At 63.4% G+C, this 56,303-nt stretch carries 54 protein-coding genes and 1 other RNA gene (1 of these 55 running past the window's edge); 26 read left to right on the forward strand and 29 right to left on the reverse strand.

The genetic code is table 11. The features are described 5' to 3' along the window. Positions 1–274, forward strand: a 274-nt coding sequence (locus tag FFY45_RS21945; RefSeq protein ID WP_217902518.1) for a hypothetical protein, incomplete at its 5' end; no start/stop codon positions are given. Between the two features lie 301 nt (positions 275–575). Here FFY45_RS21945 and FFY45_RS09555 read toward each other — a convergent pair. Then, positions 576–1,682, reverse strand: coding sequence for a zinc-dependent alcohol dehydrogenase family protein (locus FFY45_RS09555; protein WP_343204095.1), 1,107 nt, complete (start codon positions 1,680–1,682; stop codon positions 576–578). 113 nt (positions 1,683–1,795) lie between these two features. Here FFY45_RS09555 and FFY45_RS09560 point away from each other — a divergent pair, with 113 nt between their 5' ends. The 3 genes from FFY45_RS09560 (at position 1,796) to map (ending at position 3,892) form a co-directional block, all read left to right on the forward strand. Then, the gene (locus FFY45_RS09560; RefSeq protein ID WP_176340259.1) at positions 1,796–2,773 is read left to right on the forward strand and encodes a LysR family transcriptional regulator; all 978 of its coding nucleotides are present in this window, start codon (positions 1,796–1,798) and stop codon (positions 2,771–2,773) included. 133 nt (positions 2,774–2,906) lie between these two features. Then, on the forward strand, positions 2,907–3,119 hold the full coding sequence (locus tag FFY45_RS09565) for a ParD-like family protein (RefSeq protein ID WP_023905360.1): 213 nt from the start codon (positions 2,907–2,909) through the stop codon (positions 3,117–3,119). Beyond that, positions 3,116–3,892, forward strand: coding sequence for a type I methionyl aminopeptidase (gene map / locus FFY45_RS09570; RefSeq protein WP_176340260.1), 777 nt, complete (start codon positions 3,116–3,118; stop codon positions 3,890–3,892). Before FFY45_RS09565 ends, map begins: the two co-directional genes overlap by 4 nt. A 57-nt stretch (positions 3,893–3,949) precedes the next feature. Here map and FFY45_RS09575 read toward each other — a convergent pair whose 3' ends face one another. Continuing rightward, on the reverse strand, positions 3,950–4,483 hold the full coding sequence (locus tag FFY45_RS09575; RefSeq protein ID WP_176340261.1) for a hypothetical protein: 534 nt from the start codon (positions 4,481–4,483) through the stop codon (positions 3,950–3,952). Positions 4,484–4,722: 239 nt separating this feature from the next. Between FFY45_RS09575 and FFY45_RS09580 the strand changes: the two genes are divergently transcribed. Then, on the forward strand, positions 4,723–6,201 hold the full coding sequence (locus tag FFY45_RS09580; RefSeq protein WP_217902519.1) for a SulP family inorganic anion transporter: 1,479 nt from the start codon (positions 4,723–4,725) through the stop codon (positions 6,199–6,201). Here FFY45_RS09580 and FFY45_RS09585 read toward each other — a convergent pair. Next, on the reverse strand, positions 6,154–6,399 hold the full coding sequence (locus FFY45_RS09585) for a hypothetical protein (RefSeq protein ID WP_176340262.1): 246 nt from the start codon (positions 6,397–6,399) through the stop codon (positions 6,154–6,156). The genes FFY45_RS09580 and FFY45_RS09585 overlap by 48 nt on opposite strands. 192 nt (positions 6,400–6,591) lie before the next feature. Between FFY45_RS09585 and FFY45_RS09590 the strand changes: the two genes are divergently transcribed. Then, positions 6,592–6,801: a hypothetical protein gene (locus tag FFY45_RS09590; RefSeq protein ID WP_168957273.1), complete on the forward strand. Its 210-nt coding sequence runs from the start codon at positions 6,592–6,594 to the stop codon at positions 6,799–6,801. A gap of 128 nt (positions 6,802–6,929) precedes the next feature. After that, positions 6,930–7,160, forward strand: a complete 231-nt coding sequence (locus FFY45_RS09595) for a DUF1653 domain-containing protein (RefSeq protein WP_176340263.1) — start codon at positions 6,930–6,932, stop codon at positions 7,158–7,160. Between the two features lie 120 nt (positions 7,161–7,280). On the opposite strand, the gene FFY45_RS09600 is transcribed toward FFY45_RS09595, so the two are convergent. The 5 genes from FFY45_RS09600 to FFY45_RS09620 all read right to left on the reverse strand — a co-directional run bounded on the left by FFY45_RS09600 (position 7,281) and on the right by FFY45_RS09620 (position 13,262). Continuing rightward, positions 7,281–8,018: a DNA/RNA non-specific endonuclease gene (locus tag FFY45_RS09600; protein ID WP_176340264.1), complete on the reverse strand. Its 738-nt coding sequence runs from the start codon at positions 8,016–8,018 to the stop codon at positions 7,281–7,283. A 582-nt stretch (positions 8,019–8,600) separates the two neighbouring features. Beyond that, a complete protein-coding gene (locus tag FFY45_RS09605; RefSeq protein ID WP_176340265.1) occupies positions 8,601–10,733 on the reverse strand; it encodes a methyl-accepting chemotaxis protein in 2,133 nt (710 codons plus the stop codon). Continuing rightward, positions 10,730–11,158: a type 2 periplasmic-binding domain-containing protein gene (locus FFY45_RS09610; RefSeq protein WP_176340266.1), complete on the reverse strand. Its 429-nt coding sequence runs from the start codon at positions 11,156–11,158 to the stop codon at positions 10,730–10,732. Before FFY45_RS09610 ends, FFY45_RS09605 begins: the two co-directional genes overlap by 4 nt. A gap of 10 nt (positions 11,159–11,168) precedes the next feature. Continuing rightward, positions 11,169–12,338, reverse strand: coding sequence for a hypothetical protein (locus FFY45_RS09615; RefSeq protein ID WP_176340267.1), 1,170 nt, complete (start codon positions 12,336–12,338; stop codon positions 11,169–11,171). 531 nt (positions 12,339–12,869) lie between these two features. After that, on the reverse strand, positions 12,870–13,262 hold the full coding sequence (locus FFY45_RS09620; RefSeq protein ID WP_176340268.1) for a Rid family hydrolase: 393 nt from the start codon (positions 13,260–13,262) through the stop codon (positions 12,870–12,872). Between the two features lie 127 nt (positions 13,263–13,389). On the opposite strand from FFY45_RS09620, the gene FFY45_RS09625 reads away from it, so the two are divergent. Beyond that, positions 13,390–14,316: a LysR family transcriptional regulator gene (locus FFY45_RS09625; protein WP_176340269.1), complete on the forward strand. Its 927-nt coding sequence runs from the start codon at positions 13,390–13,392 to the stop codon at positions 14,314–14,316. 69 nt (positions 14,317–14,385) lie between these two features. Here FFY45_RS09625 and FFY45_RS09630 read toward each other — a convergent pair whose 3' ends face one another. After that, positions 14,386–16,122, reverse strand: coding sequence for a M14 family metallopeptidase (locus FFY45_RS09630; protein WP_439333523.1), 1,737 nt, complete (start codon positions 16,120–16,122; stop codon positions 14,386–14,388). A gap of 225 nt (positions 16,123–16,347) precedes the next feature. Here FFY45_RS09630 and FFY45_RS09635 point away from each other — a divergent pair, with 225 nt between their 5' ends. The 4 genes from FFY45_RS09635 (at position 16,348) to FFY45_RS09650 (ending at position 22,058) form a co-directional block, all read left to right on the forward strand. Beyond that, positions 16,348–17,088, forward strand: a complete 741-nt coding sequence (locus tag FFY45_RS09635) for an ABC transporter ATP-binding protein (protein WP_176340271.1) — start codon at positions 16,348–16,350, stop codon at positions 17,086–17,088. A 10-nt stretch (positions 17,089–17,098) separates the two neighbouring features. Beyond that, complete coding sequence (locus tag FFY45_RS09640) at positions 17,099–18,535, forward strand: ABC transporter permease (protein ID WP_176340272.1); 1,437 nt, start codon at positions 17,099–17,101, stop codon at positions 18,533–18,535. Then, positions 18,535–19,803, forward strand: a complete 1,269-nt coding sequence (locus tag FFY45_RS09645) for a DUF3526 domain-containing protein (RefSeq protein WP_176340273.1) — start codon at positions 18,535–18,537, stop codon at positions 19,801–19,803. Before FFY45_RS09640 ends, FFY45_RS09645 begins: the two co-directional genes overlap by 1 nt. 86 nt (positions 19,804–19,889) lie before the next feature. Continuing rightward, the gene (locus FFY45_RS09650; protein ID WP_176340274.1) at positions 19,890–22,058 is read left to right on the forward strand and encodes a TonB-dependent siderophore receptor; all 2,169 of its coding nucleotides are present in this window, start codon (positions 19,890–19,892) and stop codon (positions 22,056–22,058) included. Positions 22,059–22,141: 83 nt separating this feature from the next. Here the strand turns inward: FFY45_RS09650 and FFY45_RS09655 are convergent, their stop codons facing one another. From FFY45_RS09655 to FFY45_RS09675, 5 genes are all read right to left on the reverse strand, one after another. Next, positions 22,142–22,792, reverse strand: coding sequence for a DUF2894 domain-containing protein (locus FFY45_RS09655; RefSeq protein ID WP_176340275.1), 651 nt, complete (start codon positions 22,790–22,792; stop codon positions 22,142–22,144). After that, on the reverse strand, positions 22,789–23,463 hold the full coding sequence (locus tag FFY45_RS09660; RefSeq protein ID WP_115039627.1) for an OmpA family protein: 675 nt from the start codon (positions 23,461–23,463) through the stop codon (positions 22,789–22,791). The genes FFY45_RS09655 and FFY45_RS09660 overlap by 4 nt, the downstream gene beginning before the upstream one ends. Beyond that, a complete protein-coding gene (locus FFY45_RS09665; RefSeq protein WP_176340276.1) occupies positions 23,460–26,141 on the reverse strand; it encodes a DUF802 domain-containing protein in 2,682 nt (893 codons plus the stop codon). The genes FFY45_RS09660 and FFY45_RS09665 overlap by 4 nt, the downstream gene beginning before the upstream one ends. Positions 26,142–26,151: 10 nt before the next feature. After that, positions 26,152–26,889, reverse strand: coding sequence for a DUF3348 domain-containing protein (locus tag FFY45_RS09670; RefSeq protein ID WP_176340277.1), 738 nt, complete (start codon positions 26,887–26,889; stop codon positions 26,152–26,154). A gap of 346 nt (positions 26,890–27,235) precedes the next feature. Beyond that, a complete protein-coding gene (locus FFY45_RS09675; protein ID WP_176340278.1) occupies positions 27,236–28,435 on the reverse strand; it encodes an MFS transporter in 1,200 nt (399 codons plus the stop codon). A 103-nt stretch (positions 28,436–28,538) separates the two neighbouring features. Between FFY45_RS09675 and FFY45_RS09680 the strand changes: the two genes are divergently transcribed. After that, positions 28,539–29,450: a LysR family transcriptional regulator gene (locus FFY45_RS09680; RefSeq protein ID WP_176340279.1), complete on the forward strand. Its 912-nt coding sequence runs from the start codon at positions 28,539–28,541 to the stop codon at positions 29,448–29,450. Positions 29,451–29,728: 278 nt separating this feature from the next. After that, complete coding sequence (locus tag FFY45_RS09685) at positions 29,729–29,941, forward strand: hypothetical protein (protein WP_006449499.1); 213 nt, start codon at positions 29,729–29,731, stop codon at positions 29,939–29,941. Positions 29,942–30,117: 176 nt separating this feature from the next. Here FFY45_RS09685 and FFY45_RS09690 read toward each other — a convergent pair whose 3' ends face one another. Then, positions 30,118–30,387, reverse strand: a complete 270-nt coding sequence (locus FFY45_RS09690) for a hypothetical protein (RefSeq protein ID WP_176340280.1) — start codon at positions 30,385–30,387, stop codon at positions 30,118–30,120. Positions 30,388–30,396: 9 nt separating this feature from the next. Then, a complete protein-coding gene (locus tag FFY45_RS09695) occupies positions 30,397–30,648 on the reverse strand; it encodes a YkgJ family cysteine cluster protein (RefSeq protein ID WP_006449501.1) in 252 nt (83 codons plus the stop codon). A gap of 323 nt (positions 30,649–30,971) precedes the next feature. Between FFY45_RS09695 and FFY45_RS09700 the strand changes: the two genes are divergently transcribed. Next, the gene (locus FFY45_RS09700; RefSeq protein ID WP_176340281.1) at positions 30,972–31,139 is read left to right on the forward strand and encodes a hypothetical protein; all 168 of its coding nucleotides are present in this window, start codon (positions 30,972–30,974) and stop codon (positions 31,137–31,139) included. A gap of 78 nt (positions 31,140–31,217) precedes the next feature. On the opposite strand, the gene FFY45_RS09705 is transcribed toward FFY45_RS09700, so the two are convergent. Further along, the gene (locus FFY45_RS09705) at positions 31,218–32,381 is read right to left on the reverse strand and encodes a zinc-dependent alcohol dehydrogenase (protein ID WP_176340282.1); all 1,164 of its coding nucleotides are present in this window, start codon (positions 32,379–32,381) and stop codon (positions 31,218–31,220) included. A 260-nt stretch (positions 32,382–32,641) separates the two neighbouring features. Between FFY45_RS09705 and FFY45_RS09710 the strand changes: the two genes are divergently transcribed. After that, positions 32,642–33,286 carry a DUF4142 domain-containing protein gene (locus FFY45_RS09710; RefSeq protein WP_176340283.1) on the forward strand — a complete coding sequence of 215 codons (645 nt, stop codon included), beginning with the start codon at positions 32,642–32,644 and terminating at the stop codon, positions 33,284–33,286. Positions 33,287–34,126: 840 nt separating this feature from the next. On the opposite strand, the gene FFY45_RS09715 is transcribed toward FFY45_RS09710, so the two are convergent. From FFY45_RS09715 to FFY45_RS09740, 6 genes are all read right to left on the reverse strand, one after another. Beyond that, complete coding sequence (locus FFY45_RS09715; RefSeq protein ID WP_176340316.1) at positions 34,127–35,878, reverse strand: ABC transporter ATP-binding protein; 1,752 nt, start codon at positions 35,876–35,878, stop codon at positions 34,127–34,129. Between the two features lie 26 nt (positions 35,879–35,904). Continuing rightward, the gene (locus FFY45_RS09720) at positions 35,905–37,056 is read right to left on the reverse strand and encodes a glycoside hydrolase family 1 protein (protein WP_176340284.1); all 1,152 of its coding nucleotides are present in this window, start codon (positions 37,054–37,056) and stop codon (positions 35,905–35,907) included. A gap of 92 nt (positions 37,057–37,148) precedes the next feature. Continuing rightward, a complete protein-coding gene (gene glf, locus FFY45_RS09725) occupies positions 37,149–38,336 on the reverse strand; it encodes a UDP-galactopyranose mutase (protein ID WP_176340317.1) in 1,188 nt (395 codons plus the stop codon). Further along, positions 38,333–39,517 carry a glycosyltransferase family 1 protein gene (locus FFY45_RS09730; RefSeq protein WP_176340285.1) on the reverse strand — a complete coding sequence of 395 codons (1,185 nt, stop codon included), beginning with the start codon at positions 39,515–39,517 and terminating at the stop codon, positions 38,333–38,335. The genes glf and FFY45_RS09730 overlap by 4 nt, the downstream gene beginning before the upstream one ends. A gap of 39 nt (positions 39,518–39,556) precedes the next feature. Then, positions 39,557–40,726 carry a UDP-glucose 4-epimerase GalE gene (gene galE, locus FFY45_RS09735; protein WP_176340286.1) on the reverse strand — a complete coding sequence of 390 codons (1,170 nt, stop codon included), beginning with the start codon at positions 40,724–40,726 and terminating at the stop codon, positions 39,557–39,559. Between the two features lie 867 nt (positions 40,727–41,593). Next, complete coding sequence (locus FFY45_RS09740; RefSeq protein WP_046933190.1) at positions 41,594–42,460, reverse strand: glucose 1-dehydrogenase; 867 nt, start codon at positions 42,458–42,460, stop codon at positions 41,594–41,596. 221 nt (positions 42,461–42,681) lie between these two features. Between FFY45_RS09740 and FFY45_RS09745 the strand changes: the two genes are divergently transcribed. From FFY45_RS09745 to FFY45_RS09760, 4 genes are all read left to right on the forward strand, one after another. Then, positions 42,682–43,323, forward strand: a complete 642-nt coding sequence (locus tag FFY45_RS09745) for a DUF6766 family protein (RefSeq protein ID WP_176340287.1) — start codon at positions 42,682–42,684, stop codon at positions 43,321–43,323. 150 nt (positions 43,324–43,473) lie between these two features. After that, entirely contained in the window at positions 43,474–43,659 is a 186-nt protein-coding gene (locus tag FFY45_RS09750) for a hypothetical protein (RefSeq protein WP_074058564.1), read from the forward strand. 564 nt (positions 43,660–44,223) lie between these two features. Then, on the forward strand, positions 44,224–45,504 hold the full coding sequence (locus FFY45_RS09755) for a sigma-54-dependent transcriptional regulator (protein WP_176340288.1): 1,281 nt from the start codon (positions 44,224–44,226) through the stop codon (positions 45,502–45,504). Next, positions 45,504–45,731 carry a hypothetical protein gene (locus tag FFY45_RS09760; protein WP_176340289.1) on the forward strand — a complete coding sequence of 76 codons (228 nt, stop codon included), beginning with the start codon at positions 45,504–45,506 and terminating at the stop codon, positions 45,729–45,731. Before FFY45_RS09755 ends, FFY45_RS09760 begins: the two co-directional genes overlap by 1 nt. A 32-nt stretch (positions 45,732–45,763) precedes the next feature. Here FFY45_RS09760 and FFY45_RS09765 read toward each other — a convergent pair whose 3' ends face one another. Continuing rightward, on the reverse strand, positions 45,764–46,147 hold the full coding sequence (locus FFY45_RS09765; protein ID WP_168957247.1) for a response regulator: 384 nt from the start codon (positions 46,145–46,147) through the stop codon (positions 45,764–45,766). A gap of 344 nt (positions 46,148–46,491) precedes the next feature. Between FFY45_RS09765 and FFY45_RS09770 the strand changes: the two genes are divergently transcribed. Then, positions 46,492–47,064 (forward strand): hypothetical protein, encoded by a 573-nt coding sequence (locus tag FFY45_RS09770; protein WP_176340290.1) that lies wholly within the window; start codon positions 46,492–46,494, stop codon positions 47,062–47,064. A 528-nt stretch (positions 47,065–47,592) separates the two neighbouring features. Here FFY45_RS09770 and FFY45_RS09775 read toward each other — a convergent pair. From FFY45_RS09775 to FFY45_RS09785, 3 genes are all read right to left on the reverse strand, one after another. Next, a complete protein-coding gene (locus tag FFY45_RS09775) occupies positions 47,593–48,492 on the reverse strand; it encodes a manganese catalase family protein (protein WP_168957244.1) in 900 nt (299 codons plus the stop codon). 136 nt (positions 48,493–48,628) lie between these two features. Then, complete coding sequence (locus FFY45_RS09780) at positions 48,629–49,135, reverse strand: YciE/YciF ferroxidase family protein (protein ID WP_074058568.1); 507 nt, start codon at positions 49,133–49,135, stop codon at positions 48,629–48,631. Between the two features lie 358 nt (positions 49,136–49,493). After that, a non-coding RNA gene (locus FFY45_RS09785) (sX9 sRNA) lies at positions 49,494–49,569 on the reverse strand. Between the two features lie 35 nt (positions 49,570–49,604). Between FFY45_RS09785 and FFY45_RS09790 the strand changes: the two genes are divergently transcribed. After that, positions 49,605–49,811 carry a hypothetical protein gene (locus tag FFY45_RS09790; protein ID WP_043907125.1) on the forward strand — a complete coding sequence of 69 codons (207 nt, stop codon included), beginning with the start codon at positions 49,605–49,607 and terminating at the stop codon, positions 49,809–49,811. 22 nt (positions 49,812–49,833) lie between these two features. Here FFY45_RS09790 and FFY45_RS09795 read toward each other — a convergent pair whose 3' ends face one another. Next, positions 49,834–51,048, reverse strand: coding sequence for an FAD-dependent oxidoreductase (locus tag FFY45_RS09795; RefSeq protein WP_176340291.1), 1,215 nt, complete (start codon positions 51,046–51,048; stop codon positions 49,834–49,836). A 318-nt stretch (positions 51,049–51,366) separates the two neighbouring features. On the opposite strand from FFY45_RS09795, the gene FFY45_RS09800 reads away from it, so the two are divergent. From FFY45_RS09800 to FFY45_RS09815, 4 genes are all read left to right on the forward strand, one after another. After that, positions 51,367–52,623: a histidine kinase gene (locus FFY45_RS09800; protein WP_176340292.1), complete on the forward strand. Its 1,257-nt coding sequence runs from the start codon at positions 51,367–51,369 to the stop codon at positions 52,621–52,623. Further along, positions 52,620–53,396: a LytR/AlgR family response regulator transcription factor gene (locus FFY45_RS09805; protein WP_176340293.1), complete on the forward strand. Its 777-nt coding sequence runs from the start codon at positions 52,620–52,622 to the stop codon at positions 53,394–53,396. The genes FFY45_RS09800 and FFY45_RS09805 overlap by 4 nt, the downstream gene beginning before the upstream one ends. Positions 53,397–53,498: 102 nt before the next feature. Further along, positions 53,499–53,870 carry a hypothetical protein gene (locus FFY45_RS09810; RefSeq protein ID WP_115039650.1) on the forward strand — a complete coding sequence of 124 codons (372 nt, stop codon included), beginning with the start codon at positions 53,499–53,501 and terminating at the stop codon, positions 53,868–53,870. Positions 53,871–53,976: 106 nt separating this feature from the next. Next, complete coding sequence (locus FFY45_RS09815; protein ID WP_104552020.1) at positions 53,977–55,572, forward strand: APC family permease; 1,596 nt, start codon at positions 53,977–53,979, stop codon at positions 55,570–55,572. Between the two features lie 299 nt (positions 55,573–55,871). On the opposite strand, the gene FFY45_RS09820 is transcribed toward FFY45_RS09815, so the two are convergent. Further along, positions 55,872–56,303 carry the 3' portion of a hypothetical protein gene (locus tag FFY45_RS09820; RefSeq protein ID WP_176340294.1) on the reverse strand. 261 nt of this gene lie beyond the right edge of the window, so only the last 432 of its 693 coding nucleotides appear in the window; its start codon lies off the right edge, out of view — the gene reads right to left on this strand; the stop codon is at positions 55,872–55,874.

Genomic DNA, 56,303 nt, shown 5'->3' on the forward strand with positions numbered 1-56,303 from the left:
GTTGTTCAGAGGTTCCTTAGGTGCCTGTGCGCTGGAGATGCCGGCCTGGCGAGTGGATAAAAAAACAAGATCAACTCCATCGGTCTTCAATGGCGCCAAGATCCAGGCGGTCGTGGCAACGCAAGACGGAGAGGTCGTCATCGGCAAGCACCTATCAACGCATTTCGCGACACCAAATTGTGCGTGGGGCTGCGACGAAAAAAAACAGTTGGTCCGAATTTTTTTCATTAAAATTTATCGGTTCACTCACCCCATACGCCCGTTTTCAGACTGATGCAGCACTTGGCCTCCCTGGCAGTGCTGCTATTGGTGCTTGCGCCATCGATCAGCCGCACTGGGCAACACGCACAGTTTTTTGACGTTCTGCTTTGTCAGAGCAGCACTGCGCAGGCTGATGCTGCGCCTGGATGTGCGCTTCGACATCCGCTCGATGGGTCCCTCGGAGCCTGATCACCACGGCCATGGCGACCACATGCGGTGATCGGTTCGAAGACCAAGGTTTCGACGGTGGGTGAATTCATTCCGTTGAGCGTGTATGCGCCCAGGATGCGGTCTGCGCCGATGCGCAGATCACGTCAACCGATCTTGATCACGACCTTGCCGAGCGCGCCGCGCGCGAGATGCTCGTAGGCTTCGCGTGCTTGCTCGAAGGGATAGATGTGATCGATCACCGGGCGTAGCTTGTGTTCGTTGAGAAAGACATTCATGCGATCGAATGAGGAGCGTGGTGCCACTGCAATACCGCGCAGGGTCGTCTGGCGGAAGATGAGTGGCATCAGGTCCAACGCGCTTTGCTGGCCGCTCATGAAGCCGATCTGGGCGATCTTGCCGCCGGCCTTGGTGGCCAGCACCGACTTGTTGATGCCATCGCCACCGGCCACGTCCAGTGTGATGTCCACGCCTTTGCCGTCTGTGAGTGTGAGCACTTCTGCTTCCCACTCCGGCGTTGTTCGATAATTGATACCTGCGATGGCACCGAGTGCTTTTGCTGTTTGCAGATTCGCATCTTTGCTCGATGTTGCGATGACTTTGGCGCCCAAGGCAGTGGCGATCTGCACTGCAAAAATCGAGACGCCGCCGGTTCCCTGCACCAGCACCGTCTGGCCCGGTTGCAGCTCGCCGAAATCGACCAGTGCATACCACGCAGTGAGCGCGGCGATGGGCAGGGTGGCGGCCTCTTCGTCGGACATGGTGTCGGGCGCACGGACAGCGCTTTGCTCGTGGATGATCATGTATTCGGCCAGGCCGCCTGGCAACGGCGAGCCGAAGCAGTAGGCCGGCTCATCCGGACCCGGCGGGCCATCGATCCAGCGCGAGTAGAGGTGCGAGTTGACCCGGTCGCCGACCGCAAAGCGCGTGACGCCCTCACCGACAGCGACGACTTCACCGGCAGCATCGCTCACCGGGATCAGCGGCTTTGGCACCAGGTGCGGCTCGTAGATGCCATCGACGATAGCCTTATCGCGAAAGTTGAGCGAGACCGCACCGACCTTGACCAACAATTCGCCAGCTTTGGGCGATGGCGTCGGCAAGTCGCTCATGTGCAGATTGTGCAGCCCGAAATCCTGAAGAAGCCATGCTTTCATGATGTATCTCCGTCTTGAGGATGCATCCGCTATGACCAGGGGTCGGCGGAATAGGCGGCCATTGTTCGCGATCCCGGTCGTTGGATAAATCCGCACTAGCGATCAGGATTGTTTGCTTGTAGCGAAACAATTAGACCGAATTGCGGTACTGTGCCTGGCAGGCCGAGCGAGCCGATCCGCTCGAAAGGCCGCATAGCCGGGAGACGCTGATGGAATTGCTTCAATCGATGCGGGTCTTTGCCAAGTTGGCAGAGCTCGGCAGCTTCACCAAAACGGCCGATGCGCTGCAGATGCGCCGGCCGCAGGTCACCGTGGTGATTGGGCAGCTCGAAGCCTCGATGGGCGTGCGCTTGTTTCAGCGCACCACACGTCGGGTCAGCCTGACGCCGGAGGGCGATGCGTTTCTTGCCAAGGTGCACGACATTCTCGACCGCGTCGCGAACGCCAGCGCGATGTTCAGCCGGCCCGGCACGGTGTTGCGAGGGCGACTGCGTTTGGATATCCCGTCGGCTTTCGCCGTGCAGTCGTTTATTGCAGCACTGCACGCGTTTACTCAGGCCCACAGCGGAATCGAGCTGACGTTGGGAGTGACCGACCGCGCTGTCGATCTTGTTGCAGAAAGCGCCGATTGTGCGATCCGTTTGGGCGATCTTGCCGATTCGAGTCTTGTGGCGAAACAACTCGGGTTTGCCACGATGGTGACCTGTGCGGCACCGGGATACGTTGCCAAATTTGGAGCGCCAGAGAGTCCGGATGTATTGTCCGGGCATGCACTGGTGGGATTCATTTCCGGCGTGAGCAAGCGCGTGCTGCCATGGAACTTCACCATGCATGGTAAGGATGTCTCACACACCAGCAAGGGTGGGATGCTGGTGAACGACTCGACCGCCTATGTGGAGTGCGGCGTTGCCGGTTTCGGAATCATCCAGGCACCCGGTTTACTGCTGGATCAGCAACTGGCGAGCGGCCGCCTGGTGGAAGTGCTGGCGCACTGCCGGCCCAAGGCGAAACAGGTATCGATGTTGCTGCCGACACGTTCGTATGTGGCGCCGCACGTGCGTGCATTTGTCGAGTGGATGACACGCCATTTCGAAACGATCGATGCCAGGTGGCTGACCGGACCGGAGCAGCTGAACAAGCCCAAATCGGCGCCGCTTTCTCGTGCAAAACGTCTTGCCACGTCGTAGCGCATCGATGGGCATTTCCGCAGTCGCGTCCGTTTGTTGATCCGTGATGTGCATTGTCCCTCGGCAAATACGCACGTTGTGGATTTATATATGTTTCATATACGATTCGTATATCGACACGTTTGGAGTAGTCATGGGCATCGTCAACATCGACGACGAGCTTCACGATCAGTTGCGCCGCGCGTGCACGGTGACCAGCCGCTCGATCAATGCGCAGGCCAATTTCTGGATCAAGGTCGGCATGTTGTGCGAGATGAATCCGGAGGCGTCGTTTCAGCAGATCGTGGCGCAGGAGCTGCGTGCGGCGGGGGTGCGGCCGCAGGCCTTGAAGCCAGCACGGGCATGATCAAGTCGCCGGACGAAGTTGCCTTGATGGCTGCCTCCGGTCAGCTGCTGGCGCAGGTGTTTCATGCGCTGGATCAGCTGCCGCTCGAAGGCCGCAGCACACTGGAACTCAACGACTTTGTCGAGCGGATGATTGTCGATGAGTTGGATGCGCGACCGGCCAGCAAGGGCCAGTACGATTTTCCATTCGTGCTCAACGCCTCGATCGACGATGTGGTCTGCCATGGTGTGCCATCGGCCGATGATGTGCTGCGCAGCGGGCAGATCGTCAATCTGGATATCACGCTGGAGAAAAACGGGTTCATTGCCGATTCCAGCACCACGTACCTTGTTGGCGAGGTGGCGTACCCGGCGCGGCGGTTGGTGCAAACCACGTATCAGGCGATGTGGAAAGGGATCGCGGCGGTGCGCCCCGGGGCGCGTCTGGGCGACATCGGTCATGCGATTGCGCGGCATACGCGCGAGCACGGCTATAGCGTGGTGAAGGAATATTGCGGGCACGGCATCGGCCGGCAGATGCATGAAGACCCGCAGATTCTGCATTACGGTCACGCCGGCACCGGGATACAGCTGCAGGAAGGCATGGTGTTCACCATCGAGCCGATGATCAATCAGGGCAGGGCGGCGATTCGCGCCGAGCCGGATCAATGGCCGGTGCATACGCGCGACGGCAAGTTGTCGGCGCAGTTCGAGCACACCGTGGCGGTGACGCGTACCGGTGTGCGTGTGCTGACGTTGCGGCCTGGAGAAAAGCCGCTATGTATAGTCGATTGATGTCTGGCCTGGCGACCGCAGGGGCAGCAGGCGGGTCTGTGTCTTACGCGAGACCCATTAGTTCCGTGGAGTGCGCGGTCGCACAATGAGTGGGGTCGTGTTGGTGCTCAGCAGCATCTGTACCGCCGCTTCCACATTGCCGAACCTGCTACGTTGTAAAAGATAGACCAGTGCGAGAAGTCCCAGGAACATCAATGCAGCGCCCGGTCTGATCGCCAGCGCTGGAACAAGAATGACGGCGATCATGTACAGCACGGCCCAGTTGCAGAAGCCGGTAATGACGATTTCACGTCGCCGGCGGTCGATAGCGATGTGCCCTCGCATCACCAACGGATAGACGGGACCGACGAACACCAGAAACGTTTCGCGAAATGCGTAGGCGTGTTCGGAGAGCGGATGGAACCTGAGGTCTGGCCAGCGCGTTTGCTCAACCGCGTTTTCGACCTGCGCTAATGAAAAACAGGTCAGCTGGGTGCTGGTCACCGGAATCCGCCGTTTGAACACGGGCAGTCCCCATCTGAAATACGGCCGATTCCAGGCGATCTGCAGAATGCCCTCGATCACTAACAGCACAAGCAACAGCTTGAACATCGGGCATCCATTGTCGAGTGTTGAATCGACTGTAGCAACTCGGCATGCGGGCTGCGCAGCCTGTCTTGTTCTGCAGTGCTTCAACGCGTTAGCATCGACATTCGTCCAGAGCGATCTCCTCCGACACCATGACGCCACCCTGACCTGACGCATCACGCGCTCGCAGTCTCTGCGAAGGTCCAGGTGTTCGACGTTCATGTATTCGCGCCGTGTGTTTGCCGGTGCGCGGAGTCGTTTCAATGTCCAGATTTTTTTCGTTGCGCCAGCAATGGTTCGGCAATGTGCGTGGCGATGTGCTCGCTGGCATCGTGGTCGCGCTTGCGCTGATTCCCGAAGCCATCGCGTTTTCGATCATTGCCGGTGTCGACCCCAAGGTGGGGCTCTACGCTGCGTTCTGTATTGCGGTGGTGACCTCCATCGCCGGTGGCCGCCCTGGCATGATTTCCGCAGCGACCGGCGCGATGGCGCTGTTGATGGTGGAGTTGGTCAAGGATCACGGGGTGCAGTATCTGTTGGCGGCTACCGTCCTGGCGGGTGCGCTGCAGCTGATCGCAGCGGCGTTTCGGCTTGGCGCATTGATGCGCTTTGTGTCGCGATCGGTGATCACCGGCTTCGTCAATGCGTTGGCAATCCTGATCTTTCTTGCGCAGTTGCCGGAGCTGATCGGCATGCCATGGCCGGTCTATGCGGTGTGTGCAGCGGCCTTGGCCATCATCTATCTGCTTCCGCGCCTCACCACGGCGATTCCCTCGCCGCTGGTTGCCATCGTGGTGCTCACCGTGGCATGTGCGTACTGGCAGATCGATATCCGCAGCGTGGGTGATATGGGCCGTCTGCCAGACAGTTTGCCGGTGTTTCTGTTGCCGGATGTGCCGCTGACGTGGGACAGCTTGCGCATCCTGCTGCCGGTGTCGGCGACGCTGGCAGTGGTGGGCTTGCTGGAGTCGTTGATGACCGCGCAGATCGTCGAAGACATGACCGATACGCCGTCGCAACGCAATCGCGAATGCGCAGGCCAGGGGCTGGCGAACATGCTTGCCGGCTGCTTCGGTGGCATGGCCGGTTGCGCGATGATCGGGCAATCGGTGATCAACGTGCGCTCCGGTGGGCGTGGGCGCCTGTCATGCATGGTGGCCGGCGTGGTGGTGTTGCTGATGGTGGTGTATGGCGCGCCCTGGGTGCGTCGGATCCCGATGGCGGCGTTGGTGGCGGTGATGATCATGGTCAGCATCGGCACTTTCAGCTGGGGGTCGCTACGCGATCTGCGCACGCACCCCAAGAGTTCTTCGGTGGTGATGCTCGGCACCGTCGTGGTCACGGTGTGGACGCACGATCTGGCCAAAGGCGTGTTTGCGGGGGTGTTGCTGTCGGCGCTGTTCTTCGCGCGCAAGGTCGGGCGCATGCTGCAGGTGCAGGAGATCGATCGCGACGACGGTGTGCGGGTCTATGCCGTGCGCGGGCAGGTGTTCTTTGCCTCGGCCGGGCAGTTCGCCGCCAGCTTCGATGTGCTGAGCACACCGTCCAAGGTGTTGATCGATCTCACCCACGCGCACTTCTGGGATATCAGCGCGGTGGCAGCGCTGGATCGGGTGGTGCTCAAGCTGCGCGCGCACGGCGCGGCCGTCGAGGTCGTCGGCTTGAATCAGGCCAGCGACACGCTGATCGAACGCTTAGGAACCCACCGGCGCGCTGGCGCGCGCTTGCGGGTGGGTCACTGATATCTGTCGCTCATGCGCGGCGGTGGCGGCGCCCAGCGCAGTTGTAGCAGACGCATGCTCACCGAGCAGCGCGCTGAGGCGGCGGTGGCACTCCCGGAAGGCGAGCGCAGAGGCCGGCATGTCGCAGGCTTCGAACGTTTGCGCCTCGGCCTTCCAGGATGCGAGCAGGTCGTGCAGATCGTGGATCAGGCTCGGCATGGTGTTTCCTCGGTGGGCGTCTTGTTAGCTACGGACGCAGGCGCGTGCCGGATGCAGTGCCGGTGAGACGGCCTCATGCGTCACCGGATGACGCGGCTGCGACACGCGCTCCTGCCGATGCGGCGGACACACGTGCGCATCACATGGCCCGGAGGAGGGTGGCTTTGCGGTCCTTTGCCGCTGGAGCTGATCATGAGCAGTTACGAAAACGGCGTAGACGACCCGACCACACCGCCTAACGGCGTCAAGGCACCCGGCAAGGATCATGCAGCGATCCAGGACGGGCCTGCGCAGGACAGCGAGATCGACGACGACGATGCCATCGAAGACGAAGTGGATGCCGACGTGGATCTGGACGATGACGAAGAAGACGATGAGGTCGACGAAGAGGATGAGCAGTAGCCGCTCTGAATCAACGCGTGCACTGGTGCGTTGCTGAGTTCAAGAACATGCCGCATGTGTTGCGGCATGTTCTGGCTGTGGCCGCGCTGGCTGATTAAACTGGCTGGCCCTCGATCACGTTGACGTCCATGGATCATTTGCCGCCACTGCCTTCCATCGCGCTCGGGCAGTACCGCCACTTCAAGGGTGGCCGTTACGAGGTGCTGGGTGTCGTGCGCAGTAGCGAGACGCTTGAGCCGCTGGTGCTCTACCGCCCGTTGGACAGCGACATCGGCATGTGGGTGCGGCCCTATGCGATGTTTGTCGAGCAGGTCGAAGTGGAGGGAATTGAACGCCCGCGCTTTGAGTTTGTGGAGTAACGGTTGCCTGCAGCTCACAGGGCCAATAGCCGTTTTTTTTGTCGTGCATGGCGATGGTGTGAAGCCAATCAAAAGCCCGGGCATGCCCGGGCTTTTTTACATCGCGTACCTAATCGGTAATCAGCTCAGGTCGCAATTGCTCGGCTGCGGCCAGGTGGTGGCGGGCAGCATGGCCTTGACGGCGGCCGGTGCGGTGATGCCGATGGCGCTGGCGCCGTACAGGTCTTCCAATTCGTCGATGCTGACGATGTAGCTATCGAGCGAACCGAGCGTGGCGCTGTTGGGAATCAGCCAGCTGATCGCGCGCGTGCCGCCGCTCGGGTTGGCGGTGATGATCGTCTTCCAGAAGAAATCCGGGGTGCGGATGCCGTGGCTGGTCAGGAAGTAATCGTTGGTGGTGTCGCTGTAGATCACCCCGCCGTAGACCTGCACGCTGGCGATGTCGCGGTAACACTCGGCCACGTTTTCGGCACGCACCCAGATGCCCTGGTTGAAGCTGGCCACCTGCGGCACGATGTTGGACATCAGGTTGGCGCGACGGATGTAGGTCGCGTTGTAGTCCATGTGGTTGGAGGTCACCAGGTGGCCGCGATCGTAGCCGGTGCGCACGCTGGCGTAGGAGGCAGTGGAGGTCTGGCCGGCGCAGCCGCTGGGCAGTTCGGTATCCAGATTGAAGCTGGACGGACGCGCCGCCGAGCCGGTATCGGCCTGCAGGACGTATTCGTAGCGCAGCGCGGTGTGGTTGGTGCAGTCGTAGCGCAGCGTGTAGCCACCCTTGTTGAGGGTGACGACCTGTGCATTTGCGGCGGCACTGAAGGCGGTGAGAAGAACAACGGCAAAGAAAGTCCTGAAGCGCATGGGAGTGAATCTCCTTGGAATCATTCGGACGCACGAAGCCACCGCCGGCTGCCGGTGAGCAGATCGACGTTCAGCGAACGTGCGCTGGAAGGGGGGACAGGTTGGCTCGGTTGTTAGCGAGCGCAACAGCTATCGCACGCAAATGTTGCTTGTTGGTGACGTACACGTGAGGAATGTGCAGTCACACCACTTTTTTCGATAAAAGTGTGATGTTTATCTGGCTTTTCCGAGCATATGGCTCGCAGGCGATAAGCGATTGGTTATGCCTGGAGCGGGCAGATGCGCGTCTCAACCACGCTTTTGCAGCGGCGCGCAATCAGCGATGCACTGTGGGTAAAGTCGGATGACCACTGACGTGAAGGTCAGGAAGTACGCCAACCTAGGCTTGCCCCGTCGGCAACGCAGCGGCACTCCTCGATGGGAAGGGGGACGGCTCGCCGGGCAACACTGCCGGATCACCGCATCGCCTCAGCTTCGCATTCGCATGAGCCCAAAACGAAAAGACCCCCTCGTCTGCAGTGCGTGCAGAGAGGGGTGTCGAGCGTGTGGCGAGGCGTTCGGGTCGATCGATCGAGCGACCCGCTATGCGACGTGTCGTACCAGCTGCTGTTCGGTGGCAGGCGCCAGCTGGAACTGCGAGACCAATTGCGTGAGCGTGCTGGATTGCTTCTCCATCGCCCGTGCCGCAGCCATGGCTTCTTCCACCAATGCCGCATTCTGCTGCGTGGTCTCGTCCATCTGGATGACGGTCTGGTTGACCTGCTCGATGCCGGCCGATTGCTCGCTGGAAGCGGCGGTGATCTCGCCCATGATGTCGGTGACGCGGTTCACGCTGGCAACGATCTCGGTCATGGTGGTGCCGGCCTTGCGCACCAGTGCCGAGCCTTCGGCCACCTTGCCCACCGATGCATCGATGAGTCCCTTGATCTCCTTGGCCGCACCGGACGAGCGCTGTGCCAAGGTGCGCACCTCGCTTGCCACCACGGCAAAACCGCGACCCTGCTCGCCGGCACGTGCGGCTTCCACCGCCGCGTTCAAGGCCAGGATATTGGTCTGGAACGCGATGCCGTCGATGACGCTGATGATCTCGGCGATCTTCTTGGACGAGGTTTCGATACCCGACATGGTGCCGACCACCAGGCTGACCACCTCGCCACCTTGCGAGGCCACACCGGCAGCGCTGCGTGCAAGCGCGTTGGCTTGACGGGCGTGTTCGGCGTTCTGCTTGACGGTGGCGGTGAGTTCTTCCATCGAGGCAGCGGTTTCTTCCAGGTTGGCGGCCTGCAACTCGGTGCGCCGCGACAGATCCTGATTGCCGGCGGCAATTTCGCCGGCAGCGGTATCGATCTCCGAGGACGAATGCTGGATGCGCCCGACGATATCGGTCAGGCGATCCACCGTGGTGTTGGCATCGTCGCGCATGCGCGCAAAGACACCGGAAGAAGTGCCGTGCATGCGTGTGGTCAGATCGCCGCTGGCAATGGCCTGCAATACCTGCGACACCTCGCCAAGACTCTTGTCCGAGGTGCTCATCAAATGATTGAGATCCACAACGATCTGGCGGAAATCATGTTCGAACGCGGTCTCGTCGCCACGCGCGCTGAAGTCGCCCGCCGCCGCGGCCGAGGCCAGCCGCTTGATCTCGCCGTTGATGGACAACAGGCTGGCCCGCACATCGTTGATCGATTGGCTGATCACCGCTTTTTCGCCGGGCAACGGCGCCAGCTGCTGCGACAGATCGCCTGCGGCATAGCGTTCGGTCAGCGCGACGATCTGCATGGTCACTGCGAGATGGCTGGATACCAGCGTGTTGCTGGCGCGCACCATGCTGCCGAATTCGCCGGGAAATTCCTGCTCGGCAATACGGTGACTGACCATGCCGGCCTCGTGCTTGTCGCCCATTTCCGTCTGCGCCTGGATCACGCGACGCAGCTGACGCTGCATGCTGTCCATCGCCTGCAGCAGTTGGCCGACTTCGTCGTTGCGGTCGATCGAGATGGTGTTTTCCAACTTGCCCGACGACACCGCATGTGCAATGCCGATGGCACGATTGAGCGGCTGGGTGATGGCACGTGCCACGATCCAGCCAAAACCAATGCACACCACCGCGCCGACCAGGCCCAGGATCAGGCCGCCCATGCTTGCGGTGACCGAGCTGTCCAGCGCTTCCTGCACGGTGCCGCGGAAGCGTGCATCGGCGCGCTTCTGCATGGCGGTCAGGGTGGTGCGATAGGTCTCCAGTGCCGGCGCCATCGCGCTCATCTGCTGCGCATCGGGTTCGCGCTGCTCCACGAACGCCGCAGCCACGCCATGTGCCAGGCTGTAGTACTGATCGAACTCCTTGCCCAGGCGTGCCAGCTCTTTTGCATTGGCCGGGTCGGCCTTTTGCAATTTTACGTACGAGCTGTGGATCTCGTCGGCCACCGGCTTGGTGGCCGCCAACATATCGGCATCGCCCGCAGCGGCGGCGCCATTGAGCCCGTTGATGAGCTTGTCCAGCGCCGCCACGTTGCGCGTCATCGCATCGAGCATGGGGAAATGCACGTCGCGCACCGCTTCCAGGCGGTCGTTGTTGCGGTGAAACACCAGCGTGCTGAAAGCCACATAGCTCGATAGGCAGAGGATCGCCACCGCTGCCGGCATCAGGATTTTCCAGAACAACGGTAGCGACAGAATACGTCTCATGACTTGAGTCTCGAGCAGGTGGCGGGTCACGGCTTCAGGACAACCTTGACGCTGGCGTCCACTGCACTGGCACTGATGTAACCGATGGCGCCGGGTGTGGCCGCAACCGCCTTCTTGACCGCGTCATCGCCGCTGACACGCTTGGGACGCTGCGCCTTGCCGGTGAACATCAGCTGCGACCAATACGACTTCAGCTGCGCCGAATCGCGCGCGGCCACTTTCTTGTAGAACTCATCGCGGGTGGCGACGCCTTCTTCCTGGTCGATCGGCACGGCCGCGCCGCCGCCGGGCAGGCTGTTGGACTTGGCCAGGAAGATCTGCGACACCTGCGCAGCGCTCAGGCTGTCCGGGCCGCCCTTGGCCGACATCACCACCACCACATCGGCATTGGCACAGAACGCGGTCAGCGACAACGCAGCAAGCAGGGAGACTGCAAAACACTTGGAAATGGTCATGGGGGCTCTCTTAGAACACGAAGTCGACAGACGCCGACAGCAGGTTGTAGCTGCCGCCCGGACGGAAGCCCGGCTGGATGTTGTTCAACGACCCGAACGAGCCCGCGTTGTTGTTGATGTGGCTGGCCTGCAACTTGAACGCGACGCTCTCACGCGCGTCCCAACGCAGCGCAGCGGTGAAGCTGTGGCGGCCGCTTTCGGCCTGCGCCAGGGCGCGTGTCATCACACCGACCGGATCCTGGCCGGGGGCGATGGTCGGACCCTTGCGATCGACATTGGCATAGGTGATCGACGGCGTCAGCGTGCCGAAGCGACCGCCGACACTGAGATAGCCGGAGGTGGTCTTGCCGTTGAGCGAAGGCGAGTAATCGGCGCGAATCACTTCGCTGCGCAGGAACCAGCTGCCCGGATCGTAGGCATAGCCAACGCTGGCAAAGCTGCCGTCCACGCCGTAGGTGGTCAGGCGATCGGCCAGCGCCGGATTGATGCGCTGATAAGCCGAGAACAGGCGGTCCAGCTGCGGGGTGTCGAAATCGGTGGTGCCCACGATGTAGGCGGCGCGGAACGTCGACGCACCCGATTCCAGGCCCAGCGCCAGGCCGCGCATGGCGTACACATCGGCCTTCTTCGAATTGATGCGGCCGTAAAAGCCCTGCACGCTGACCACGCTCTCGCCCGCATTGATGGTGTACACGCCTTCGACGCCGTCCATCGGCAGCAGGTAGTTGTAGACCTCGTATGGCGGACGCACCCAAGGCGTGGCGTAGCCGACGCGCTGGTACTCCGAGAGCATGTACAGCGGCGCAGTGATGCGGCCCAGGCGGGCGGCGAACTGCGGGCCGAACTGATACTTCACATGCGCCAGCGTGACCTTGGGATCGTAATCGCCGCGTTCGGCGTACTCGCTGGTCACCTGCAATACGCCGGTGAACTTCTCGGTGAAGTTGGCATTGACCTGGCCGGCGATGCGCGAGTCCGGACGGGCCGAGGTGGAGTGACTGGCGCCTGCGCCTTCTTCGGTCTGGATGTCGGGCGTGAAGTCGGCCTGGTCCTCGGTCGAATGCACCACGCCCAGCGTGCCGAAGCCGCTGAAGGAAAACATCGCGTCCTGCTGCGCATAGGCGCAGGTCGACGAAACCAGGGCAATGGCGCCACTGAGAAGCTTGACGGTCAATTTCATTGAAATCTCGGCTGTGTGTGATGGACGCAGCGCCATGGCGACGCGCGGGCAGAACGGTGATGGGCGTCGCAACACCCTGGATTGCGGTAGCGGCCGTCTGCATCGTTGCTTTAGCGAGATTTTTACAATTCAAATTGACTGGTTAAGATTTCGAAGGGCTGTAGAAATTGACGATAGTGATGCCCTATCGAGACGCCTGATTCACGGGTTTGAAACAGCTTGCGTCAGTATCCGCGGACATAATCGTCCGCAGTTGTGGCCTGTCGGTTGTCGGCGCGATAAATGATGGCGTGAGAACGCCAAGGCCGTCTTTCTATGCAGGCGAATTGGACAGTGCTGCTGTTGCCCTGAGCGCGCGCGATAACAAAATCGCCACGCACTGGCAAGCCAGGCGTGGCGATCTTTTGAGTTACTTCGATCGACCGTGCTAGTGACTGATCGCTAGTGGGAATTTCGCCATCAAAGACTTTTCAGCAGCACGCAGGAGCAACGAAGTAACCACCGACGAGTTACTGAAACCGGTTACTGCTGCTATGCCGGCAGTTTGACCACCACCTTGATCTCGAACCGAAAACCAGCCAGCCAGGTCACGCCCACTGCGGTGACGGTGGGGTAGGGCGCCGGGCCCCAGTAGCTGACCCACTTTTCCCACATGGCCTCGAAGACCACTTCCGGGTTGACCATGAACAAGGTGACGTCGACGACGTCCTGCGTGGTGCAACCGGCCGCTGCGAGGATGGCGTCCAGATTGTCGAAAGCGCGGGCGATCTCTGCGGGCAGCTCCGGTTCCGGCGAGCCGTCTTCGCGGCTGCCGACCTGGCCGGCGACGAACAACAAGCCCTCGGCGCGCACCGCCGGGGAATAGCGATGGCGCTCATACAGGGCGTGGCGCCCTTGAGGAAAAACAACGTCACGGGTTGCCATGGGGATCTCCATCAAGCGTCTAGTCGGAACAGACGGCCACGGTAGGCGCTTGCGCCGCTGCGATAAATCGGCAACCCAGGCCAATACTATTTGTAAAATCCAAACAATCTTTTGGTGGGGAGCGGCGATGGATCGGTTCGACGGGATGCAGGCGTTTGCGCGTGTGGTTGAGACCGGCAGCTTTACCAAGGCAGCCGAGACCTTGCACATGAGCCGGGCCAGCGTGACCCAGTTGGTGCAGCAGCTGGAGGCACGCCTGCGCGTGACCTTGCTCAACCGCACCACGCGCCGGGTGCATGTGACCGCCGATGGCGCGGCGTACTACGAGCGTGTGCTGCGGCTGCTGGCAGACATGGACGATGCGGAGACCAGCCTGTCCGATGCATCGGCGCTGCCGCGCGGGCGCTTGCGCGTGGATGTGCCCAGCCCATTGGCGCGCCTGATCCTGATGCCGGCGCTGCCGACATTTCATGCGCGCTATCCGGATATCCAGCTGGATATGGGCGTGAGCGACCGCCGCGTGGATCTGATTGGCGAGAACGTGGATTGCGTGGTGCGCGGCGGCATCATCACCGATCAATCGTTGATTGCGCGCCGTGTGGGCGACCTGCAGGCGGGTGTGTATGCAGCGCCTTCGTATCTGCAGCGGCTGGGCATGCCGGCGCACCCGCAGGAGTTGGAAAACACCCAGCATCGCTGTGTCGGTTTCATGCGTTGGAGCAACAACAAGACCGTGCCCTATGTCATGCAGCGCGGCAATGAAGCGGTGAATCTGCAGGGGCGTTACGTGGTGGCGTCCGACGATGGCAACGCCTATCTGGCCGCAGGCCTGGCCGGCATGGGCGTGCTGTGGTTGCCGGTGTACATGGCCAAGGCGCATGTCGCCAGTGGCGAGCTGGTGCAACTGTTCGACGACTGGTCACTGGAGCCGATGCCACTGTCGATCGCGTTCCCGCCCAACCGGCATGTCAGCGCCAAGCTGCGGGTGTTTATCGATTGGGTGATTGCGTTGATGGCCGAGCATGCACCGGTGGGGGCGCCTGCACTCCGGTGACCGGGTGATGCGACAGAAACACGCACTGCATTGCCGATCCCACACGAGGGAATCGGCAATGCCGATGAATCATTCTGCCAGCTGACGCCGCACCGGATAACGCCAGCCGTTGATCGCTGCATACGGCGAGCGTGCATAGATCCATTGCAAGCGTGCATCGCCATCGGCGCGGAATGCCGCATCGTCGGCGAGCTTGCGTTCGAACGCGGCGCGCAGGGCCGCATCGCTGCGCAACATGCGCTCGGTGAAATCCACCAGCTCGGTGCCGTACAGGCCGCTGTCGGGGCTGCCGGCATTGCGAAAACGTCCGCTGGCCAGCAGCGAATCGCTGCTCTGCGGCTCCAGCAACGCGGCCGCCAACATGCGCATCGGTTGATCGGCAGGCACGCGGATGCTGCCGGCGACGAAGGTTTCGTGCATGTGGTCGGCGTGCGGTGTCTGGGTGCCGGCTTCCTTTAACACGCGAATTTGCTGCACCTTCACCTGGCGCGGTTGCTGCAAGCGTTCGAATGTAATGCCGTGTGCCTTGAGCAGTTCGACCACATCGTCGTTGCCGGGCGGAATCCACCAAGCGAGCGGGTAGCGCACCGCCTGGGCCTGGCGATAGCCGATCACCGGCATGGTCCAGGTTTCGTCGCGGCCTTCCCAACGCAGCTCCTGCCGGCCGGACACCGGCGAAAGCGCGCGGGTGTAGGTCACCCCCTTGAAAGGCACCTGGGCGATCGGCTGTTGCAGGCGTTCCCAGGCAACCATCAGTTCCTGCGGGCGTGCGGCGCGATCGGCGCGCTTGGCTGCATCGATTTTCCTGGCATCGCGGCCGACCACGCGCAGCGCTTCTTCCAGCAACACGTAGTCGCCGAGCACGCGCTGGCGATACGACTTCAAACGATGGTTCTCCACCAGCACGGTGGGGATGCCGGCAAAATCGCCATACCCGGTGGAATAGCGCGGGCCTTCGGGTGCGTAACGCAGGCCCGAGCGCGGCTCGTCTTCGTCGATCAGGCTCGGGTAGATGGCCGGCTCGTGACCCTGGCTGCGCAGCGCGGTGTTCATTGCCGGCGTGAAGCGCTGCTGCAACCAATCGGCGGTCGCGCGCGAGCGTGCATAGGTGCCCCACCCGGCGAAGGTAAAGGTGATGTCGTACTGATGATCCAGCCCGCCGCTGACATGCAGATCAATGTAGAGCGCCGGATCCAAGCGATGCAGCAACGCGACCATCGCGCGCGTTTCCGGCGCTTCCAGGTTGAGGTAATCGCGGTTGAGGTTGATGCCGCGTATGGTGGTGTTCCAGCCCATCTGTTGCGGGCCGCGCAGGGCGGCGCCAATCAACGGGCCGCGTTGCTCGTGACCATCGGCATTGAGGATCGGCACGAATACGAAATCGACCTGGTCGAGCAGGTGGTCCTTGCCACGTTGGGCGATATCGCGCAGCAACATCAAGCCTGCGTCCTTGCCATCGATCTCGCCGGCATGGATGGCCGCCTGCGCCAGCACCACCGGCTTGCCGGGCGAGCCCTTGTGCGCGCGTACCAGGAACAGATCGCGGCCCTCGCTGCTCTTGCCGAATACTTCCAACGACAGCAGCGGCGAGGCGGCGACCAGGCGTTCCAGCCACGCGCGCGTTTCGTCATAGCTGGGCGTGCTGGCGAAATCGTTGCGCTCCACCGGCGTGATCCACGGATCGCCCGGCTTGACGATCAATGCCTCGCTGGCCCCATGCCAGGCGCGCACCGGCGGCAGCGGCGCGCTGGTGTCGATGGTCTGCGCGTTGACCTGTGCGACGGTGAACAACGTTACTGCGAGCAAGCTGGCGCAGGCGTGCCGGGAGGTACGGGCTGCGTGGGCGGTTGCAGCGTTGGCGGACGCGTATTGATTGCGTGGAGGGGCAGGTGAGCCGTGCAGGCAGGAGTGGCGCGTATCGGAGGTCATGTGCGGCGTAGGGGTCTCGATCGAAGGGGAAGAGCGCGGCGCTGCGCAGGCACCTGCATCTAATGTGATAACATATCATTTCAGCAGGCGAGCTTCCTTATCATGCCCTTCAGCGCTACACCGACCTCCGCGATTTCCGTCAGTAACCTCCACGTGGCCTACCGCGGCCGCGCCGTGTTGCAGGGGCTGAATCTGCAGGTCGCGCCGGGTAGTGTCTACGCCTTATTGGGTGGCAACGGCGCCGGTAAATCCTCCACGCTTTCCACCCTGCTCGGTTTCGTCAAACCCACCTCCGGCAGCCTGCGGATCGATGGCATCGACCCGGTCGCCGACCCCGGCGCCGCACGTGCGCGGCTGGCCTATCTGCCGGAAAACGTCGCGCTCTACGAGCATCTGAGCGCAATCGAAAATGCCGACTATCTGCTTGCGCTGGCCGGCCAACGCCGCAGCCAAACCGAGATCGGCCAGGCGTTCGCCGCTGCCGGTCTGCAACGCGAAGCCTGGAGCCAGCGGCTGGCGGGATTTTCCAAAGGCATGCGCCAGAAAGTGGCGATCGCGGTCGCCACCTTGCGCCAGGTGCCGGTGCTGCTGCTGGACGAGCCCACCTCCGGTCTGGATCCGCGCGCCATCGCCGATTTCAACCGCCTAGTCAGCAGTGTGCGTGAGCGCGGCGGTGCGGTGCTGATGGTCACCCACGACCTGCTTGGTGCGGTGGATGTGGCCGACCGGATCGGGTTTCTGGAAAACGGACGTATTGCCGAAGAAATCGGCGCCGGCGACAGCGGCTTTGATGTGCGCACCTTGCATGCACGCTTCGCGCGCCCGCAGGATCAGGCTGCATGAGCGTTGCCGTATGAGTCCTGTGCTGTTGGTCGCGCGCGAAGAACTGCGCTTCATGGCGCGCAACCGTTCCGCCGCCATCGGTGTGGCGTTGCTGATGCTGCTCACGCTGGTGGCGGCGTTGACCGCCGCGCATCATCAGCGCGAGGTCGCCGAATTCCGCGCGCGCCAGCAACTGGCCGCGCAACAGGCCTTCGAGGCGCAGCCGGACCGCCATCCGCATCGGGTGGTGCATTACGGTCACTTCATCTATCGCCCGCTGCCGGCTTTGGCCGCGTTCGATGCCGGCGTGGATGCGTTTACCGGCAACAGCATGTTTCTGGAAGGCCATCGCCAGAACACCGCCAACTTCGGCGACGTGCGTCAGAGTTCGCTGCTGGTGCGTTTCGGTCAATTGACGCCTGCCTTTGTGCTGCAGGTCTTGGCGCCGCTGATGCTGGTGTTTCTGGGCTACGGCGCGGTGGCACGCGAGCAGGAAACCGGCACGCTGCGTGCGTTGTTGTTGCAGGGCGCGACGCGCCGACAATTGTTTGGCGGCAAATATCTCGCGCTCGCCGCGGTGGCCGCTGCGTGCCTGTTGCCGGCCTTGGTCGGGTTGGTGCCCATCGCGTTGTTGCCGGGCCAGGCGCTGCGGGTCGTACTGCTGGTGCTGGCGTATGCGGTCTATCTGCTGGTGTGGTGCGCGCTGGTGCTGGCGGTGTCGATGCTGTGCCGGCGCGGCCGCGATGCGTTGCTGGTATCGCTGGCGGTGTGGGTGTGGCTGGCCTTGCTGGTGCCGCGCGTGGCACCGGATGTAGCCAGTGCCGCGTATCGGTTGCCCACGCGCCTCGAAACCGATGTGGCAATCCAGCGCGATCTGCGCACGCTCGGCGACAGCCACAATCCCGACGACCCGCACTTTGCGCAGTTCAAGCAGCAGACCCTGACACGCTACGGTGTACAGCGCGTGGAAGACCTGCCGGTGAACTACAAGGGCCTGCTCGCGCTGGAAGGCGAGCGGCTCACCTCCAGCCTGTTCGAACGGTATGCCGCACGCGATTCGGCCATCCAGCAGGAACAGAATCTGCTGGTGCGCACGTTCGCCCTGTTGAGCCCGACGGTTGCCCTGCGCGACCTCTCGATGACGTTGGCGGAAACCGATCTGCGCGCACATGAGCGCTTTCTTATCCAGGCCGAGCGTTACCGTTACAGGCTGGTGCAGCAGCTCAATCAACTGCAGGCCGACGCCGTGAGCATGGCCGACGACACCGCCCAGGATGCCGGCGCCGACCAACGCAAGCGCATCTCCTCCGCGCATTGGCATGAGATTCCGGTGTTCGCCTTCCAGCCGCCGGCCACCACAGAGGTGCTGAGGGCTGCAGGCGCTGCGCTCGGCCTGGTCGGCGCCTGGCTGCTGGCTGCGCTGTGCATGCTGATCGCAGCGAGCCGGCGTATGGGAGTGGCGCGCTGATGGTGCTGTGGAAGTACGAACTTCTGCTGTTGCTGCGTGCACGTGCCGCGGTGGCCGGATTGCTGTTGCTTGCCCTGTTGACGGTGTGCAGCCTGATCTCCGGCCAGCACGTCATCGCTGCGCAGCGCGACAACATCGCAGGCATCGCAGCGCTGCAGCAGGAAGACATCGCAGCGGTGGAGGACTATGTGGCGCGCACCAACGACGCTGGCAGCGCGGCTTACTACAGCTTCCACCCGACCTGGGATGTGCCCTCGCCATTGGCCTTCGCCGCGGTGGGCATGCGTGATGTCTCGCCGTACATCCTGCGTGTTCGCGCGCTGGGCCTGGAGGCGCAGATCCACGATGGCGACAGCTACAACCCGGAGTTGGCATTGGCCGGGCGCTTCGACTACGCCTTTGTGCTGGTGTTTTTGCTGCCGTTGTTCGTGATCGCGTTGCTGTTCGATCTGCGCTCGGGCGAACGCGAGGCCGGGCGCGCACGCATGCTGGCCGCGCTGCCGGGTGCCGGAGCCGCGTTGCTGGTGCGGCGCGTGGTGGTGCGTGCCGCTGCGGTGCTGGTGTGCCTGAGCGTGCCGTTTGCCATTGCCGCGACCCTCAATGCGGTGCCGCTGCTGCAACAACTCGCGGTGCTGGCACTGAGCTGCGTCTATCTGCTGTTCTGGGTGTTGCTGGCGGTGCTGGTCGGGCGCATCCACTGGCGCCCCGCAGCGCACGCCACCGCCTTGGCCAGCTGCTGGGTGGTGCTGGCACTGGTCGCACCGGCGCTGGCGCATGTGGCGATCAATCAGGCGGTGCCGGTCAACCAGGGTAGCGAGATCGCGCGGCTGCAGCGCGAGGCGGTCAACCACGCCTGGGATATTCCGCGCCAGGACACCATGCGGGCCTTCTACGCGCAGAACCCGCAGTGGGCAGATTCTGCGCCGCTGACCAGCGCGTTCCATTACAAGTGGTATTTCGCCTTCCACGAAAACGGCGATCAGCAGGTGGCGCCGCAGGTCGCGGCGTATCGGCAAGGTTTGCAACGACGCGAAGCGCTGGCGCAGCGCGTGGCCAGCGCGCTGCCACCGGTTGCGTTGCAGGCTGCGTTGACGCGCCTGGCAGGTACCGATCTATGCGCGCAGTTGGCCTATCAAGATCGCATTCGCGCCTATCACCAGGCGTTGCGGACGTTCTACTACGGCTATCTGTTTCGCGACCGGCCATTTACGCGCGAGGACTTCGGGCGTGCGCCGCGTTTCGATGCAAGAGCCGATCCCGCGTCATAGCGGCAGTTGCGTTTCACCCATCACCTTTGGTTCTTTCACTTGCGACCCGGGCATTGCGTGCCTGAGTCCTTCAGGAGTCCTGCCCGATGTCCGTGTTCTCGTCGCGCCAACGCATGCCACACACCGTGCCGTTGCTCAGCATGTTGGCCTGCGCATGCATCATTGCCTGCGCCGCCGCCGCCGCCGCCGCCGCCGCCGCCGCCGCCGAGCCGCAGGCGCGCGATCTGGATGCGGTGCAGGTGCGCAGCCAGTACACGCCGTACCGCGCATTGAGCGTCACCGGCGCCACCAAGACCGATGCGCCGCTGCGCGATCTGCCGATCAGTGCGCGCGTGCTCGATCAGACCTTGCTGGAGGATGCCGGTGTCAACGATCTGGCCGGCGCGCTGGAGATGGCCAGCGGCATCACCAAGGCCAATAACCTGGGCGGTCTGTGGGATAGCTACTCGATGCGCGGTTTCACCGGCGACCCGAATTTCAGTTCGGATTACATGGTCAACGGCTTCAATGCCAGCCGCGGTTACAACGGCCTGCGCGATGCGGCCAACACGCAAAGCATCGAAGTGATCAAGGGCCCGGCCTCGGCGTTGTACGGGCGCGGCGAGCCGGGTGGGGCGGTCAATATCGTCACCAAAAAGCCCTTGTTCCAGCCGCAGCACAGTGTGGATCTGTCCGCAGGGCGCTTCGACAGTTATCGCGCTGCGATCGACAGCACCGGCCCGCTGGGCGAGAACCTGGCCTATCGCCTGAATGCGATGTACAAGGATCAGCACAGCTTCCGCGACACCGTCGATAGCGATAACACCTTGCTGGCGCCGTCGTTGTTATGGATGCCGACGCCCGATACCACGGTGTCGTATGAGCTTGAATTCGTGCGCATCCATGCGCCGTTCGATCGTGGCGTCACCGCCATCGATGGCGATGCCAATCGGCTGCCGGCGTCGCGTTTTCTGGGCGAGCCGCGCGATGGCGATATCGATCTGCATTCCACCGGGCACCAGGTGTTTGTAGTGCACGGCTTGAATCAGACCTGGTCGCTGCAGGGCGGTGCGACCTATCGCGACAGCGGCATGCGCGGATTCTCGACCGAGCCGTGGACGCTGCAGGCCGACGACCGCACGTTGCGCCGCGAGCGTCGCTACCGCGATTACCAGGGCCGCGATATCGCCGGGCGTGCCGAATTGCTTGGCACCTTGCAGGCGGGCCGCGTCACCCACAACGTGTTGTTCGGTGTCGACGGCAATCGCTTCGACGACAGCCGTTTTCAGCAGCGTGCCCGCTCTGCGGCCACACCGTACAGCATCGACGTGCTCGCACCGCAGTACGGTGTGGTTCAGCCGGGGCGGCTGGCCACGATCACCGACACCGAAGAGCGGCAACAGGTGTGGGGCGTGTATGCACAGGATCAGATCGATCTTGGCGCGCGCTGGAAGGCCTTGCTCGGCCTGCGCTACGACCACTATCAGCAGGATCTCGACAACCAATTGCGCGGCACCACGCAGCGCGCCTCCGATGGCGTGGTCAGCCCGCGCGCGGGCGTGATCTTCCATGTCGACGATGCGTTGTCGCTGTATGCGAGCGCGGCGGCGGGCTTTCGCCCCAACAGTGGCGTGGGTGCGGACGGGCAGAGTTTTGCGCCGGAGAAAAGCCGTTCGCTGGAAACCGGGCTGAAATACGTGCAGCCCGGCGATGGCCTGGAAGCGACGCTGGCGGCATTCCGCATCGACAAGAAAGACGTGCTGAGCCTGGATCCGGCCGACACCAGTTTTTCGCTGCCGGTGGGCGAGATGCGCAGCCAGGGTGTGGAGTTGGATCTGCTCGGGCGGCTGACCCCGCGCCTGGCCGCGTCGGTGGGCCTGGCCTACACCGATTCGCAGGTGACGCGCAGCAGCGAGGCTGCCGCCGGTACCGGCCTGGCCGAGGGACGACGTTTTCCGAATGTGCCGCGTTTCAGTGGCAATGCCTTCATCAACTACGAGCAGCCGTTGACCGGCAAGCGCAGTGCGGCGGTGGGCGTGGGCGTCTCGCATACCGGCGAGCGGCTGGGGTCAGTGGATAGCAATACCGATTTCGTGCTGCCTGCGTATACCGTGTGGCGGCTGGTCGGCCACTACGATCTGAGCGAGCGGCTGCGCCTGTATGCCAAGGTCGAAAACTTCACCGACCGCCGCTACGCAGCGTTCTCGTACAGCGAACAATGGGTGTATCCCGGCGCGCCACGCAGCTGGACGGTGGGTGTGCGGTTGCGGTTCTGAGACGGACCTTGGGTTCGATCGGTTGCTCTTAGAGCGGCTAACAAAACGTAGCGAGCGGTCGTCAGTCGTTTTGTTAGTCGCTCTTAGTTGCGACGCGTGGACGGACGCTTGCTGCGCTTCTTGCCAGGCGCGGCGGGTGCGGCGTCATCGCTGGCCAACGTGCCGCCGCTGTGCAGTTGCTCCAGCCACGACAGCGCATCGACATAGCCGAGGAAGTGCTGCAGATAGCCGGGCGAGCATTCGCGCATCAGGCTGATGCAGCGATGCACCAGCACGCTGGAATTGAGCGGGCCGGCGTCCTTGGGTGCCTCCTGCAGCGATTGCCGCACCTGGCTGGCGGTGCGTACGGTGGTCCAGGTACGGCGGAAATCCTCCAGCGCCGGCAGCTCGGGAAACAGCGTGGCATCGGGTGTGGCGGTCTTTCTGCTGTCCACCTCCATCAACGCCGCATGGCCTGCCATCTGGTCGGCCAACGCGCCCAGCGCGCTGCGTTGCAACGGCTGCGCGGTATCGGTAGTTGCACGACGGCGCGCTGCTTTCTTGACTGCCGCCGCATACGCATCGATCAAGTTGCGCAACTTTTCTTCCAGCACTTCGCGCACCGCATCGGCCTGCGTGCCGGCACGTGCTGCCAGTGTTTCCATCAGATGGAAACGCACCGGATCCAGCCGGTCGTCACCCTGGCTGCGCCAGCGCTCCAGTCGCGCGTGTGCGGATGTCGCCTGCGTGCTCATCGCGTGGTTGCGGCCGGCGTTGGCTGTGACGTGGCGGAAGCGCGCGAGGTGGAAGGACGCGCAATCGGTGCAATCTCCACACGCCGGTTCCTGGCGCGGCGCGTTTCATCGGCATTGGAATCCACCGGCTGTTGCGAGCCGAACGCCGCAGCGAACACTGACGAAGCCGGCACGCCCTCGGCGATCAATGCGCGGGTCACGGTGAGCGCGCGTTGCGCGGACAGTTCCCAGTTGTCGGCGTAGCGGCGATTGCCACCCAGCACCGGGCGGTCGTCGGTAAAGCCGCTGACCATCAGGATCTCTTCGCGTGAGGCCAGGTACTCGGCCAGCGGGCCAGCCAGCGTCTTCAGCACCTCGCGGCCCTCCGGCTGCAACTGATCGGAATTGAACGCGAACAACACATTGCCGCGGATGCCGATGCGGCCATCGACCAGGGTTACGCGGCCGGCCGCCAGCGGTGCGGCCAGGGCTTGTTCCAGCGTCTTGCGACGCTGCGCTTCAACCTGACGTTGCTTGACCTCTTCGTCCAGGCGGCTGGAGAGCTGCAATTGCACACCGATCACCCCGACCAGGATCAGCACGAACGCGCCCAGCAGCACCGACATCAGGTCGCCGAAGGCGGCCCAGATCGGTGTGCCCGATTCGCCGTCGATGTCGATCTCATCGCTCATGCCGTGGTGGCCTGGCTGCTATCGGCATCGCCTGTATCGCCGGCGTCGCTGCGACCGCGATCGAGCTGACGCAGTTCTTCGATGATCTGCTTTTGCGAGAGCATGCTGAGGTCGACCACCTCGCGCGCCTGTGCCACGTAATACGCCAATTGATCGTCGCTGCGCGCCAGCGAGGCATCCAGTGCGCTGGCCACGTGTTGCAGGCGTTCGTTGAGCTCGCTGGTGGCGCCACTGAACAGCTGCACCGCCATGCCGAAGGCCTCGCCCAGGCTGGCCACTTCCACCGCGCTGCCACTGACATGCGCGGCCACTGCGCCGAGCTTGCCGGTCTCGCTGCCGATCTGTTCGGTGAGCTGGGTGCCCACGCGTTGCAGCAGATCGGCCGAGGTGGTGACCAGCGCATCCACCGCTTCGCGTTGTTCGGTGGAGGCGTGATTGACCGCGTTGAGCAAGGTGTCCAGCGTGGCCAGCAGCTTGCTGCGCTCTTCCAGCATGGCGGTGTCGCGCACCATGCTCTCGGACAGGTTCTGGCGCAGCTCGGCCACCACGTCGGCGGCGGCCTTGGGTGCTTCGGAGGCGATCTGCATCAGGCGCGATACTTCGGTGATGGTGGCGCTGGCCTGCGCCTGCGCCTGCGTGGACAGCTCGCTGGCGGTGCTGGCCAGGGTGTCGCAGATGGTCTGCTGTTGTTGGGTGACACGCTCGCCGGTGCGTTCCCACTGCATGCTCAGGTCCGCGCTCATCGCGGTAAAACGCTCGCTCCACAGCGCCAGGCGCTGGGTGTCGCGGGCTTCCAATGCGGCCTGCAGGTCGGTATGCGATTGCTGCAAGGTGCCGACCAGGGCAGCGGCATGCGCATCGAAGCTGGCAGTGGCGGCAGCGAGTGCACTCTGGTGCTGGTTGGCCAATGCCGCGCTGGCGTCTTGTTGCTGCGCCAGTGCGTCGGTCCATGCACTGGCCGTCTCGTTGCTGGACTGATCCATGCGCTTGGATACCGCATCGACCAAGGCGCTGGAGCGTGCATCGAAGGTGCTGGCGAACTGCGTGAGCGTGGTCTGCAATTCCTGCGTGAGCACGTGATTCGAACGTTGCTGTTCGGCCACTGCCGCGGTCCACGTGGCGGCTGCAGCGGCGGTGCTGGTTTCCAGGCCGCTGCTCAGCCCATCGAGTTGTTGCTGCACGGCCTGCTGCACGCCGTCCTGCAGCGCCGTGGTCTGCTGCGCAAGTTGCTCAAACGTGGCGTGCAATTGCGTGCTTAATACTGCGCTTGCGCGTTGTTGCTCGGCCAGCACTGCCGCCCAGTTGTCGGCAGTGGCGGCGTTGCTGCGTTCAAACCCGTCATTGAGTGCGCTCAACTGCTGCTGCACCGCCTGCGTCACGCCGTCCTGCACAGCGATGCTGCGCTGATCGATCTGTTCCAGCATGTGCTGCAACTGCTCGGTGAGCGCTTGCTGCGCACGCTCCTGTGCGGCCAATGCGGTTTGCCACTGCTCGGCTGCGCTTTGCGCACCAGCCTGGAAGCCTGCGTTGATGCCGTGCAATTGCTGCTGCACGGCCGTGCCCACGCCATCCTGCAATGCGGTGGTTTGCTGGGCGATCTGCTCCAGCGTGGTCTGCAACTGCGCATTGAGCGCGTGCTGCGCGCGTTCCTGTGCGGCCAGGGCCGTGGTCCAGTGCTCGGCCGCTGCGCTGGCGCTGTGCTGGAAGCCGCTGGTGATGCCATCCAGTTGCTGTTGTACGGCGTGCGTGACGCGCTCGTGCAGCGCGGCGGTGTCGCGCGCGATGCTGGCCATGGTGGCTTCCATCGCCGGCTGCAAGGCCGCGCCTACCGCGCGTGCGCTCTCTGCCACGCCGGCTTGCAATGATTGCTCCATCGCCGTGGCCAGGCGCGCATACGCCGCTTCGCTTCTGGCGTGGAACTCGGCCTGCTGTGCGGCCAGACGTTCATCGGCGGCGATGCTTTGCTGTTCGATGGTGCTCATCAGCGTTTGCAGCCGATCGATCAGCGTCGGCATCAAGGCGCTTTGCTGCTGCTGCAGCTTGAACACTTCGCCACGCTGATGCGCGTCCGAGTGCGGGTGCAGTTCGGATGCGATCTTCAGATCCAGCCGCTGCACAACCTGCAGCCGCTCGCGCCGGCACAATGCCGACAACAGCCCCAGCATCGCCGAGGTCGCAACGCCGGCAATGGAGGTGCCGAACGCGAACGCCAGGCCTTCCACCGGTGCCGCCAGCGAGCCACGAATGGCCTGCAGGTCGGTGGCGCTCTGCAATGCGAAGCCGGTGCCCTTGAGCGTGGCCATCATGCCGAGCAGGGTGCCGAGCATGCCCAGCAACACCAGCAGGCCGACCAGATACGGCGTCAGCACCGGTGCGGACAAGGCGACGCGCTCGCCCTTGATGCGCAGGCGCACCGCATTGCGCAGGCTTGGGTGCAGGCGCTCCAGCCATTCGCTCAATGCCGACGGTGCGGTGGTCAATGCGGCGACGGCTTCGTCCAGCGTCGCGCTGGCCTGGCGATAGCGGTACAGCTCCAATGCGCCGGCCACATAACAGGCGCCGATCACCGCTGCGATGCAGGCGCCCAGCGGATTGGAGCCGAGATAGCCGATGCCGACCCAGCAAACCGCCAACAGGCCGACGAGAAACACACACACGTGTACAAGAGTTCTGAACATGAGGTCCCAGTTAGCGGGTACGAAGCGCTGCAAGCAGGCCTTCGATCGGGTGAAAACGAACATCCAGCTCGGCGAGCAACACGCTCTGCATGTCTTTGCGAAACACATCCAGCCAGCCATCGGAGACCGCGCGTGGCGTGGCATCGCTATCGGCTGGCGAATGCGGTGTGTGCGCGGCATCGCGCAGACGCTCGAAATGTGTACCGAGCAGGCTCGGCACGGTGTTCAACAAGCTCTGCTCGCGCGGGCTCAGGGTGAGTTCCATCGCCGCATCCACTTCGGCCAGCCGCGCCATCTCGTTGGACGCCAATGCCAGCATGTCGCGCAGACGGCCACGCAGATCGCCGGTGGCGGTGCGCATCGCGCGTTGCATGGCGAGGTAGTGCTGCCGGAAGGGTGCGTAGTCGGGCATTGGGGCAGGCGCCTGGAGATCGGTGGCGTTGCGCGCCTCGCTACGCAGGCGCACGACCAGCGCATCCAGATCGGCCACGCTGCTGGTCGCCAACCCGGCGCGCACGCGTGCGCAGGCCTGGGCGTCGGCAGGACGCGGCTCGGGGAGATCGTCGGTCTCGGGCAGCTTGCCATCCAGCGCCTTGGACACCGCCACCGCGCGCGTCCAGTCGATCCACTGGCTCAGCCGATCGGCAAGCGCGTGGTTGGACTGGGCAACGTGGACGTCGCTGAGGCGAGCAAGCAGGCGAATGAACGCCGGGCCCGAGAGGGGCGCCCGTGGAGAAACTTTCGCCATTCTTCCGGTCAAAGACCGCGCATTTTACACGGGAATGTGCGCCATTCGGCGCTTTGCGCAGCAGTTGCGGGCCTGCCGGCAGGCCCGATCCTGGCGGCATTCAGCCGGCCTGGTGTGGAGGCGGGCGTGGGATTTCAGTGCGCAGCGCGGCGATAGAAAGGGTGCACAGCACTCGAACAGAGGCCCATCTGCAGCGATATCTGGCTCGGCACGCGCTCGCGGTCATGCATATCGAGCGAAACCACGGTTGCGGGTCAGACATCGCCTGGCCCGCAACGCACCGATCCCGGCAAACAAGTCGTCACGCTCGCCCGGCGTGGTGGAGACCATCACCGGGGCTGACATCTCAACGCCGGGCGCGATGCACCAACGGAATCAGCACCACGCCCAGCAGTGCCACCGCAGCGGCCACATAGCCGATGCTGCCCAGGCCCCAAGCCGGAATCACCAGCCCGCCGATGATCGCGCCGATGCCGATGCCTGCATTGGCCGCCGACACATTGGTGGTGCCGGCCAGCGCCTGCGAATGGGTCACCGAGTTCATCACCCGCACCTGGCTGATCGGAAACAGCGCGGTATAGGCAATGCCCCAGACCGCCAGGGTCAGAGAGAGCAGCACGCCGGTCTTGGCCACCGGCACGCACACCGCCATGCCCAGCGCGAGCAGCAGCAGGAACACCGCGGTGGCGCGCAGCGGCGAGCGATCCACCACCCGGCCGCCGAGCCAATTGCCGATCAGACCGATCGCGCCAAAGCCCATCAGCCACCAGCCCACGTTCGCCGCCGGCACGCCCACGCTGCGTTCCAGCAGGTCGGCCAGATAGGTGTAGGCGGTGAACATGGCGGTGAACACCACGACCGACAGCGCCACATTGGCCAAGAAAAAGCGCTCGGTGAAGATGCCGGCCTGCTGGCGCAGATTCACCCGTGCGCTGCGGGCCACCGTTGGCATCCATACCGCCAGCGCGGCGGCCATCGCCAGCGACAAGGCGGCCAGAATCCAGAACGCGCCGCGCCAGCCGATGCTGTTGGCCGCCACCGTGCCCAGCGGAATGCCGAACAACAACGCCGCCGAAATGCCCAGATACACCCGCGATACCGCGCGCCCGGCGTGCTGTGGCCCGGCCAGTTGCCCGGCGGTCTCGCTGGCGGTGCCCCAGAACACCGGCAATGTCAGCGCCGGGATAAAACGCGCCAAGGCCAGCACCCAGATGTTGGGCGCCAGCGCGGCCACCGCGTTGGAGACCGCAAACACCAGCAGGATCGCGATAAACAGGCGCTTGCGATCCACATGCGACAGCCACGCGGTCAGCGGCGGGCCGAACAGCATCACGGTGAAGGCGAACAGCGTCACCAGCTGGCCGGCGGCGGAAATGGAAATTTCCATATCGCGCGCAAGGCCGGGCAGCAGCCCGACGATCAGGTACTCGGTGGTGACGATCACAAACGCGGCAAATGCCAGGATGAAGATCGCCAGCCCGCTGCGCGTGGTGGCTGGCGCGTTAGTGGCAGACGCGGTGGACGTGGTGGAACGGACAGCAGACATGGCATGCGCCGCAGTGTGGGCTGGCCATGATAGGAAAGAATTTAAGTCGTATATCGGGATTATTTTCCGTACATTGCGGATCTCATTTCTCGAATCCGCCGTTATGCATCCTTCCGAACGCGTCAAAGGCATCGACATCTTCGTCAGCGCCGCCGATGCCGGCAGCTTCACCGCCGCTGCCGAGCGGCTCAGCCTGACCAGCTCGGCAGTGGGCAAGGCCATCGCCCGCCTGGAAGCACGCCTGGGCGTGCGCCTGTTCGCGCGCACCACCCGGCGGCTGGCGCTGACCGATGCCGGCGCGGCGTTCTACCGGGTCTGCGTCAAGGTGCTCGACGAGCTGGAAGAGGCCGAGCACGTACTGCGCGCCGAAGGCCAGGCGCCCACCGGCCGGCTGCGGCTGGACCTGCCGGTGAGCTTCGGCCGGCGCAAGGTACTGCCGGTGTTGCTGCCGTTCTTCCAGCGCTATCCCGGCCTGCAGCCAAGCATTTCGTTCACCGATCGCTTCGTCGACATGGCCGAAGAAGGCATCGACATCGCAGTGCGCATCGGTGGGCCGGATCAGTGGCACAGCAGTCTGGGCCACCGTTATCTGGGCCATGAAAAACGCGTGTTCTGCGCTGCGCCGCAGTATCTGGCGCACCGTGGCACGCCCGACAGCATCGCTGCATTGATGGCGCACGACGCGGTGCTGTACGGCAAGGCCGATGGCAGCAGTAGCCCGTGGTTGCTGCGGCATGGCGCAGGACCAGTGGAACAACGCGCGATGGACGCGCGGGTGGTGTTCGGCAATGCAGAAGCGCAGGTGGATGCGGTGGCGGCCGGGCTGGGCATCGCGCAACTGCCGACCTGGTTGATCGATCACCATCTGCAGCGCGGCAGCCTGGTTGCAGTGCTGCCGCAGTGCGATACCGAAGGCCTGCCGCTGCATCTGGTGTGGATGCGCGCGCGCCAGTTGTTGCCCAAGCTGAGCCGCTTGCTGGAATGCCTGCAGCAGGGCTTGCGGGATGCGGCGTGATGGTCGTGCGTAGCGAAGCCTGAGGCGTGCGCTGCATCGGGTTGTGCACCCTATGCGTCCACTAGCGTTGGTTGCAGCGCAATTCAAGGTGAGCATTGGTAAGCGCGTCATTACGCAGCAGCACGTTGCAGCACGCCAGATCGAGCCGCTCACGCCGGTGTGCGCGTGCTCTCTAACCAATTCAGCTTCAAATCCACTGTCTTGCGGTCGACCCTGTTTTGTAAGGTGAACGCGTGTAGGCTGCGGGCCGGGGACGATTCCCCAACGAGGTGACCGCAATGGATCGCTCCGACATGCAAGTGTCCGATCTCATGGTCCTGGAGTTGCAAGGGTTCCACGATGCCTATGGCAATGGACCGGACTTCTGGGACGCGTATCAGCGCATCATGACCAGTGCCGCGCAAGCCGGCGGCGACGTGATCGCGCTGGCCAATGAAATGGCGTCCCTGGCGCAGGGGCTTGGCGTGATCAAGCGCGCGCAGCTGCTGTAACTGCAGATTGCGTCGTTTGCCGGCGATGCCGGTTTGCCTGTCAGGCGCAGGCCCTTGTCGAAGCCGACGATGGCTGGCGTTGTCTCTTTAGCCGGCTGCAGCGCGCACCAGCATCCATCATCAACATCCAGCAGCGACAGCCACAGCGCAGGTGGGCTGCCACCGCGACGCGTGGCTTACTTGACGTCGGTTGTTTCGGTTGTCTCTGTCGTTTCTTCAGACGCGTCGGTTGTCTTGACTGCCGGCTTTGCGGCGACGGCTGCAGCCGGCGCAGCGTCGGACTCGCCGCGCTTCTTGTCACGACGCAGCGGCGTGTCGCCCAGACGCTCGATCGCGCCACCGGACTGCTGAAACGCTTCCAGATCAGCAGCCAGGCGCTGTTCGGACAAGCGCGGCTTGCCTGGCTGATTGCTCACGGTCATCGACTGGCGGCGGGAATTATTCATCGCAAATCCTCATGCGTTGTAGAGCGTCAAGGGAATGCCCCGGCGGCGCTGATCGTCGTAGGTGGCACGCACGTCGCGGCAATACGGGCCGGACATGACGAAACGGCGGCAGATGGCCGGCCGTGTGTCGTAGATCGAGCAACACATGCGCGCAGCATCGATGGCCACGCACCAGCCTTCCTCGTCACGCGCCATCACGTGCCAGCCTTGCGGCGTCACGGTGGTCAGATGGTTGGGAATGCGGTCGGTTGAGTCGACCATGACGGTGAGCCGGCAACAGACGGCGTCGCAGCGTTCGCAGAGATTCTTGATGGAGAAGGCCAGATAGTAGTGAAGGCGACACCGGGCTCCGGCCGCCTCTGCACCATACACCCTGGGCGAGCCAGGGTGTGAACCGTGCCCCCGGATTCGCTTTGCATGGCTTGGCGGTTACGCCGCAGCGCATGCGATGCAGGTGCGCCGCGCAGCGGGCTTGCGGAATGCGTTGCCTTTGTCGCCTCGATGCGAAGACCGCTTTCACCCGCGTCATCGCTGCATCGCCGTAGCGTGGCGCAGTCTGCATCCACCTAGCCAGGAAATCCTCGATGAGCACCTTGAATCAAACCTCGTCCACGCCCGACCACAGCAGCGATCACGACGACCAGCGCAGCGAGAAAGAAAAGCAGGATGCGCTGCAGGACGATGCGCTGGAAGAGACCTTCCCGGCCAGCGATCCTGTGTCGCCGTTCGTACCGGCCAAACCGCTGGATTGATCCGCATCCCGAACGAGTGAGTTAGACAAGCGGCGCACTCATCGAGTGCGCCGCTTGTGTTTGCCTGTTCGCCAGCGGTTACGGCGTCAGCACGACCTTGCGGCAATCGTCCTGCTTCTTGTCGAACAATTCGTAGCCGCGCGCTGCGTCGGTCAACGGCATGCGGTGCGAAATGATCGCGCTCGGCTTGAGGTCGCCGTTGCCGATATGTTCCAGCAACTGCGGCATATGTTTCTGCACATGGGTCTGGCCCATCTTGAAGGTGAGCCCCTTGTCGAACGCATCGCCGAACAGGAAAGCGTGAATGAAGCCGGCATACACGCCCGGCACGCTGACCACGCCGCAACGACGCGTCGCCGCGATGCATTGGCGGATCGCCACACCGCTGCTGCCTTCCAGCTTCAAGGTGGTCAGTGCGGTTTCCACCGCGCTGCCTTCGGCCTCGAAGCCCACCGCTTCGATGCTGGCATCCACGCCGCGGCCATCGGTCTGCGAGACGATCACATCGGCCGGGTCGTCGATCTCGTCGAAGTTGATCGGGATGACGCCATACGCCTTGGAGGCGAAGTCGAGCCGATACGCGTGGTGGTCGACCATGAAGATACGTTCGGCGCCCAGCATGCGGCAGCACGCTGCGGCCATCAGACCGACCGGGCCGGCGCCGAAGATGGCCACGGTGGAGCCTTGTTTGACCCCGGCATCGACCACGGCTTGATAACCGGTGGGCAAGATGTCGGACAGGAACAACACCTGCTCGTCATGCAGGACATCTGGCACCACCAGCGGGCCGACGTTGGCCTTGGGCACACGCACGTATTCGGCCTGCCCGCCCGACAGACCACCGTAGAGATGGCTGAAGCCGAACAAGGCCGCCGGTGGGCGCATGTCCTTGTGATTCAATGCCGCGCCCTTGCCGGTGTTGGTGGTTTCGCACGCGGAAAATTCCTGCAGCACGCAGTGGAAGCAGCGCCCGCAGGCGACCACGAACGGAATCACCACGCGGTCGCCCGGTTTGACTGCAGTGACATCGGGGCCAACGTCTTCGACGATGCCCATGAATTCATGGCCGAGAATGTCGCCATGGCGCAGATCGGGAATCTTGCCGCGATACAGATGCAGGTCCGAGCCGCAGATGGCCGTTGCGGTGACGCGCAGGATCAGATCGTCGCGTTCGACAAGCACCGGATCCGGCACGGTTTCAACCCGTACATCGCGTGAGCCGTGATAGTTAAGGGCAAGCATTGAGATCTCCCGAAAAGGCCGTCTATGCGCGGCAACCCATGCAGTGTTCGTGCAGCATCGTTAAGCCCATCAGCACACAGCGTGCGCATGGTGTGGACGCGTCCGATTGGCGACGCCGCGTTGATGCGCAAGTCACGTCTGGATAACCCTCGCACTCGCACCCTGAGGTCACTCGTCAAATCGCTTGCACTCATTCCACACACCGCGATGCGAACCCGACAATCAATGATCGCCAAGCAACGATCACTCAGGAGGCAGTAATGGGACTTTTCAAGATGGTAACCGCCGGCGCCGTGGGCTATGTGGCATACAAGGCGTGGCAGCGTCGTCAGGGCCAATCGACCGATGCGACCAGTGACACCAGCAGCGACCGCGACATTCAACAGACCACGTTGACCGGACCTGCTTCCAAGAGTGCGACACCACCGCATGGCGACCCGCTGCGCAGCAACGCCAACATCTCCACCGATCGCAAGCAGGCATTGGGCGCATTGGTCATCTTCAACGAGCAGGAGCGCACGCTGGCGCAACTGGCTGTGGTGAAGGGCATCGGCGGCGAAGCGCTGCAGTTTGCACGCAAGATGGATGAAGCCCACAGCGCCGCGCTCACCGACCTCAGCCGTTTTGCGCCGGACCGCAATGGCACCCTGGCGCAGGCCGCATACGCACGCGCGGACGGCACCCGCAAGCGTCTTGACGGGTTGAACGGCAAGGAATTCGAAACGCAGTATCTGCAGGCCAGCGTGACCAGCCATGAGCAGGCGCTGGCACTGCTGGATACGCAATTGAGCAGCGAGCCGGGGTCGAGCGACTTGGGCAAGGAACTGCAGCGTGCCCGCGAAACCATTGCCCAGCACCTCGAACATGCCAAGGCGCTGCGCACCAAGTCGACCCAGCCGCACTGATCGATTGATTGGTGGTCGCTCTTGTAGCGGCCAACAAAACGACTGCTAGCGGCCAACAAAACGACTGCGCTCATCGTCAGGTGGGCGCAGTTGTCTTTTTGTTTCCCGTTCGCAGACGCGCAGGTTGGAAAGTGCGGTGTCCTCATCGTTCTGCGGCGTCATGCATGCCGGTACGTAGCAGTCTTGGATGGATGCATGGCATGTTCCGACACTGGATGTGGCACTACGCATCGACTATCGCCGTGCACGACGTCTGCCGGTTTTGCGAGGATGCTTCGGTCTGCTGCGGGCGCTTGCACGCGTACCGGCGTGGGACACGCCGCAAGTACGTCCATGTAGGCTCTTACGCGGCATCCATGCCGCGTAAGGTCCCACGCCGGCACGCGTGCAAGCATCCTTCAGGTTTTGTCTGTGGCTGCAGAAAAAGCGAAGGTGTTGCTTGCATGTCAGCAGCCGTAAAGGGTGGATGCAACCTCGCGAATTGACTATCGCCGCGTACGACATCTGGCAGTTTTGTGCGGATGCTTCGGTTTGCTGCGGGCGCTTGCACGCGTACCGGCGTGGGACACGCCGCAAGTACGTCCATGTAGGCTCTTACGCGGCATCCATGCCGCGCAAGGTCCCACGCCGGTACGCGTGCAAGCACCTTCGGATGTTGTCGGTGCTGCAGAAAGAGCGACGGTATTGCCTGCCGATCCGCAGTCGCGAAAGGTGGAAGCGCGGTGTCGTATCCGGGGGCGGGACCATGTGGCGGCATGGATGCCGCCACTGAGCCTCCACGGACGGATTCACGGCGTGTCCCGACACCGGATGCGGCGCCGCGCACAAGCCGCATCACGCTCACGTCTGGTCAGACGGCGCCTGCTCGAATCCGGCCGCCTGGCGCTGCCACAACCCATCGAAGACGCCGCCATGCCCGCGCAGCTGTGCAGGATTGCCGTCTTCGACCACGCGGCCTTCCTGCAGCACCACGATGCGATCGAAGCCGATCACCGTGGACAGACGATGGGCTACCGCCAGCACGGTGCGGTCGCGCATCAGATGATCCAGCGCGGCCTGAATTTCCGCCTCCGATTCGGTGTCCAGTGCCGAGGTGGCTTCGTCCAGGATCAGGATCGGCGCGTCCTTGAGAAACGCACGCGCGATGCCCAGCCGCTGCCGCTGACCACCGGACAACATCACCCCGCGCTCGCCAACCTGGGTGTCGTAGCCTTGCGGCAGTTGCCGGATGAATCCATCGCAGAAGGCATGCCGCGCGGCCTCCTGCACATCTGCATCGCTGGCGTCCGGCCGGCCGTAGCGGATGTTGTCGGCAATGCTGCGGTTGAACAGCGCGGTTTCCTGCGGCACCACTGCGATCTTTTCGCGCAGGCTGTCCTGGCTGACACTGCGGATGTCCTGGCCGTCGATCAGCACGCGCCCGGATTCCACATCGTCCAGGCGCTGGATCAGCGCAATCAAGGTCGATTTGCCGGCGCCGGATGGCCCGACGATGCCTACCTTCTGGCCTGAGGGAATATGCAGATTCAAGTCGTGCAGCACCGCAGGGCGATCGGGATAGGCAAAGCGCACATGTTCGAAACGCACATCGCCTTCGGCCAGCGCCAATGGCGCATCCGCATCCACCAACGCATGCGGCTGCAGGATGATCTGCAAGGTATCGGCGATCGCTCCCAGCTGCTGGGTGGTATCCACCAGCGTCAGCGCCAGATCGCGCGAGCCATGCAGGATGCGAAACGTCAGCGCGCTGACCAGCACCACATCGCCTGCGCTCACCGCGCCGGCACGCCACATGCCGATTGCCCAGATCAACATGCCGCCGGCCATCAACGACAGGCAGATGTCATGGATGACGCGGGCCTTTTCCACATACATCCAGCTGCGCCGGTGCGCGACCGCTTCATAGCCGATCTGTTCGGCCAGCCGGGCGCTTTCGCGATCGCGCGCGGCAAATGCCTTGATCGTCCATACATTCGACACCGCATCCACCAACTCACCGCCCACGCGTGCGGCCTGCGCGGCAAAGCGCTGATGCTTGGCGCGGCCGCGGATGCCGAAGCTGGTGATGATGGCTGCCACAATCCCGATGAAGCCGACCAGCGTGGCCGCCATGCGCCAATCCACGGTCAGCAACAACACGATGGCACCGATGAAATCCACGATCGGCGGCACGATCTTCCACGCCAGCCCGCCGTAGATCTGCCCGGCCGCACTGCCGAGCGCGGTGATGCGATTGCCCAGCGCACCGGCGAAATGCTCGCTGAAATAGCGCATGGGGTGCCCGGTGAGATGGCGGAACAGATCCACCCGGATATCCACCACGCTGGCAACAACGGTGCTGCAGCCCAACCAGCCGCCCAGGCGCCACAGCAGGTTTTCCACCGCAATCAGGCCGATGAACACGCCCAGCGGCAACCACACGTTGGCCTGGCTGCGTTGATCGGTGGCCATCGCATCGACCAGCACCTTCATGCCGTACTGCACCGACACCGCGCAGCCGGCGGCGCCGATGATCAACAACAACAACCCACTGAAATGCCAGGGCCGCTGGCGAACGTAATGCCACAGAAAGCGTGCCGGCGTGTCCGGCAATAATTCCTGCTGGGCAGTGGGCGTTGTCACGTATCGATGTCGGCCAGTGCAAGCTGCGGCACTTGCAGGCCAAAGCGTTCGTGTTCGCGACGCAGTTGTCTGGCCAGCCCGGCATGCAGTGGACGCTCGCCCTGCTCATCGGCATAACCGAACAGGCCGGTGGGGCAATGGCGGTAGTTGTCCCAGCCCGGATAGTCCAGCACCGGGTAGAGGCAGATGCCTTCCATCGGCACGCCTTGCTGCATCGCCAGTGCCACTTCGCTGCCGACATGGTCCAGCCAGGGGCCGCGTTTGTCGGCTTCGGCGCCGGTTTCGGAGACGAACATCGGGCGCCGATAACGCTGCCAGAACTCGTCGATGATGGCCGAAAACGGGCGGTAATCCGTTGAGCTGCGCAGGATCGGTGTGCCGCCCAGATACCACTGATTGTCTGCGTAGTAGTTGAGGCCGATGATGTCCAGGTGCTGCGGTGTACCGCCCAATCCGGGCCATTGCTTGCCGCAGATCATGTCCCAGGCTTCGAACTGGGCCAGCCGCAGGCGCTCGGCTTCGCGGCGCGGGCCGGGGCGGTCGTTGGAGGGGATCACATGGATGGCCGGGTCCACCTGCACGAAGCGCGCGCGCGGTTCCACCTGGCGTACCGCATCGATCGCGGCAGTGGTGGCGCGTACCAGCTGATGCTTGAGCTCGAAGCCGCGCCCGCGTGCCTTTGGATACATGCCTGAGTGGTCGCCGCCGTTCCAGGCCCAGAACGAGATCTCGTTGACCGGCGCATAGAACGGCACCGCGTCGGTTTCGTTCTTGACGCATTGCGCGGCCGCAGCGGCAAAGCGTGCAAAACGATCGACAAAGTGCGGCGACCAGATATCCACATCGTCCGGCCAGCCGTAATGGCACAGATCCCAGATCACCTGGGTGCCGGCGGCATTGGCCGCGTGCAGCATCGGCAGGAAACTGGACCAATCGTAATGGCCGGGGCGTTGCTCGATCAGGTGCCAGCGCAAGCCGTCGCGCACAGTACGCAAGCCGTGCGCCGAGACGGCGCGGTAATCGTTGGCGGCCCAGCGGTCGTGTTTGGTGCCGGCGATCAGATCCAGCCGGCGGCCGTCGCGGCGGCGATGGGTCGAACACTCGAACCCCGCCATGAAAAAACTGTCGAACACTGTGGGGGTATGCATCTGACATCCTGCTGCACGATCGGTTGCACGCTGGCAACCGACCATCGATGACTGCCCCGCAGCGCGAGCGCGGTGGGGCGGGGTGTTGCCGATCAGACAGCCAGTTCGGCGTGACGCTGGTGTTCTGCCTCTTCGATGCGCTTGAACAAGGCCAATGCCTGGCCGACCACTTGATCCATGTTGTAGTACTTGTAGGTGCCCAGTCGCCCGAGAAAGGTGACATTGGGCGTCTCGGCCGCCAGGCGCTCGTAACGCCGGTACAGCGCGGCATTCTCTGCACGTGGAATCGGATAATACGGGTCGCCGTCGGCCGATGGGTACTCGTGGGTGAGGCTGGTCTTGGGATGTTGCTGGCCGGTCAGATGCTTGTACTCGGTGATGCGCGTGTAGGCCACATCTTCGGCCGGGTAGTTGACCGTGGCCACCGCCTGAAAGTGTTCCTGATCCACGGTGCTGTGTTCGAACTTGAGCGAGCGATACGGCAGCTTGCCGTAGCAATAGTCGAAGTATTCATCCACCGGCCCGCTGTAGACCAGTTGGTCGTAGTCCAGCTCGTCGCGGATCTCGCGGTAGTCGGTATTGAGCATCACCTTGATGTTGGGGTGATCGAGCATGCGTTCGAACATGCGGGTGTAGCCGTGCAGCGGCATCTGCTGGAAGGTGTCGGTGAAGTAACGGTCGTCGTCATTGGTGCGGGTGGGTACGCGCGAGGTCACCGACTTGTCCAGCTGCGACGGATCCAGACCCCATTGCTTGCGCGTGTAGCCGCGGAAGAAGGTCTCGTACAATTCACGGCCCACCTGGTTGATCACCACGTCTTCGCTGGTCTGGATATCGGCCACCGGTTCGGCGCGGCTGGCCAGAAATGCAGCGGCGTCTTGTTCGGTTGCGAGCTGCAAACCGTAGAGCCGGTTCAAGGTGGTCATGTTGATCGGGATCGGCACCTGCTGCTCGCCTACCTGCGCCAGCACACGATGCGTGTACGGCCGCCATTGGGTGAAGTTGGACAGGTAATCCACGATGCGCTGCGCATTGGTGTGGAAGATGTGCGGCCCATAGCGATGGATCAGCACACCGGCGTCATCGTGGAAGTCATAGGCGTTACCGCCGATATGCGGGCGACGATCCACCACCAGCACGCGCTTGCCCAGGCCTGCGGCCAGGCGCTCGGCCAGCACGCTGCCGGCAAAGCCCGCACCGATGATCAGGTAATCGAATCCGCGCCGGGTTCCGCCGAGGGTGCGGGTGCTCGCCAGCGGAACGGTGCCCGAAGGCGTCATTGCTTCCACGTGAGTTTCTCCTTCATCAAGTCATAGGTGTGGTCCCAGGACATATCGCCCAGCACTTGGTCGGCGGTTTCCAGCAGCTGCTCGCGGTCGGCGCCGTCGCGCAGCGCGGCTTCGCACGCGGCAACGAATGCATCGGGCGTGTCGGCAATGCGCACCACGCCGGTGTCGCCATAGGTGCGCACCACATCGTGGATTGGCGTGGAGACCACCGGGCAGCCGCCGGCCAGATATTCGGGCGTCTTGGTCGGGCTGATGAAGCGGGTGGAGGCATTCATCGCAAACGGCATCAACGCCACCTCCCAGCCGGACAGATAGCCGGGCAATTGGTCGTAGCTCTTACCACCCAGGTAATGGATATTGTCGGCTTGTGGCAACTCGGCCGGGTCGATCTTGACCACCGGGCCGATCATCACCCACTGCCAGTGCGGGCGTTGCGCGGCGATGCTGCGCAACAGCTCCACGTCGAAGCGTTCGTCGATCACGCCATAGAAACCCAGACGCGGATGCGCGATGCCGGCTTGATCGGCAGGCTCCTGCTGGGGCGCACGTGCCGCAGCGAAATGCGCCACGTCCACACTGCTGGGGAAGGCATGTGCGTTGGCATGCAGCGCGCGCTTTGCTTCCCAGATGCTGTAGCCACCGGTGAACACCACATCGGCGCGCTGCAGCAGTTCGCGTTCGCGTTGTACCAGTTCGGGCGGCGCACCGCGAAATGCCGACAGCTCGTCCATGCAGTCGTACACGATCACGCGCGGATGCAGATGCGCGCTGAAGCTCTGGCTCATCGGCGTGTAGTACCACAGCACCAGATCGTCCACACCGAGCTCGGCCAGATAGCCATCCAGCAACTGGCGTTGGATCTGCACGGCCGCCTCGCCTTCGCAACCGGCCGGCAGCCGGGGCACCAGCACATGCAGGCCGCCTGCTTCGCCACGCACCTGCAGCCACGGCTCGGGTTCGTCGCAGGCGATGGGCTCCTCCCAGAACAGCAGATTGAAATCACGCGCAAAGCGCGACATCAGATGTTGTGGGCGCTGGTACACAAAGCTCCAGCGCAGGTGAGACAAGCACAACAGCGTGGGCCGCGATGGGTCGAATTGCGGGATGCTGTCGGATGCGACGGCGCGGCGGGTGTTGCCGATGTCGTAGTGAAACTGACCAGCCCAGCTCATGGAATGCCCTCAATCAAAAAGGAAAGGAATCAGCGCGCATCACGCGCGCGAGAGACGGTCTGCAGGCAGCAGGGTGCGAGCCACCTCGTTGCGGCGGCGTCCCTCTGCCGTTGGCAACAAGCGACGTGCCGGTGTGACCAGCTCGCGCGCAAGCTCGCGCTCGGGCACGGTGGTCGGGGTGCGCGGTCTGGTCAGGCGCGAGGTCGCATAGCCGTCCGGATGCAGTTGCTGCCAACGCCAGGTATCGCGACACATGCGGTCCAGGTCGTATTCGGCCTTCCAGCCCAATAGCCGATTGGCCAGCGTGGCGTTTGCGTAATACACCGCCACATCGCCATCGCGGCGCGGTGCGATGCTCAACGGGATGCGGCAGCCACTGGCACGCTCGAATGCGGCAGCCACCTCGCGCACACTGTGGCCGCGTCCGCTGCCCAGGTTCACCACCAGTCCTTTGCGCTCGCGCTGCAGGTAGTCGATGGCATCCACATGCGCGCGCGCCAGATCCATCACGTGCAGATAGTCGCGCACGCCGGTGCCGTCGGCAGTGGGGTAGTCATCGCCGAACACCTGCAATGCAGCGCGGCGGCCGACGGCCACCTGCGCGATATAGGGCATCAGATTGTTCGGCACGCCGCGCGGATCTTCGCCCAGATACCCGCTGGGATGGGCACCCACCGGGTTGAAGTAACGCAGTAGCGCAGCATTGAATTCGGGCCAGGCGGTGCTGAGATCGCCGATCATTTCTTCCATCATCAGCTTGGTGCGGCCGTAGGGATTGATCGCCTTCAACGGCGCGGTTTCCTTGATCGGGCTGATGTTTTCATCGCCATACACGGTGGCCGAGGAGCTGAACACCAGGTTGGACACCTCGGCGGTGCGCATCGCACGTAACAGCGCGAGCGTGCCGGTCACGTTGTTGTTGAAATACAGCAGCGGCTCGCGCACCGATTCGCCAACGGCCTTGAGTGCGGCAAAATGCAGCACGGCATCGATACGCTTGCTGCTCAGCAACTCAGCGAGCTCTGGTGCGCGCACATCCATGCGGTGAAACTCCGGTCGAGCTCCCATCAGGTACTGCAGATGGTCGAGCACGCGCTCGGATGAATTGCTCAAGTTATCGACAATGCACACGTCGTGCCCACGTCGCGCCAGTTCCACACAGGTATGTGAGCCGATATAACCGGTGCCGCCGGTGACCAAAATTCTCATTGATTGCCTGCCTTGTGGAGGGCGCTGAGGCGCCGGCTTACCCAGGACGCGGATCACCACCGCGCACGTTTGCCTGCGTGTTGGGTGATGTCATCGCGCCGGCAGCGTGCTGATGTGCAGCTACGCATTGGGCGGCAGCCAGGTCTGGGCGAGCAGAGGGCTACATGCATCACGGTCCAACACGATCTACGGTAGGTGGCAGAACGTGAGAACAGGCGCAGGGGTAGGTGTGTGCCACGCGAGTGAGGCGTTGACTATTTACTCACCGGCGCTGTGTGTTTTTTAGTCGCGCACATTGCGTACCAAGAGCGGGCGGAAAAATTATTTCCCGGCGATTTATTGCTGAGCTTGGGAGTTGGGTCTTCAGCGAAGAGCGGCTGATCTGCGGTTTGGCTGCAGGGTCCTTGCCCGCCCACCATCGCAGGACACGCCGCAAGTACGTCCATGTAGGCTCTTACGCGGCATCCATGCCGCGTAAGGTCCCGCGATAGTGGGCGGGCAAGAACCATCGAAGATGGTCGGTGTGCATAGTTGCAAGCAGTGCATTATGTGCGTTGTTCGGATAACGGAGGCGCATTCGATCAGCTTCGCAACGCAAGGCTGTCAACAGACAGCTTTCAACAAAGCAACCTGCAAATTCCCTGGTGCGGTGTCCTTGCCGCTTGCGGGACCATGTGGCGGCATGGATGCCGCCACTGAGCCTCCACGGACGGATTCACGGCGTGTCCCGTGAGCGGCAAGGGCACCGCGCGCTCGGCCAACCAAGCCTTTGATCGAATCTGAAATGCACATGCAGCACGCTGCTGCACACAAAAAACCCCGCGTTGCTGCGAGAGCAACGCGGGTTTGGTGACAACTTAGAGCGGGCTACAGAGTGACGGCGCCACCGGCAATGGTCAGCAACGTGCCTGACGTGTAGCTGGCAGTGTCGGCCGCGAGCATCACGTAGGCCGAGGCCAGCTCGACCGGCTGGCCGGGCCGCCCCATCGGGGTTTGGCTGCCGAAGTTTTCCACCGAGTCTTCGTCCATGCCTGCCGGAATGAACGGTGTCCAGATCGGGCCGGGCAGCACCGCATTGACGCGAATGTGCTTGTCGGCCAGCACGCCGGCCAGACCAATGGTGAGGTTGGCCAACGCGCCCTTGGTGGCGGCATAGGGAAGAATATTCGGCGTCGGTTTCTTGGACTGCACCGAGGCAGTATTGATGATGGAGCCACCGTCCTTCATCAACGGTACCGACAGCTGTACCAGATGAAACACCGCATGCACATTGGTGTCGAAGGTCTTGCGCCATTCGTCCAGCGTAATGTCTTCGAAATTCTGGAAATATTTCTGGTAGCCGGCGTTGTTGACCAGAATGTCCAGTCCGCCGAAGGCGCTGTTGACCTGTTCAATCAATGCTGCGGCCTGGTGCGGGTCGCTGATATCGCAACCGACCAGTAGCGCCTTGACGCCGGCCTTCTCGATCAGCGCACCGATTCTGGCCGCGTCCTCCTGCTCATCGGGCAGATACGCGATGGCCACGTCGGCGCCTTCGCGTGCGTAGGCAATCGCCACGGCAGCACCAATGCCACTGTCGCCACCGGTGATCAGCGCGCGCTTGCCTGTCAGTTGCCCGTGACCGACGTAGCTATCTTCGCCATGGTCCGGGCGTGGATCCATCTTCTCGGTCCGGCCGGGGAAGCCCTGCTGCTGCGGCTTGAACGGCGGGCGTGGGTAATTGGGGACGGGCATGTGGGGTCTCCTGACGGTGTGGATCACTACGAAGTGAGTGTCAGTGTGGTCATGCAGACGTAAACGTCCGGGCTAGACGATGTCGCCGGCATGTGTGCTATGCGCGGCGCGTTCACGTTGTCAGCATGCACGCCAGCCGATCTCACGGTGGGCAGTGCGCGCAGGCTTCATGCGCTTTTGCCGATCACGCTCGATACTGCGCGCATCGTCAGGAGTTACGCATGGTCTTTCGTCGCAATGGGTTGTCGTTGTGTCTGCTTGCGCTGACGCTGCTCTTCATCGGCTTTCAGATCTATGCCGGCCTGCATGCCTACAACGCGGAGTTGACGGAGCAGGGCCAGCCAACGCTGCTGCTGGCCGCGTATCTGCACAGCCCGCATTTCGTCTCGGCCCTGTTCGAGAATTGGGAAAGCGAGTTCCTGCAGATGGGCATGTATGTGCTGCTGACCGTCAAGCTGCGCCAGGTGGGTTCGGCCGAGTCGCGTCCGCTCGATCCTGCTGAAGAAAACGCCGAGATCAAGCCGGGCCAGACGCCGTGGCCTGTGCGTGCCGGTGGTCTGTGGCTGCGCGTGTATGAGCACTCGTTGGCCCTGGCATTTGGCGCGCTGTTCCTGATGAGTTTTGTCCTGCATCTGCTCGGCAGCTGGCGGCTCGCGTTGCTGGAGCGCATACAAAAGGGGTTGCAGCCGATCAGCATCCTCGACCATTTCACCGACGCCGGGTTCTGGTTCGAATCGATGCAGAACTGGCAGAGCGAATTCCTGGCGGTGTTCGCGCTGGTGGTGTTGACCATCTGGCTACGGCAGAAGGATTCGCCGCAGTCCAAACCGGTGGCGGCACCGCATTCGCAGACCGGTGGCTGAGCATGTTCGGATCATGCGTACTTGGCGTACTTGGCGTACTCGGCGGGGCCATCTGCGCAATCACTTCACACGGTGACGCAGGTTTGTTCACCAGCTTGCAATGCCCGCCTGCCTAGCGTGGTGGCACGATAACCAGGCAGGAGAACCGCGATGGCTAGCGAACCGAAGAAGCCGTGGGGTCCGGACGATGATCAGAGCAAGCCGTTCACGCCGCAAGAGCAGCGCAACGAGAATGCCGAACGAAAAGTGCACGACATGCCTGACGAAGACCGCGACGTCAACAAGGCGGACCCGGAGCAGGACTACGAACGCCCGGATGGGTCGGAAAAACGCTGAGTCCTCCGCGATGCGATACCGATGAAGGCGCCCGCAGTTGCGGGCGCTTTTAGTTTCAACAGCCGCACAGGACGCGGGGTTGAGCGATCTGTACACACGCTCTCCACGATGAGTGCGTAGGCTGTGGATAGCACATCGAACCCGACCGGCCCCGCTGGAACGGTTCGCCCAACGCCTCGCATGGCGCTGGCCCAGGTCAGCACCAGCTGACGCCTAGATTGCGATGTAACAGCGCAAACGAGCTGATCCAGTGGCTCATCGATGATGGCATCCGCCTCGGACTGGCGTGGCAGCCGTCGCAAAACCTTGCACTTCGTGGCGTTTTGGCACTCGCGCTGCGGCGACCGAGCCCAACCGTGACGCTTGGCACTGGCGTAACCAGGATTTGCCATGCGTACTTCGGTCAAAATCGGCACGGCGGGCTCGACATTGGGGAAAGAGCTACGCTCATCCCTGATGGTGATGACACCGGTGTGCCACTCGATGTGGTGAGCGGCGCTTTTTCGCGCCGTCGTCACAATTCTCAACTGAACATGTATCAGCACTTTGCGGACAGAAGCGCCCATGGACCGTCTTTCCTGCGCCATCATCGACGACGACGTGGAGTTCTGCGATCAGGTGGTGGAGTTAGCCACCGATAGCGGCTTCCGGGCCAAGGGTATGCACACCCTTGGCGAAGCCAGCCGTTGGCTGGACAGCAACTTCCCCGATCTACTGGTCGTGGACGTTGGCCTGCCCGACGGCAGCGGTTTCGATCTCATCGAACGGCTCGACCCGGATCACTCGCCACAGATCGTGGTGGTGTCGGGCGATTACGCCCATGAAACGCAGGGCCGCGCACAGCAGTTCGGGGTCAGCGAGTTCCTGACCAAGCCATTCGCGCCGGAACGCCTGGAGCGTGTGCTCGGCGGTCTGCGTGAAGCGCAGCAGGGCAACCTGGGCATCGTCGGCAACAGCGACAGCATCGTGCTGTTGCGCAAGGACATCGTGCGCGTGGCGCCAACCGACTTGAACGTGCTGGTGACCGGCGAGACCGGTACCGGCAAGGACCTGGTCGCGCGTGCCATCCATCGTGTCTCCGGTCGTCGCGGCCGCTTTGTGCCGGTCAACTGCGGCGCAATCCCGGAAGAACTGCTGGCAAGCCAGCTGTTCGGTCACGAGCGCGGCAGCTTCACCGGCGCCGATCGTCGCCATGCCGGATTTCTGGAGCAGGCTGCCGACGGCACGCTGTTTCTGGATGAAATCGGCGAAATGCCCAAGCGTCTGCAGGTCTATCTGCTGCGGGCGATCGAATCGCGCAGCTTCATGCGCGTGGGCGGCAACGAAGAGATTCCGCTCGATGCGCGCGTCGTGGCTGCCACCCACCAGCATGTGCAGCGCGAGCATGCGGTGCTGCGCGAGGATCTGTTCTACCGGCTCAACGAATATCCGATCCAGGTGCCGCCGCTGCGCGAACGGCGTGGCGATGCGCGGTTGTTGGGCTTGCGTGTGATCGACGAACTCAACGTCAAATACGGCACGCGCAAATTGCCGACCAAGTCATTGCTGCGCTATCTGGCATACCACACCTGGCCGGGCAACGTGCGTGAGCTGCGCTCGTTCATCCGCTATCTGTATCTACGCTCCGATGGCGACCTGTTGAGTGCGCCGGATGTGGAGCAGACCGTGCCGCAGGCCGACGAGAACGGATTGTTGATTCCCGCAGGCTGGACCATGCGCCAGGCCGAGGACGCGATGATCGAGGCAGCATTGGCACGCACCCGCTTCAACAAGAAGGCCGCCGCACGCGAGTTGGGCATCAGTGTGCGCACCTTGCACAACCGGCTCAGCGACAAGGACGCGTAGTGGCCGATGCATCCGATGGACAGCGGCGTGAGCTGCTGCACCAATTGCGCAACCGCCTCAACGTGATGGGATTTGCGCTGTATGCGTTGCGCAACGAGGCCTCCAAGCCACTGGAGACCTTGCGCAGCGCGCACCAGTCAGCGGTGGAGCTGCTCAATCAGCTCGGCGAAGAAGAGCGCGCCCGGCAGCAGATGAAGGATACCCAGGCCGACACTTCCGATCGGTGACGGGTTGTCGGTGAGATCCGATCAGATGATGATCAATAATGCTCGGCCGGTTGAGCCTGGTCGCTCAGCAACGTGGTGATCGCGCGCGGGTTGTACGGCTTCATGCAGTACGACAGATGCGCAAAGCGCGCTGGCAGCGTGTAGCGGTCATAGCCGGAACAGAACGAGAACGGTACCCCGCGCTCCAGCAATGCATCGGCCACCGGAAACACCGGCTGACCTCGCACATTGACGTCGAGCAACGCACCATCGATCTCTTCGCCCGAGGTAACCAGCGAAAGCGCGTCGGATACATTGCCCACCGGTCCGACCACGCGGACACCGGCTTCGATCAGCAAGTCGTTGAGTGATTGGGCGAGCAGATAATCGTCCTCGACCACAAGGATGCGGCGGCCGTGCAGCGCTGTGTTGGACATAAAAACTCCGGAACTAAAGTGCGGTCTGACGCCGCACGCATCGTGCGCGCACCCCGCGTTAATAACGCGCGTAAGCAAGCGCTTCAAAGAGCGATCTCTTCAACTTCAGGACAAGTAAGCACGCGTGCGTGGATGGCTACATGCAAACCTGCATGCAAACGCACCTGTCACGGAAAAAATTGCGCAGCAGTGCACATCTTGCGACCTGTTCGATCGTCGCTAAAAAGAGTGTGCTGTTGAATTCAACGAGATCCTTGCAGCACCGGTGTCCACGTCAGTCATAAACTTGGCGCGCATTGTGCGTATCGACCCCGAGTCCTTGAGACGTACACAGTGGAGTAGTCATGATTACGCGCATTCTTCAGTTGTCCGCCCGCGTGGCGAGCAACGCATGGGTCGAGGTCGGCGTGGGCGCCGATGCGGACATTCTGATCGCCGATCGGGGCGGCAAACGCGAAGAACGTGCCACCTTTGGTCGACGCGCTCCCGGACAGCAGCGCTCGATCCACATGCAGGAGCCGAGCTGGCTGGGCGGCGTGGATCTGGCGATCTGGGAAACACAGCGCTGTGCGATTCCGCTATGCGGATTCGTCTGCACGGCCTCTGCAGATGGCAGCACTGCCGCCACCTGGTTGAGTCAGGACAATGGCGAGGTGTACGCAGCGGGCCTGCGCAACGTGATGGATATCGGCGGCCGCCTGCAAATGGGGTTCTCCTTGCTGGTGGCCTCGTCGGCCAGCATGCCCACGCATCGTCCGCTCTGCATCGATGGCGATGTCAAACAATGGCTGCAGGTCGGCGGCAAAGTGGCCATGCTGCATCTCACGCCTTGGCAGTTGAATCGCTATACGACTGCAGCCGGCGTACGGCCGGACTGGACCGGCGAAGAGCACTCGGCGCAGATCGCGCGCGTATGAGTGGGAATGTCGGGCAGCAAACATAAAGGGGCCCCTGGGGCCCCTCGTCGTTCTGGTCGTGCGATGTTGTTTCAGCTACGGAAGGCGGCATGGTCATGCGTCATGCATTTCGCATGCATCGCACGCGGCTAGGGCATCAAGCCTTCAACCAGTTTGGCTTGGAACATCCGACTCATGTTGAAGCTCCGGTCTTGGTGGCTTTGAGCGTTGATTGAATGGTGTGGGTGCGTTGGGGGCAGAGCGGTTGATCTGCTGGTTTGCTGCAGGGCCCTTGCCCGCCCACCGTCGCGGGACACGCCGCAAGTACGTCCATGTAGGCTCTTACGCGGCATCCATGCCGCGTAAGGTCCCGCAACGGTGGGCGGGCAAGGACCAATCGAGATGGTCGGTGTGCATGTTTTCAAGCAGCCTACGAACTGTCTGGCGTGGTGCAGCTTATGCCGTCGTTGCAATGATCTGTCGTCGCAATAAAAAGCCCGGATCGCGAACGACCCGGGCCAATGCTGGGTGCGCTGGCACTCGGCAGGTTCAGCGCTGGATGTCGCCGGTGGTGGAGCCGGCACCCGGGCCTGCGCCCAGGTCGGCACCGGTCACGCGGTCGAGCTCCGGATTGGAGAGCAGACGCAACGACATCGCGTCCAGTGCGTCGGTCTGGGTCGCGTCCAACGCAACCGTGGCCGAGCCGTCACCGCCATCGACTGCAGTCTGCAGTTCGCGGTCTGCAACCACGTCCCATTGCTCGCCGGCATTCCACGGACCCACCATGTCGCCTTCGCCCTGCGACATGTTGTAGTAGGTGTCGGTGAAGCGCGGATCGCCCGGCAGCTTGCCCGGCGGGAAGTTCGGCTCGATCGAGTACAGCGCTTTCTCGAACGACTTCTGATGCGCCACCTCGCGTGTCATCAAAAAGCGCAGCGCATCCACGATGCCCGGATCGTCGGTGACGGTGATCAGACGTTCGTACACCAGCTTGGCGCGTGCTTCGGCGGCGATGTTGGAACGCAGGTCGGAGGTCGGGCAACCGATCGAGTCCACATACGCCGATGTCCACGGCACACCGCTGGAATTGACCAGCGCCGGGCCACCACCGTACAAGATCTGCTGGGTGTGGCTGGTGCTGTTCTGGGTCATGCTGCGCATCTCCATGGCCTCTTCCATGCCTTCGGACAACACCGCCTTCGGTCCCTTGTTGAGCATGGCGATGATCGAGCCGATGATCTCCAGGTGGCTCAGTTCTTCAGTGGCGATATCGAACAGCAAATCCTTGCGGCCCGGATCGTCTTCGCCCAATGCTTGGGTGAAGTACTGCATCGCAGCGGCGAGTTCGCCCTGCGGTCCGCCAAATTGCTCGAGCATCAACGTGGCCAGATCCGGATTCGGCTCGGCAACGCGGACGGTGTACATCAACCGCTTGTTATGCATAAACATGGGTCGTGCTCCATGGCTGGCACCCGGGATGACTGCCACTCGGTAAGCGGACAGAAAACGCGGGGCTCTGGCTTTCGGGGGTGATGCCCGCAGACGCGGGCAGACGCAGCGCGGCAGTGCCGCACTGCGCGATGCATCAGGCCGCTTTACTGGTCTTGGATGCTTTTTGGTTGCCACCTTGCTCGGCAAGCAGGGTCAGCTTTTCATCGGTGGCTTTTTCTTCTTCCAGGGTTGCAAGCAACAACGTGATCGCATCGGAGTAACCGAGCTGCTTGGCGATGGCCGCGATGGTGCCGTACGAGGCGATTTCGTAATGCTCCACCTTCTGTGCGCCACCGATCAGTGCCGCATCGCGCACCGGGCCGGCTTCGATCTCTTCGATCACTTCACGGCCTTCTTCGACCAGGCCTTCCATCGCTGCACACTTGATGCGCTTGAGCTTGATGCCGAGCAGTTCGACGATCTGGTCGATCCGCTCGATCTGGCCCTGGGTTTCTTCCAGATGCACCTTGAATGCCTCAACCAGCTTGGGCTCGGTCGCCGCACGTGCCAGGCGCGGCAGCGATTTGGTCAGCTGTTTTTCTGCGCTGTAGATGTCCGATAGTTCGTGGATGAAAAGCTCTTCAATTGTCTTGATCGCCATGGGCGGCTCCTTCGAGTGGATAGGTGGGTCAACAGTGCGGTGCACCGTGTGCGTGTCATGCCTTCAACTGCCTGCGAGCCAGCGGCTCCGTCACGTCGGCATCGCATTGCACGGGCGTGACGCACACCAGTGCTGCAAGGTCGCGGTGACCGGATTTCAAGCTGTCTCGCATGGGTCGCTAAGCTAGTCACCGACGTGTTAGCGGGATCGGTGGATGCGGTGATCCCGATGCGATGGCGGCCTGTGCCGTGGCCCGTGCAGGGAGGCTGCAAAAACAGCGCCGTGCAGACACCGCGATGCGCTACAACGGTGGTCCACCACTGCGCGAGACGTTGGCATGACGCCATTGGATAAGAGCGGCTAAAAAAACGTAGCGAGCAGCCGTCAGGCGGGTGCGGACGGCGCGCAGGAACCGGAGTGTACGAGTGGTACATGAGGATTCCGAGCACCGGCCGCGCCCGCCTGACGGCTGCGCAGTAGTTTTGTTCGCCGCTCTAAACCGCTACGCCGAGAACTGCACATCGGCGCGTCGACCTACACCTTGATCATCGACCCGCAGGGCTTGAAGCTGGTCGAAAAAGGCAAGCGCAAAGGTGTGGTCTTGCGTTGGGATGAACTGGTCAGCGGCGATGCCGCACTGGCCCGCGCATTGCAGGCCTCACTCAGCGACGCGTGAGTTCTGGCGCTCGCGCAACAGCTCACGCCGAGGGGAATAGACGCGCCAATTCACGCACTGCCGCTGCAGAGGCTGCGTGATCCGGCGTGGCATCGGCATTGTTGAAATCGTTCGCGCCTTGCGCTTGCACCAGCAGCCCATCGCGGCGTGGCACGACATTGAGATTGTGACCACGCCAGACCAGCCCGTAGGTGACTTCCGGTTGCGGAATCAGGCGCGCGGTCTGCCCACGCACCGGGATGACGCTGTCGTCGCCAAGCAACGCACGCGCACCGTAGCCGGTGGCATTGACCAGGATCTTCTCGCGCAGATCGCCGAACTGGCGCGGGTGCTCGAAGCTGCGCGTGTACAGCTCGCCGCCGGCCTGCAGAAAGTCGTCCATCAACAATCGCGCATAGGCACTGAGGTTGAAGGTCAGCTGGCTATAGCGGCGCACGAACGGCACCGGGAACGGATGGCTGCCGGGAGCGACCGGCTGCGAGCGCGGGCCGAGATCATGGATCAATTCGCGCTCCAGCGGCGGATAGTCCGGCTCGTGCGCTTCGGCCGATGGAATCGGTTGGTCGAACGGCACATCGGATAACGCGTAACCATCGCGCCATTCGATCGGCTCGCCCGGCAAGCCGAGCAAGGTCTGGTAGCGGCGAAACGAGATGCGCGCCATCTCTTCCCAACGTGTCTTGAAGTCGGCCGTGGCGTGCTCGCTGGTGCACACGCGCGAGTCCGGCGACCACACCCCTGTTGCGTAGAACGAGCGCACATCCGGCAGGCGCTCGCGTGCATAGATGCGCACGCGCAGGCCGGCGCGTTGTGCCACCAGCGCGGTGGTCAGCCCGATCGCGCCGCAGCCGATCACCGCCAGCTCGCGCGCCTTGGCATCGGCCGCACGCACCAGCCGCAGCGCGTGTTCGGCCGCACCCCACGACAACGACCACCCGCTGCCGCCATGCCCGTAATTGTGCACCACCGTCTTGCGACCGATGCGCTCGGCTTCGATGCGCGGCCCCTGCGCACGGAACGGCCGCGTGCAACCGTTGATGGCAATGATGCGATCGACCGAGGCGTGGATCGGCGCCAGCGGCGGCGATGCGGCGAACTGGGTCGGCAGCGCGCCTGGCGCCGTAGCCGGCAGCGGCGAAGAAGGTGCTGCACTGGCAGGGCCGGTCGCGGCCCAGCTATTGGTGGAAGCGGCCGCAAGCGCAAGGCCGGCGCTCTGCAAAAAATGACGACGGTGCATGCGACTCCCAAGTGTGTGGTGGATGGCAAGGCGATAGAGGGCAACGCGGCCTGCGCATGGAGCAACATGCCCGGCGCGGCATCTGCACACGCCAGGCCTCTTTCATGCACGGCAGCCGGCATCTTCAAGACACAGGGCGCAACGCCGCAGACGCCGAGCATACCGCGCACTTGCATGCCTGCCACTGCCGGGCAGGCCGGGTTTCGTCCCGCGATCCAGGCAATTGAGGCACCGCTGGCGGCCATTCGTCGCTTCGGGCTTTCGGCTGCGCGCTTGCCGGCTATGCTCGCCGCGTCCCAACCCAAAGAGCTCCCACCCGTGTCTGCCAGCGTCTTTCTGATCGTGCGTATCGTGTTCGCCTGGGCTGCCGCGTTGGTGGTGGCCGGGATCATGTGGGCGCAGCTGTTCGGCTCGATCGGCCCGATCTTTGTGCTGGCGAGCCTGGCGCTGATGACCCTGGCCTTGATGAGCGCAATCACCCATGTGCGGCGGGTGCGCCTGATCGCCGGTCGCCTGGACCACGACACCTTGTCCACCCGTCAGCGCCGCCAGATCGAAGTGCCGCTGGATGTGCAGGCCAGCTTTGCGGTGATGGAAGAAGCGGTGCGTGCGCTGCCGCGCGTGCAGGACATCGAATGTGCACCGGGCAGCCTGCTGATCCGCGCCAAGGTGCGGAGGATCGGCCGGCACGACGGACGTCAGCCCTCGCGCAATCAGGTGCTGGTGACGATCGCACCGGGGCAGGGCACCAGCAGCGTCACCGTGTTGTGCGAGCCCGATGCCGGCGCCTGGGTGGATCTGTTCGCGGTGGACGAAGGCAGCAATTACGAGAACGCCGAGGCGATCAATCGCGCGGTGGTGCGCCGGGTCGGCGAGCAACGTCGCGACGAACAGGCCGCGGCCGAGCAATCGGTGATGGAAAAGGAACTGGCGGTGGCCCGCCTGAACCTGCTGCATGCCCAGGTCGAGCCGCACTTTCTCTACAACACGCTTGCCAGCGCGCAGGTGCTGGCACGCACCGACCCGCCGCGCGCCGAGATCATGATCGGGCACCTGATCCAGTACCTGCGCAGCTCACTGCCCAGCGCCGACGGGGCCATCGCCACCCTGGGCGAAGAACTCGAACGCACCCAGGCGTACCTGGAGATCCTGCGCATCCGCATGGGCACGCGGCTGGCCTTGCAGGTGGAAGTGCCTTACGAACTGCGCGCGCTGCAACTGCCGTCGATGATGTTGCAGACGCTGGTGGAAAACGCGATCAAGCACGGGCTGGAAGCCAAGCCCGGCGGCGGTACCGTGTGGATCCTGGCGCGTCGCCACGACGACCATGCAACGCTCACCGTGGCCGACGATGGCCAGGGCTTCAACCTGTACAGCCAGGGCACCGGCATCGGCCTGAAGAACCTTCGCGAGCGGCTACAGTTGATCTACGCCGGCAAGGCCAGCTTTGCCATCGTCTCCAATTTCCCCAGCGGTGTGGCTGCCACGATCACGCTGCCCTTGCCGGCGCAACCGGCAGGGCCGCGCCCGCCGCCGCTGCCCGACGCCGCCACGGCCGCGCAGGTGCAGGCATGAGCGCGCTGCGTGCGGTGATCGCCGAAGACGAAGCGTTGCTGCGGCAGTCCTTGCTCGCGCTGCTGGCGCAGGTGTGCCCGCAACTGCAGATCGTGGGCGAATGCGAAGACGGCGCCAGCGCGCTGGAAACCATCGCCGCGCAACAACCCGATGTGGTGTTTCTGGATATCCGCATGCCCGGGCTCACCGGTATCGAAGTGGCACGTGCGATGCGCGAGAGCAGCCCGCACACCCAGGTGGTGTTCGTCACCGCCTACGACCAGTACGCCATCGATGCGTTCGAACACGGCGCGGTGGATTACCTGCTCAAGCCGATCGGCCGCGAGCGCCTGCAGGCCACCTGGCAGCGCGTGCAACAGCGTGCCGCCGCCGGCCAGCCGGATGGCAGCGTGCTGGAGGCCCTATTGCAGCGCCTGTCCGCACGCCCGGCTGCGCCCAGCGCGCAACCGCCGCTGGCCTGGCTCACTGCCAGCAGCGGCCGCGAGACACGCCTGATCGCGCTGGACGAGGTGGCGTATTTCCAGGCCGATCAGAAGTACACCACGGTGATGACCGCCGCCGGCGAAGCGATCCTGCGCACACCGCTGCGCGAGTTGCTCGACGTGCTGGACCCGCAGGTGTTCAAGCAGATCCACCGCTCCACCATCGTCAACATGAAGGCAGTCGCCTCGGTAGTACGCGACGACACCGGCAAGGGGCGGCTGGCCCTGCGCGGGCGCAGCGAAACGCTCACCGTCAGCCAGCCGTTCATGACCTTGTTCCGCGGCATGTAACAGCGGCTGGCAATACGTGGCGCCCGCCCGCCCGACGGTGAGCGCAGCAGTTTTTTGGCCGCTCCAGTTCCCCCCATCGCATCGACTGAAAGGATTGCCGACATGCGCCTGATCGCCTCACTGGTTTACTGCCTGCTCGCTCTGGCCGGCTGCCACGACCGTAACGGCACCACCTCCATCACCCGCGCCACTCGCGATGGCCAGGACGTGATCTTCAGCAAGACGCTGGCCACCGCCACTGAAACCAACGTGCATTGCCTGGCCAGCAGCAGCGGCCACTGCCATTACCTGGTCTATGAAGAACACTGCGCTGCGCGCACGGCTGGCGATGCATCAGCCACACCGGCCTGCGCACGTACCACCCTGGACAGCTTTGCGTTGGCCCCAGGGCAGGTGCGCGCACTGCGTGGCGTCCCGCGTGAGGCGCATACCTGCGTGGATGCCAAGGCACCCAGCGCCGATTGCCACGGCTAAGCGGTTGTCGGATACAAGCCTGAATACGCACTGACGATGAGCGGCCGCTTCTGCGATCATTACAGGCTTGTTGCCGGTTCACGGCGTCCTCACAGCCAGGCTCTTCATGTCCGAACAATCGCTACGCCGCGACGTTGGCCCCTTCGCCCTCATGCTTACCGGCCTGGGCTCGATCATCGGCTCCGGCTGGTTGTTCGGCGCCTGGCGCGCCGCCGGCCTGGCCGGCCCCGGCGCGATCTGGGCCTGGATCCTGGGCGCGGCGATCATCACCACCATCGCGCTGTCCTACGCCGAACTAGGCGCCATGTTCCCCGAGTCCGGCGGCATGGTGCGTTACAGCCATTACTCGCACGGCTCGCTGGTGGGCTTCATCGCCGGCTGGGCCAACTGGATCGCGATCGTCTCGGTGATTCCGGTCGAGGCCGAGGCCTCGGTGCAATACATGGCCTCCTGGCCATGGGCGTGGGCGCAAGGCTTGTACGTGCAGGCGCCCGGCGGAGCAGGGGAGTTGTCGGTGCCCGGCCTGCTGATCTCGGCGGTGCTGGTGCTGGTGTATTTCTTCCTGAATTTCTGGAGCGTCAAGCTGTTCGCGCGCTCCAACACCTTGATCACCGTGTTCAAGCTGGTGGTGCCGGCAGCGACCGGCGTGGCCTTGATCGCCAGCGGCTTCCATAGCGAAAACTTCAGCGTCGGCATCCACGGCGACGAACACGTGATCGACCTGGCGGCGGTGCTCACCGCCGTGGCCACCGCCGGCATCGTCTTCAGCTTCAACGGCTTCCAGAGCCCGGTGAACCTGGCCGGCGAGGCGCGCAACCCGGGCCGCAGCATCCCGTTCGCGGTGCTGGGTTCGATCGCGCTGGCCACGGTGGTCTACGTGATCCTGCAGGTGGCCTACATCGGCGCGGTGCCGCCGGAGTTGCTGGCCAAGGCCGGCTGGCACGGCATCGATTTCCGCTCGCCGTTCGCCGAGCTGGCCATCATCGTCAACCTGCATTGGCTGGCGATGCTGCTGTACATCGATGCCTTCGTGAGCCCCAGCGGCACCGGCATCACCTACACCGCCACCACCGCGCGCATGGTCTACGGCATGGAAAAGAACGGCACCATGCCCTCGGTGCTGGGCAAGCTGCACCCGGTCTGGGGCGTGCCGCGCATGGCGATGTTCTTCAACCTGGCGGTGTCATTCGTGTTCCTGTTCTTCTTCCGCGGCTGGGGCACGCTGGCGGCGGTGATCTCGGTGGCGACCATCATTTCCTACCTCACAGGCCCGATCAGCGCGATGGCATTGCGCCGTCATGCGCCCGAGTTGCATCGCCCGCTGCGTATCGCCGCGCTGCCGGTGCTGGCCGGTGTGGCCTTCGTGATGGCCACCGAGCTGCTGTACTGGGCGCGTTGGCCGCTGACCGGCGAGATCATCCTGCTGATGGTCGTGGCGCTGCCGGTGTACTGCTACTACCAGGCCAAGCAGGGCTGGCCCGATCTGGGCCGCAACCTCAAGGGCGCCGCCTGGATGATCTGCTACCTGCCGATGATCGCGCTGCTGTCCTGGGCCGGCAGCAGCGACTTCGGCGGTCACGGCTATCTGAGCTACGGCACCGATCTGGCGGTGGTCGCGGCGGTCGGCGTGGTGTTCTACATCTGGGGTGTGCGCAGCGGCTGGCGCACGCCGTCGGTGGAACGGGCGGTTGCGGAAGCATAAGAACGGCATCAAACGGCTGCGCTCACCCTCGGTAGGTGCGGCCGGTGCTTGGTAAGGCTTGCATTGCTGGTGTGCTGTAGTTGTTCCGCGACGTTTGCACCAGGTAGGCGACTCTCGGCTACGTGGTGTTGGTCGCTGCAGATGTTGACCAGCATTTGAAGCAGACGTCATCTAAACAAAAACGGCCGGTGCAGCTGCACCGGCCGTTTTTGTTTTGCTTCATGGCGCACGCCGTTGTCGTGCGGTGACTCAATGGCTGGAAAAACTGCTTACGCCACGCGGCTAGTCTCGGCAGGTTTCTACGCGTTGGCCACCAGGCGCGGCGCACCGTCGAAGCGGTCCAGATCGCGCAGCAATTCGGTGTAGCGGCGCAGCCGGCCCATTTCGCGCATGTTGACGATGTCCTCGTGGCGCAGCTCGCGCCTGGAGGTCACCTCCTGCTTGTAGCGCAGCACTTCCGGGTAGCTGCGGGTCATGTCCAGCGCATCGGCGACGCATTCGACCGAATCGGCGTCCGGTGTCAGCCGCGCGCGGCTATTGAAGGCGCGCAACCAGCGTTCGAAACCGGCGCTGTGATCGAACAGATCGGCGATGTACCACATGACGAACAGGATCGACGCCCACGAAGTGAAGATGATCACCACGCGGCTGAAGGTCAGGTGGTAGTCGTTCTGCCACAACTGGTGCGTGATCACCCCCAGCAGTACCAGCGAGATGGCCTGCCAGCCGAT

The organism is Xanthomonas hortorum, assembly GCF_011305375.1.
GTDB lineage: Bacteria > Pseudomonadota > Gammaproteobacteria > Xanthomonadales > Xanthomonadaceae > Xanthomonas > Xanthomonas hortorum_E.

Bases quoted from the DNA above. Each gene is read 5' to 3' on its own strand.
- FFY45_RS09560 (WP_176340259.1), top strand. From the start codon at position 1,796: ATGGAATTGCTTCAATCGATGCGGGTCTTTGCCAAGTTGGCAGAGCTC.
- FFY45_RS09565 (WP_023905360.1), top strand. From the start codon at position 2,907: ATGGGCATCGTCAACATCGACGACGAGCTTCACGATCAGTTGCGCCGC.
- map (WP_176340260.1), top strand. From the start codon at position 3,116: ATGATCAAGTCGCCGGACGAAGTTGCCTTGATGGCTGCCTCCGGTCAG.
- FFY45_RS09575 (WP_176340261.1), bottom strand. From the start codon at position 4,483: ATGTTCAAGCTGTTGCTTGTGCTGTTAGTGATCGAGGGCATTCTGCAG.
- FFY45_RS09580 (WP_217902519.1), top strand. From the start codon at position 4,723: ATGTCCAGATTTTTTTCGTTGCGCCAGCAATGGTTCGGCAATGTGCGT.
- FFY45_RS09585 (WP_176340262.1), bottom strand. From the start codon at position 6,399: ATGCCGAGCCTGATCCACGATCTGCACGACCTGCTCGCATCCTGGAAG.
- FFY45_RS09590 (WP_168957273.1), top strand. From the start codon at position 6,592: ATGAGCAGTTACGAAAACGGCGTAGACGACCCGACCACACCGCCTAAC.
- FFY45_RS09595 (WP_176340263.1), top strand. From the start codon at position 6,930: ATGGATCATTTGCCGCCACTGCCTTCCATCGCGCTCGGGCAGTACCGC.
- FFY45_RS09600 (WP_176340264.1), bottom strand. From the start codon at position 8,018: ATGCGCTTCAGGACTTTCTTTGCCGTTGTTCTTCTCACCGCCTTCAGT.
- FFY45_RS09610 (WP_176340266.1), bottom strand. From the start codon at position 11,158: ATGACCATTTCCAAGTGTTTTGCAGTCTCCCTGCTTGCTGCGTTGTCG.
- FFY45_RS09615 (WP_176340267.1), bottom strand. From the start codon at position 12,338: ATGAAATTGACCGTCAAGCTTCTCAGTGGCGCCATTGCCCTGGTTTCG.
- FFY45_RS09620 (WP_176340268.1), bottom strand. From the start codon at position 13,262: ATGGCAACCCGTGACGTTGTTTTTCCTCAAGGGCGCCACGCCCTGTAT.
- FFY45_RS09625 (WP_176340269.1), top strand. From the start codon at position 13,390: ATGGATCGGTTCGACGGGATGCAGGCGTTTGCGCGTGTGGTTGAGACC.
- FFY45_RS09635 (WP_176340271.1), top strand. From the start codon at position 16,348: ATGCCCTTCAGCGCTACACCGACCTCCGCGATTTCCGTCAGTAACCTC.
- FFY45_RS09640 (WP_176340272.1), top strand. From the start codon at position 17,099: ATGAGTCCTGTGCTGTTGGTCGCGCGCGAAGAACTGCGCTTCATGGCG.
- FFY45_RS09645 (WP_176340273.1), top strand. From the start codon at position 18,535: ATGGTGCTGTGGAAGTACGAACTTCTGCTGTTGCTGCGTGCACGTGCC.
- FFY45_RS09650 (WP_176340274.1), top strand. From the start codon at position 19,890: ATGTCCGTGTTCTCGTCGCGCCAACGCATGCCACACACCGTGCCGTTG.
- FFY45_RS09655 (WP_176340275.1), bottom strand. From the start codon at position 22,792: ATGAGCACGCAGGCGACATCCGCACACGCGCGACTGGAGCGCTGGCGC.
- FFY45_RS09660 (WP_115039627.1), bottom strand. From the start codon at position 23,463: ATGAGCGATGAGATCGACATCGACGGCGAATCGGGCACACCGATCTGG.
- FFY45_RS09665 (WP_176340276.1), bottom strand. From the start codon at position 26,141: ATGTTCAGAACTCTTGTACACGTGTGTGTGTTTCTCGTCGGCCTGTTG.
- FFY45_RS09670 (WP_176340277.1), bottom strand. From the start codon at position 26,889: ATGGCGAAAGTTTCTCCACGGGCGCCCCTCTCGGGCCCGGCGTTCATT.
- FFY45_RS09675 (WP_176340278.1), bottom strand. From the start codon at position 28,435: ATGTCTGCTGTCCGTTCCACCACGTCCACCGCGTCTGCCACTAACGCG.
- FFY45_RS09680 (WP_176340279.1), top strand. From the start codon at position 28,539: ATGCATCCTTCCGAACGCGTCAAAGGCATCGACATCTTCGTCAGCGCC.
- FFY45_RS09685 (WP_006449499.1), top strand. From the start codon at position 29,729: ATGGATCGCTCCGACATGCAAGTGTCCGATCTCATGGTCCTGGAGTTG.
- FFY45_RS09690 (WP_176340280.1), bottom strand. From the start codon at position 30,387: ATGAATAATTCCCGCCGCCAGTCGATGACCGTGAGCAATCAGCCAGGC.
- FFY45_RS09695 (WP_006449501.1), bottom strand. From the start codon at position 30,648: ATGGTCGACTCAACCGACCGCATTCCCAACCATCTGACCACCGTGACG.
- FFY45_RS09700 (WP_176340281.1), top strand. From the start codon at position 30,972: ATGAGCACCTTGAATCAAACCTCGTCCACGCCCGACCACAGCAGCGAT.
- FFY45_RS09705 (WP_176340282.1), bottom strand. From the start codon at position 32,381: ATGCTTGCCCTTAACTATCACGGCTCACGCGATGTACGGGTTGAAACC.
- FFY45_RS09710 (WP_176340283.1), top strand. From the start codon at position 32,642: ATGGGACTTTTCAAGATGGTAACCGCCGGCGCCGTGGGCTATGTGGCA.
- FFY45_RS09720 (WP_176340284.1), bottom strand. From the start codon at position 37,056: ATGCATACCCCCACAGTGTTCGACAGTTTTTTCATGGCGGGGTTCGAG.
- glf (WP_176340317.1), bottom strand. From the start codon at position 38,336: ATGACGCCTTCGGGCACCGTTCCGCTGGCGAGCACCCGCACCCTCGGC.
- FFY45_RS09730 (WP_176340285.1), bottom strand. From the start codon at position 39,517: ATGAGCTGGGCTGGTCAGTTTCACTACGACATCGGCAACACCCGCCGC.
- galE (WP_176340286.1), bottom strand. From the start codon at position 40,726: ATGAGAATTTTGGTCACCGGCGGCACCGGTTATATCGGCTCACATACC.
- FFY45_RS09740 (WP_046933190.1), bottom strand. From the start codon at position 42,460: ATGCCCGTCCCCAATTACCCACGCCCGCCGTTCAAGCCGCAGCAGCAG.
- FFY45_RS09745 (WP_176340287.1), top strand. From the start codon at position 42,682: ATGGTCTTTCGTCGCAATGGGTTGTCGTTGTGTCTGCTTGCGCTGACG.
- FFY45_RS09750 (WP_074058564.1), top strand. From the start codon at position 43,474: ATGGCTAGCGAACCGAAGAAGCCGTGGGGTCCGGACGATGATCAGAGC.
- FFY45_RS09755 (WP_176340288.1), top strand. From the start codon at position 44,224: ATGGACCGTCTTTCCTGCGCCATCATCGACGACGACGTGGAGTTCTGC.
- FFY45_RS09765 (WP_168957247.1), bottom strand. From the start codon at position 46,147: ATGTCCAACACAGCGCTGCACGGCCGCCGCATCCTTGTGGTCGAGGAC.
- FFY45_RS09770 (WP_176340290.1), top strand. From the start codon at position 46,492: ATGATTACGCGCATTCTTCAGTTGTCCGCCCGCGTGGCGAGCAACGCA.
- FFY45_RS09775 (WP_168957244.1), bottom strand. From the start codon at position 48,492: ATGTTTATGCATAACAAGCGGTTGATGTACACCGTCCGCGTTGCCGAG.
- FFY45_RS09780 (WP_074058568.1), bottom strand. From the start codon at position 49,135: ATGGCGATCAAGACAATTGAAGAGCTTTTCATCCACGAACTATCGGAC.
- FFY45_RS09795 (WP_176340291.1), bottom strand. From the start codon at position 51,048: ATGCACCGTCGTCATTTTTTGCAGAGCGCCGGCCTTGCGCTTGCGGCC.
- FFY45_RS09805 (WP_176340293.1), top strand. From the start codon at position 52,620: ATGAGCGCGCTGCGTGCGGTGATCGCCGAAGACGAAGCGTTGCTGCGG.
- FFY45_RS09810 (WP_115039650.1), top strand. From the start codon at position 53,499: ATGCGCCTGATCGCCTCACTGGTTTACTGCCTGCTCGCTCTGGCCGGC.
- FFY45_RS09815 (WP_104552020.1), top strand. From the start codon at position 53,977: ATGTCCGAACAATCGCTACGCCGCGACGTTGGCCCCTTCGCCCTCATG.